The organism is Actinokineospora globicatena (assembly GCF_024171945.1).
Classification (GTDB): Bacteria; Actinomycetota; Actinomycetes; order Mycobacteriales; family Pseudonocardiaceae; genus Actinokineospora; species Actinokineospora globicatena.
This window is the reverse complement of sequence record NZ_JAMTCR010000003.1, coordinates 230,687-288,357: the sequence shown is the minus strand read 5'-3', so window position 1 is coordinate 288,357 and position 57,671 is coordinate 230,687. Positions and strand designations below refer to the sequence as shown.

Below are 57,671 nucleotides of genomic sequence, written 5' to 3'. Positions count from 1 at the left end.
CTCGGCCGGGCGCACCCCGGCGGCGTGCAGGCGGGCGGCGATGTCGTCGACGTGGTCGGCGAACTCGGCGGTGGTGAACCGCCTGCCGACCTCCGGCAGGACGTCGAGGTCGTGGTCGAGCGTGGTCGGCGTGCCGCCGTGCTTGACCGCGGCCCGCTCGGAGATGAGTCCGATGTAGAGCGGCGTCTTGTTCTTCCGGATCAGCAGCATGGTTATCCTTCACGGGTCAGACGGTGAAGACTTGGCCTCTACCAGTAGCTTCGCACCGTGTCGGACTGTCTTCCACGTGCTGCCTGCGACTCTGTCACGTCGTGTCGGGATCTCGCGCGAGCGCGCCGGAACCCCATCACTCCACTATGGACGAATGATCGACCGCCGCCGCGCGCCGGGGAACGCGCCGCAGTGGCGACCCCGGCGGGCGGCGGCTCCGCTCACTCGGTCGAGTCTGCCGCCAACCCCACCCGCAGCGCCGAGGCGATCTGCAGGACGCGCCGGGTCTGGAACCCGATCGCGGCGACGTTGTCCTCGGTGACGTTGCCCGCGAGCCCACCGGGGACGGCCTGCAGCCCGGAGGTCGCGCTGACGCCGTAGGGGTTGCCGTTGCTCGGGGCGAGCATGATGTCCTCGATGACGCCGGGCGCCACGATGACCGCGCCCCAGTGGTAGAACACGGTGTTGAGCGACAGGATCGTGCTCTCCTGGCCGCCGTGCGCGCTGCCGGTCGAGGTGAACGAGGACATCACCTTGTTCACCAGGCCGCGGCGCGCGTGCAGCTCGAAGGTCTGGTCGATGAAGTGCTTGAGCGGACCGGCGATCAGGCCGTAGCGGCCCGGGCTGCCCCACAGCACGGCGTCGGCCCAGTCCAGGTCGTCGATGGTCGCCTCGGCCACGTCGCGGGACGCGCCGACGTGCTCGACGTTGGCCTCGGCCCACGCCGCGAAGTTGGGCGCGAGCGGCTTGTCGGTGATCTCGGCGGCCCGGCGCAACCGCACCTCGGCGCCCGCGGCCTCGCCCGCGGCGGCCGCGGCGACGGCGAGCTTGTGGATGTTGCCGGTCGCCGAGTAGTAGACGACGGCGAGTTTGGTCATGGTGGTTCGCTCCCCTGGTCTGGCTGCTCGCACGCGGGTCTGGCACGTCCGCCCGCGTCGCGTAGCTCCTCGTGATCCATCCTGACCCCGGCCCCGGCGCTGGGCAAACCGCGCCCGGGAGTCTGTCAACTCGCGACCGTTCTGACGGACTGCCCAGCAGGTCCTGTCCTGGGCGGCACCGGGTCACCGACGCTGGGTGAGTCCCCCACCACCCCGGCGCGCCAACGGTCGCGGCCAGGGCCAAGCACCGACCAAGGGAGCGCTCGAGCCATGGTCAACCTCGCCGTCGTCTACTACTCGTCCACCGGCGCGACGTACGCGCTCGCCGCCGCGTCCGCCGCGGCGGCGGAGAAGCTCGGCGCCGAAGTGCGGCTGCGCCGCGTCGCCGAGCTCGACCCGGGCGCCGCGGCGGCCAGCCGGTCGGGCTCCTCGCAGCACCGCACGGCCACCGAGCACGTCCCCGTCGCCGAGGCGGCGGACCTGGACTGGGCCGACGCGATCCTGATCGGCAGCCCGGTCCACTTCGGACTCGCCGCGCCCGCGGTGATGCAGTTCATCAACACCACCTCCGCGCTGTCGGTGGCGGGCAAGCTGTCCACCAAGGTCGTGTCGGCGTTCGCGACCGCGTCCGCGCCGCACGGCGGCCAGGTCAGCACGATCCTCGCGCTGCACAACGCGATCTGCCACTGGGGCTCGATCATCATCGCCACCGGGTCGACCGCGGGGGTGCTGTTCAAGCCGCACAACGGGAACCCGTACGGGGCCAGCTCGACCGGGGCCGTCCACGAGGAGAACCTCGAGGCCATCGAGTTCCAGACCGAGCGGACCATCGCCGTCGCCGCCGCCGTGCTGCGCGGTGGGCTGGAACCCGTCGTCGCAGCTGCTGCCACCACCGCTGACGAGACCACTGTCGACACCACTGCTGGGACACCGGCTGAGACCGCGTAGGAGCGATCATGACAGTGCACGAACCCCACCTCCGGCCTGAGCACACCGCACCCGAGGGGGTCGAGGACCCCGCCGAGCTGCCCGAGGCCTTCGCCCGCGCGTTCAACGCGGGCGACCTCACCGCCGTGGACCGCCTCTTCGAGCCGGGCGCGGTGCGCGTGCTGCGCCCCGGCGAGGTCGTCGTCGGCGACGACAGGCGCGCGGCCACCGCGAGCTTCCTCGCCCTGGGCATCCCGATCCGGCTCAGCCCCCGGCACACCTACGTCCACGACGACTTGGCGCTGATCATCGGCGACTACCGCATCGTCGGCACCACCCCTGACGGCAAGGCCGTGCACCACGAGGGCAGCGCGACCGACGTGGCCCGCCGCGGCCCCGACGGGCGGTGGCGCTACGCCATCGACAACCCGCCCGGCGTCGACCGCGCCTGACCCGACTCCCCTCCCCGTCCCGGTCCCCGCCCAGGAGACACCGCCATGCGCGCTGCCTACATCGACTCCCTCGGCCCCGCAGCGGTCATCCGCTGCGGCGACCTGCCCGCCCCGACGCCCGGACCGGGCGAGGTGCTGGTCGCGGTCACCCACTCCGCCGTCAACCACGTCGACACCTTCGTCCGCTCCGGGGCCTGGTCCACCCCGGTGCCGTTCCCGTTCGTCATCGGCCGCGACCTGGTCGGCTCGGTGGCCGCCGTCGGCCACGGCGTCGCGGGCCTGGCGCCGGGCGACCGGGTCTGGTGCAACAGCCTCGGCCACGACGGCAGGCAGGGCGCGGCCGCCGAGTTCGCCTCGGTCGCCGCGGACCGGCTCTACCCGCTGCCCGACGGGGTCGACCCGGTCGACGCCGTCGCGGTCGCGCACTCCGCCGCCACCGCCCACCTGGCCCTGTTCACCCACGGCCGGACCCGCGCGGGCGACACGGTCGTCGTCGTCGGCGCGGGCGGCTGCGTCGGCTCCGCCGCGGTCGTCATGGCCGCCGAGGCGGGCGCCCGGGTGATCGCCGTCGCTGGCGCCGCCGACGCCGAGCACTGCCGCGAGCTCGGTGCCGCCGTCACGCTGGACTACCGCGCCGACGACCTGCCCACCCAAATCGCCGTGGCCAGCCCCGGTGGCGTCGACGTCCATGTCGACGCCGCCGGGCGCAACGACCTGGAGTCCGCCGTCTCGCTGCTCGCCAAGCGCGGCAGGCTCGTCGTGCTCGCCGGCATGGCCGCGCGCCCGGTGCTGCCGGTCGGCGCGCTGTACCTCAAGGACTGCTCGGTCGTCGGCTTCGCCATCTCGCAGGCGAGCACCGCCGAACTCGCCGAGGCCGCCGTCCGGGTCAACCGGCTGCTCGCGGCCGGGCTGCTGCGCCCGCGCCGGGTGCACGGGCTGGCCCTGGGCGAGGCCGCAGAGGCGCACCGCGCGGTGGAGCGCGGCGGCGCGGGCGGCACGAAGGTCGTGCTCGCCGTCACGAGCTGACCACCCCGTGCCGGCTGTTCCCACGCTCGTTCCCCACCAACGATTCCCCATCCCATCCCACCGGCGACTTCGCCGACCGCACCGGAAGGAACCCCCATGTCCTCGATCGTCGACACCTCCCCCCTGTTCGACCTGCGCTCCGACATCGTCGTGGCGGCCACCCCCGACAGCGTCTACGCCGTCGTGAGCGACCTGTCGCGCAGCGGCGAGTGGAGCCCGGAGTGCCAGGGCGGGGAGTGGATCTCCGGTGAGCCCGCCACCGTCGGCGCGGTGTTCCGCGGCGAGAACCTGCGCCAGGAGGACGTCGTCTCCTGGGCCCCGCTGGTGCGCGGCACCTGGTACACCGAGTGCCGCGTGGTGGCCGCCGAGCCCGGTCGCACCTTCCGCTGGATGATGCTCTCGCACGCCAGCGAGGACCAGGAGAGCGTCTGGGGCTTCGACGTTCGTCCCGCCGAGGGCGGCGGCACCGTGCTCACCCACCACTTCCGCATGGGCCTGGCCACCGCGGGCATCCACAAGATCGTCGCCGACCTGGACGAGCCCGCCAGGGTCCGGTTCATCGAGGAGTGGACCAGCAAGCTCGCCCAGGACCTCGCCGACACCCTCAAGCTCATCAGGGACGTCATCGAGACCGCCGCCTGAGCCGTCCCGCACGCCAAGTCACGGAAAGAGAAGGCGAGCACCATGCTGTTACAACGCATCGCGAACCGCGGTATCCGCCTCGGGACGCTGTTCGACCGCGCCGCCCGCAGGCACCCCGGCAGCCCGGTCATCACCGACCACACCCTCGACGTCGCCCCGGAGCTGGGGACGCGGTTCACCGTCACCGAGGTGGCCGAGCTCGTCGCCGACCTGGCCTCGCGGCTGTGGGCGGCGCGGGTCCGGCCGGGCGACCACGTGGTCGTCTACAAGTCCGACGGGTTCGACATCAGCCTGCTGGCGTGCGCGATCGCCCGCACCGGCGCCATCCCGGTGCTGCTCTCGCCCAAGCTCGACGGCGCGACGGTGGGGGTGCTGCTGCGCCGGGTCGACCGCCCGTACCTGGTCACCGACCAGGCCAAGCTGGACACCGAGCTCGGCGACGTCGCCTTCGCGGACACCACCGCGGTCCTGCTCGCCTCCGGTGAGCACCCCTCGGCGACCACCCTGGCCTCCCTCGCCGGGTCGCCGAGGGTGGCCGCAGTGTCCATGCCGCCCTCGCACCCGACGCTGATCACGCACACCTCGGGCACCACCGGCGTGCCCAAGTTGGCAGTCCACACGGGACACACGATGCAGTCGCGTTACCGGCCGCAGGCGAGCGTGGTGTCGCTGGTGGGCAAGCGGGAGCCGATCGCGGTGCACGTGTCGTTCGTGCACTCGCGCATGTTTACCGCCATGCCGATCTCGGTGCTGCAGGGCCACCCGCTCGTCGTGCTGCGCGACGACGACCCGGCCGTGGTCGCCGAGCTGTTCCTGCGGGTCCCGCCCGGCCTGATCGAGGCGCACCCCAACACGTTCCTGCGCTGGGAGGTGCTCGCCGAGGACCCGCGCGGACCGCTCGCGGGCGTCAAGTACTTCAGCAGCACCTTCGACGCGATCCACCCGCGCACCGTGCACCGGCTGCTGGGCGCCTCCCGGCGCAAGGGCGCGCTGTTCGCCCAGGCCTACGGGCAGAGCGAGGTCGGCCCGATCGCCGCGCGCACCTACGGCCGCAAGCGCGGCACCGAGGCCGACGGCCGCTGCGTCGGCAGGCCGTTCCCCGGCATGACCGGGGTCCGGGTGGTCAGCCGCGACGGCAAGCCGCCGACCAAGGACTCCCCCGGGTTCATCGAGGTGCGCAGCGACGGCCGCGTCGTCACCTACCTCGGCGAGCACCAGCGCTGGGCCAAGCAGGTCTCCGACGGCTGGTGGCGGATGGGCGACCTGGGCTACCGCACGAAGTGGGGCTGCCTGCACCTGCTCGACCGCGAGGTCGACGCCATCGCGGGCATCGGCAGCACGCTGGAGATCGAGGACAAGCTCTTCGCCCGGCTGCCCGACCTGGTCGAGGTGATCATCGTGCCGGACGCCGACGGCAAGGCCGTCCCGGTCGTGTGCACCCGCGACAACAAGGTGCTCGACCAAGAGCAGTGGCGCGCCGCGGTCGCCACCCTGCCCCCGCTGCGGCCGCCGGTGCAGTGGCGGCTGGAGGACCTGCCGCAGACCGCCACCACCAAGATCAAGCGGCTCGAGCTCGGCAGGCTGCTGACCAGCCCGCGGGACCTGTGACACCCGAGAGGGGGAAAGGGAAATCCGATGAGCGATGACACCTTCGAGGTCTGCGTCGTCGGGGCTGGTCCCCGCGGCCTGTCCGTCCTCGAGCGCATCTGCGCCCGCGAGCGCTCGGCGCCGACGCACGCCACCGTGACCGTCCACGTCGTCGACCCGTCCGCGCCGGGCTCGGGCACGGTGTGGCGCACCGACCAGTCGCGGCACCTGCTGATGAACACCGTCGCCGCGCAGATCACCGTGTACACCGACGACAGCGCGCGGATCGCCGGTCCGGTCGAGAACGGCCCCACCCTCTACGAGTGGGCGCGCACGCTGGCCGACGCACCGCCGGACAAGTACCCGCGAGCGACCTTCGACGAGGCGGCCGCGCTGGGTGAGAACACCTACCCGACGCGCGCGTTCTACGGCCAGTACCTGCTCGACTGCTTCGAGCGGATCGTCGCCTCCGCGCCCGCGCACGTCTCGGTGCGGGTGCACCGCTCGCGGGCGGTCGCGCTCGCCGACACCCACGGCGTGCCCGGCGGCCCGCAGGGTGTGCGGCTGGCCGACGGCACCCGGCTCAACCGGCTCGACGCCGTCGTGCTCGCCCAGGGCCACGTGCCCGCCCGGCTGACCCCCCGGGAGGCCCGCACCGCGAGCCTCGCCCGCATCCACCACCTCACCTACGTCACCCCGGCCAACCCGGCCGACCTGGACCTGAGCATCATCGGCGCGGGCGCCCCCGTCCTGCTGCGCGGGTTGGGGCTGAACTTCTTCGACCACATGGCGCTGTTCTCGTCAGGCCGGGGCGGGCGGTTCGAGCGGGTCGACGGGAAGCTCCGGTACCGCCCCTCCGGCGCCGAGCCCCAGCTCTACGCCTTCTCCCGCCGCGGCGTGCCGTACCACTCCCGCGGTGAGAACGAGAAGGGCGCGCACGGCAGGTACTTCGCGAGGCTGCTGACCGCCGAGCACATCGCCGCGCTGCGCGAGCGCACCCGGCACGAGGGCGGGATCAGCTTCGGCAAGGACCTGTGGCCGCTGATCCGCCGCGAGGTGGAGAGCGTCTACTACGGCGCGCTGCTGCGGCGCACCGGGCACGGCGCGGTGAGCGAGGAGTTCGTCGACCGCTACCTGCACCGCCCCGAGTCCGATGAGGACGGTCTGGACCTGTTGGCGGAGTACGGGATCCCCGATTCCGACCACTGGTCGTGGCAGCGGCTGTCGAACCCGACGGCGGGCCGGGAGTTCGCCTGCCGCGACGAGTTCCGCTCGTGGCTGGTCGACTACCTCAACGCCGACGTCGCACACGCCAAGCAGGGCAACGTGAGCGGCCCGGTGAAGGCCGCCCTGGACGTGCTGCGCGACCTGCGCAACGAACTGCGCCTGGCGGTCGACCACGGCGGCCTCGACGGCGACTCGCACCGCGACGACCTGGAGGGCTGGTACACCCCGCTCAACGCGTTCCTGTCCATCGGCCCGCCCGCCTCCCGGCTGGAGGAGATGGTGGCGCTGATAGAGGCCGGGGTGCTCGAGATCCTCGGCCCCGGCACCCAGGTCCGCATCGACATCGCCGACCCGGCGTTCGTCGCGCACTCCACCCAGGTGCCCGGCGAGCCCATCCGGGCGGGCGCGCTGATCGAGGCCCGGCTCGCCGAGCCGGACCTGCGGCGCACCGAGGACCCGCTGCTGCGGCACCTGCTCGACACCGACCAGTGCCTGCCCTACCGCGTCTCCGGCGCAGGCGGCTCGGAGTACCAGACCGGCGGCCTGGCCGTCACCGAGCGCCCCTACCGCCTGCTCGACGCCCGCGGCGCCGCCCACCCCCGGCGGTTCGCCTACGGGGTGCCCACCGAGTCGGTCCACTGGGTCACCGCGGCGGGCATCCGCCCCGGCGTCGACTCGGTGACCCTCGGCGACTCCGACGCCATCGCGGGCGCGCTGCTGGACCTGCCCCCGGTGGCCCACGTGCCCGCCGAGGTGCGGACGCCGGTCGAACCCGAGGAACTGATCGGCGTGATCGTGTGAGCTGACCCGCCCGCCGCGGTCCGATGAGGAGGAACCCGACATGACCCTGCTGGAGGAGATGACCCGAGTGGTGCTGGCGACGCCGTCCCCCACGGCCACCCCAGCCCAGATCGCCGCCTGGTACACGAGCAAGGCCGACCTGCTCGACCGCATCGCCCGAGAGGAGGGAACGCGCTCACCCGAGGCGCACGACATGGCCACCACCGCCAGAGCCCACGCCAGACAACTCCAGGCCGCACTGCGGTGACCCACCCCCGCCCCCCCACAAAGGGCCGCCGACACCCGTCGGCGGCCCTTGTCGTGTAGCCCCTCTGGCGCTCTCAGACCGGATACCAGCCCGAGGACGGATGACGCGGCCCTAGTCGATCCAGGGGGTTGGTCGGTGCTCCACATCAGTCGGGCAGACCAGGATGTTCAGCGCACCGTCCCGGCCGAACTGCCAGCCCACGCCGGTCTCGTCGGTCTCGCATGTGCAGCCGTCGCTGCTTTCTCGGGTGTGGAGGGACAGCAGCAGGACCGAGTCCACTCCGCAGTCCAGGCAGGGGAACGTCGTGGGGCCGGTCTGCCACCAGGGGATCCAGCCACCGATCTTCGAGCCGTCGGCCAGGTCCGGCCAGTCGTCACCGGGCTGGAACCCCAGCTCCTTCGCGTCATAGGAGTGGGGGTACTCCGTGACCTGGCACGGCCGCAGTGCACACGCGTGATCGGGTACGGCTTCCTCGTCGAGCAGCACGGGTTTGGGCTGATCGAGGTCAGGACCGCTCAGGGCCGTCGAATCCCGCCACACCAGGCGGATCGCCATGGGCTCGTAGTTGTGGTTGTGGTGACCGTCGTCGACGACCGGGCACCAGAACACCTGTAGCAGGTCGCGGCCCGCTGGGAATGGCAGCATCGGGAAATCCCGGCGGTGGAACTGCGCGGCCCCGAGCAGCGCCTGTCCGAGCGAGCCGTCTTCCAGCGTATCCACGCAGTACGGCCAAGGCTCATCGACGGGCCAGCGCATCGGGCCGCCGATGTGGCTGTCCGCCGAGGTGGGCGCACCGGCCCGCGGGTGCAACCGGGTGGCGGTGCGGGCGTGGGACTCGATCCCGGGAACAAGCGGTGTGGACACAGCGGCATCGTAGTGCCCACAGGTGCCCGCTCACACCGAGGTCGCGCTGAAGCTGCCGCGCCAGGCCAGGAATCGCGTGCCCGGCACCACTGCCGCAGCAGCCCACCCGGGGGGAACTCCTGGTGCACGCGCGAAACGGCTCCGGTGCGACCGCTGTGGCGATCGCACCGGAGCCGTGGGTGTGGCCGGGAGGGGAGGCCGGTCACACCGCGGCGGCCACCTCCAGTTCCTCGCGCGCCACCGGGGCGGAGGGCTTGGGGCGGGCGAAGTTCAGCGCGACGAACACCGTGACCACGATGCCCGCGGCGGCGACCAGCATGGCCGTGGTGAGACCGGACACCGTGGCGGCGGCCGGGGACTCGCCGGTGGCACCGTCGGTGACGGAGTTGGCGATGGCGACCAGGATGGCGAGGCCGAGTGCGCCGCCGACCTGCTGGCTGGTGGAGGCCATGCCGGAGCCGACGCCCTGCTCGGCCGGGTCGATGCCCGAGGTGGCGGCGCCGAACATCAGGGTGTAGCCGGTGCCCTGGCCGAGACCCAGGATCAGCATGCCGGGCACGAGGGCCAGGTACGTGCCGTCCGGGGAGATCGACAGGGCGGTGATGAGGGTGCCGACCGCGCCGACGACGAGGCTGCCGACCATGACGGCCCGCATCCCGAAGCGGGTGGCGAGGTTGCCGCCGACCATGGCGCCGGTGAAGATGGCGACCATCGGGACGAGGTAGGCCAGGCCGGTCTCCAGCGCGTTGTAGCCCCGCACGCCCTGGAAGTAGACGGTCAGGAAGTACAGCAGGGTGCCCATGGTCGCCATGTAGAGGAACGTGACGGCCATGCCGGTGCCCAGGTTGCGGTTGCGGAACAGCCGCAGCGGCATCAGCGGGTCGCTGCTGTTCTTCTCGATGAGCAGGAAGCTGATCAGGAGCACGATCCCGACCACGGCGCTGATGACGACCACCGGGGACAGCCAACCGGACTCCGGGCCCTGCACCAGGGCGACGACGACCGCGGTGGTGCCGATGGTCGAGGTGAGCGCGCCGAGCAGGTCGAACTTGCGCTTGGCCGCGGCGACGACGTCCGGGGCGATGAGCACGAACGCCAGGCCCAGCGCCAGGGCGGCGAGCGGGACGTTGACGAAGAAGACCGCTTCCCAGCCGAAGGACTGGGTGAGCACGCCGCCGAGCAGCGAGCCAAGGATCATGCCGCTGCCGCCCGCGGCGCCCCACACGGAGAAGGCGCGGTTGCGCTCGGGGCCCTCGGCGAAGCTGGTGCTGACCAGCGTCAGCGTCGCCGGGAACAGGAACGCGCCGCCGACGCCCTGCAGTGCGCGGGCCGCGATGAGCAGCTGCGGGTTCGGGGCGAGACCGCCCAGCAGCGAGGAGGCGCCGTAGAGGGCCAGGCCGAGGACGAACATCCGGCGCGGGCCGAACAGGTCGCAGGCCCGACCGCCCAGCAGCAGGAACCCGCCGAAGGCCACCGCGTAGGCGCTGATGACCCACTGCAGGGTCTGCTGGGAGAAGCCCAGCTCGGTGCCGATCTGCGGCAGCGCGACGTAGACGATGTTGTAGTCGATGGAGATGATGAGCTGGGCGAAGGCCAACAGGGCCAAGGTGAGGCCCACGCGGCGCTTCGGGGCGCGCTCGGGGGCGCCCACAGCCGAGGACGTCATGGTGGAAACCTTTCTGGTTCGCGGTGGGTGGACGGGTACCGGCTCCAGCCCTGCGGGCGCCGATGGTGTTCTGGTGTCCCGTGCGGACTGTCCTGTCTGGACCTACCAGGACCGTCCTGCGTGGACTGAGGGTTCGGGGGCCGGGGTCACTCGACCCGCACGCCGGTGGTCACGCCCCCCTCCGGCTCGGCGGGGAGCTTGTCGAGCCCGAAGCCGAAGTGCTCCTTGTAGGCCTGCAGCACCGCCTCGTCGTCGGCCAGGCGCACCTGCTCGCGCACCCCGTCGACCACGGTGGAGAGCAGGTCGCCCTTCAGCGTGACCATGCCGGTCTCGGTGCGGATCGAGCAGAACAGCGCCTGCAGGAACGAGGACTCCGGCGCGGTGCGGTACCACCACAGGGTGGGGGCGAAGTCGGCGATCTCCACCGGGTTCGGCACGACCTGGTAGAGGGGCTTGCCGTTGTAGAACAGGTCGATGGCGCCGTTGTCGCTGTCGGCGATCCGGTAGCGGCCGTGCGGGTCGTCGTGCTCGTCGCGGGAGGCCAGCGCGAGCGGGAACCGGCTGTTGCGGCCGAACCCGGTGTCCACCAACCAGTCCTCGCCGTCGGCGCGCACCCGCAGCGCCAGGTGGCCCTGCAGCGGGCCGAGGCCGTCGGGGCGGTGCACCCGGCCGGGCAGGATGTCCACGTGGTAGCCGAGGCTGCGCAGTAAGAACGCGAGCGCCGGGTTGACCTCGAAGCAGCCACCGCCGCGGTGCGCGCGGACGATCTTGTCCAGGACGCGCTCGTCCATGTAGATCTCTTCGCCGAGGTGGTAGTCGAGGTTCTCGAACGGCACCGACAGCACCTGCCGCTCTTGGAGGTGGCGCAGGCCTGCCAGGTCGGGGGCGCCGGGCCTGGTGGCGCCGATGCGGTCCAGGTAGGCGGTCACCAGCTGGTCGTCGAGCATCTCGATGTCCTCTCCGATGGGGTGCGCGGTGCCGGGTGAACGGTGTGTGTGGCGTGAAACGGTGTGGGTGGCCAACGGTGTGCGGGTCGGTCACCAGCGGAGCAGGCCGAGCCCCAGTGCCATGCCGCCGCCGAAACCGGCGAGCAGCACCGCGTCGCCCTCGGCGACCAGGCCTGAGCGGGCCGCGTGGTCGAGGGTGATCGGCACCGAGGCGGAGCCGGTGTTGCCGAAGTCGGTGTAGGTGGTGCGGGTGCGCTCCCACGGCAGGCCCGTGGCGGCGGCCAGCTCGCGCAGCATCCGGCCGTTGGCCTGGTGCGGCACGAAGTGGTCGACGTCGGCCACGGTGAGCTCGGCGGCGCGCAGGAAGTCCCGCAGCGCGCCGGGGACCTGCTCGGTGACGAACTCGCGCACGCCCCGGCCGTTCATGGTGAAGTACTGCAGGCCGTCGGCCAGGGTGCGCTCGGACGCGGGGAACCGGCTGCCGCCGCCGGGGACCTCGATCAGGTCCCGGTCGGCGGAGAAGCCCGCCAGCCTGCCCGCGAGCAGGCCGCGCCCGGCCGGGACCGGCCCGAGGACGACCGCGCCCGCCCCGTCGCCGAAGAGCACCGCGGTGCGCCGGTCGGCGGGGTTGAGGATGCGGGAGTAGATGTCGGCGCCGATGACCAGGGCGTGGCCCGCGCCCCCGGTGCCGCGCAGCAGTCCCTCGGCGGTGACGAGGGCGAACAGGAAGCCGCTGCACACGGCGTTGACGTCGAAGGCGGGGGTGCCGGGGCGCAGGTTGAGGCCGTCGGCGACGACGGCCGCGGTCGCGGGCTGGGGCGAGTCGGGGGTGGAGGTCGCGAGCACGAGCAGCGACACGTCGGCGGACCCGAGACCCGCGTCCGCCAGCGCGGCGCGGGCGGCGACCACCGCCAGGTCCGAGGTGGCCTCGTCGGGCTTGGCGCGGCGGCGGGTGCGGATGTCGGTCTTGGCCCGCACCCAGTCGCCGGTGACGCCCGCGGGCTCGCCGACCTCGTCGTTGGTGACCACGTGCGCGGGCAGACAAGATCCGGTGCCGAGCACGCCGACACCACCCACCAGCCTCCCGCTCCCGCTGGTCCCAATGGTGATCATCTCATTCCTCCCATCCCGGTGGCGATCGGTCTGCCGGTCTCGTGAAAGAACCCGCTCACGCTGTTGAGAAGATCGTGACGCAGTCGACGAAAGGGACCAAGGCGGTCGGAATACCTTGTCAAGTGCGGGGCAGTTCGTCAGGTCCAGGCGCCCGGTTCCGCACACGCCGGTGGCCGGACCACCGTTCGCGGACGAGTCCGCGGTGGTCCGGCCACCGGCGCCGAACAGCAGGTCAGGAAACGAGTTCGGCCGCGGCACCCACGCGGTCGAGCACGCCGAGCACCAGTTCCGAGGTGATCCGGACGCCGTCGCGGGTCAGCACGGATTCGGCGTGGAATTGCGTCGAGGCGAAACTCGGTCCGACCATCGCGTACACCTCGCCGGTGAGCGGGTCGCGGCTCACCGAGACCGGCCCGATTCCGGGCACGAGGAACTCGTCGCTTTCACTGCGCGCGGCGAAGGTGTTGTAGAAACCGACCTGTTCGGTTCTGCCGAATAGGTCCACCTCCCGCCGCACGCCCTGGTTGGGCACGGTCCGCCTGCGCAGCGGCAGGCCGAGCGCGGTGGCCAGCACCTGGTGGCTCAGGCACACCGCCAGGAACGGGCGGCCGTGCTCGAGCAGCCACCGGACCGAGGACCGCAGCCGGGTGATCTTGGGGTGGCCGTGCTCGCGCGGGTCACCCGGGCCGGGGCCAAGCACCACCAGGTCGTGGCCGTCGAGGTCGAACGGCTCGTCGTGCCTGCGCACCAGCACGTCCATGCCCGTCGAGCGCAACTGGTGGGCGATCATCGAGGTGAACGTGTCCTCGGCGTCGACCACGAGAACCCGCCGCCCGGCCAGCCCGTCGCGCGGCCGGTCGGCGTCCTCGTCGCGGGCCAGCCAGTAGCCCGCGATCCCGGTGTTGCGGCCCGCCAGCGCCGCCCGAACCCTCGGGTGCTGGGCGAACAGCGACGGTGGGGCGTGGTCGAGCGCGGCGAGCAGGCCCGCCGCCTTGCCCCGGGTCTCGGCGGCCTCGGCCACCGGGTCGGAGTCGCGCACCAGCGTGGCGCCGACGCCGATGCGCACCAGCCCGGTCGGCCCGATCTCGGCCGTGCGGATCATGATCGCCGAGTCCATGCTGGTGCGACCGTCGGCGTCGGTGCCGATCAGCGCGACCACACCGCTGTAGTAGCCCCGTCCCTCCGGTTCGTACCTGCGGATCACCTTGCACGCGCTCTCCACCGGGCTGCCGGTGACGGTCGGCGCGAACAGGGTCATGGCCAGCACCTCGCGCGGGTCGCGGTCGCTGGAGCCCTCGATCAGGTACTCGGTGTGCGCGAGCCGGGCCATCTCCTTGAGGTGCGGCCCGACCACCCGCACGCGGTCGTGGCACACCCGCGACATCATCTTCAGTTCCTCGTCGACGGTCATGTACAGCTCGTCGATCTCCTTGGTGTCGGCCAGGAAGTCGAGCACGCCGCCCAGCGTCGGCCCGGCGGCCGGGTACCGGTAGGTGCCGCTGATCGGGTTCATGACCGCGGTGCCGCCGTGCAGGCTCACGTGCCGCTCCGGGCTGGCACCCACGAACACCCGGTCGCCGGTGTGCACCAGGAACGTCCAGTACGCCCCCTTCTCCCGCTCGACGAGCCTGCGGAAGAACGACAGCGCGGACCCCAGCCGGTAGCCCGCGATCTCGGCGACGTAGGTGCGCTTGATGACGAAGTTGGCGCCCTCGCCCTGCCCGATCTCGTCGGCCACGATCCGGCCGACGACCTCGGCGTAGGCGTCGTCGTCGAGGTCGAAGTGGCCGCCGACCAGAGCGACCGGGACCAGCGGGATCTCCGGGAGCACCTCGCTCAGCGACAGCGCGGCCTGCTCGCGCACCGTGAGCGCGATCAGCGGCGCCCCGTCGTCGGCGCAGTCGTAGCCGCGCTCCGCCACCTGGCGGAAGGGGACCACGGTGAGCACGTCGTGCCAGGGCCCGACGTGCCCGTCCGGCCGTTCCCGCCGGGGTAACCGGCTCAGCGTGTCCGGAGTGGACACTTCTCCGGTGAGCACCTCGAGCACGTCGGCGCCCGCGTGCTCCGGGCGGTGCAGCAGGGCGAACGGGGGCGCGTCGCCGGTGGCCGAGAGACGCAGGAGTCGGTGGAGTGGGTGGCCGGTCACGGGAGGACCTCCTTCGTGGTCAGCACGACGGCGCAGCTGCTCGCGGCGTGCGCGAGGGCGCCGCGGTGGTGTTCGGCGGAGAAGTCGGCGACGGCGTCGGCGACCAGGAAGGCCTCGATGTCGTTGCTGTAGGCGTCGATCGCCGTCACCAGCACGCCCAGGTGCGCGTAGACCCCGCACAGGACGAGCTGGTCGCGCCCGTTGTCGCGCAACCGCTCGAGCAGGTCGGAGCGGAAGAAGGCGCTGTAGCGCCACTTCGTGGACAGCCAGTCGTCCGGCCGCGGCGCCAGCGGGTCGACGACCAGGCGGTCCTCGGGGTCCACCCGCATCCCCGGGCCCCAGATGTCGCGCTGGAGTCCGCGATCGGCCGGGGTCATGCCGCCGGGTTGGACGGTGTAGGCGACCGGCATCCCGAGGGCGTCGGCGCGGTCGCGCAGGGCGACCGCGTTGGCCACCAGTTCGGCGCGCGGCTGTTCGGGCAGGGGGGCCAGGAAGTAGCGCTGCATGTCGTGGACCAGCAGGACCGCGCGGTCCGGGTCCACCACCCAGGGGGCGGTGCTGGCGGGTACCTCTCCGGCTGTGGGCAGCGCGTAGCTCGGTATCGGGGGCAAACCCAGCTTCGGGGTCGGTGGCTTCACGGGGGTCGGGGTCAGGGGCGTGGGCAGGGTCGGTGGCACGGTCGATCTCCCTCGTGGGTCCGGTCGGTGGTCAGGCGCCCAACGTCGCGCCGCCGTCGACGGTCAGCTCGTGCAGGGTGATGTGCGACGCTTCCTCGGACAGCAGGAACAGCACGGCGGAGGCCACGTCGCGGGGGGTCGCCGTCTTGCCGAGCGGGATGCCCAGCCGGAAGGCTTCCGGGCTGCCCTTGAGCGTGTTCTCGCGGCCGGAGGCGTCGTGCCACATCGAGGTGAGCATCGGCGTCTCGGTGGACCCGGGGGCGACCAGGTTGCAGCGGATGCCGAACCGGGCGACCTCCAGGCCGAGGCTCTTGGTGAACATGCTCGCCGCGGCCTTGGACGCGGCGTAGGCGGCCATCGCCACCCTCGGGGTGTTGGCGGCGTTGGACGCCACCGTGACGATCGCCCCGGCGCGGCGTTGGCGCATCCGGGCCACGACCGCGCGGGACATCTTGAACACGCCGGTGGCGTTGACGGCGAAGGTGTCGGTCCAGTCCTGGTCGCCGAACGACCAGACCTCGCCCAGCCGCAGCACCCCCGCGCTGTTGACCAGGAAGTCCAGGTCACCCAGCTCGCGCTCGACCGCGTCGACCACCTGCTCGACCTCGATGCTCTCGGTCACGTCGGCGGCGTAGGGCCGCACCACCGCGCCGCGCGGTGTGCGCAGCACCAGGTCGTCCAATGTGGACTTGTCCCGGTCGACCGCGGCCACCAGCACGCCCCGCTCGGCCAGCTCGGCGACGATGGCCGCGCCGATCCCCCCTGCTGCCCCGGTCACCAGGGCGACTTTTCCCCTCATGGCACTACCTCCTCGGGTCGTGTGTGCGCGGGCGGCGGTCGCCACCCGGGCGTGCTCGACCGGTCAGCCCCGCCACGCCGAGGCCACGGTGGTGGCCTGGTCGGGGTTGAGCCTCGGGTCGCAGTGGCTCAGGTACTTGTCCGGCACGTGCGCGATCTGCGAGGCGTTCCGCACGCACTCGGTCACCTGGTCGGGAGTGGTCTCCAGGTGCAGGCCGCCCGCGATCCCCCCGCAGGCGCGCACCGCCGACTGGAACCGCTCGACCTCGGTGACGACGTCGTCGACGAAGCGGGTCTTGAGGCCGTCTGGCCCCGGGACCGTGTTGCCGTGCATCGGGTCGGTCAACCAGATCACCGGGTGCCCGGCCGAACGCGTCGCGCGCACCAGGCTGGGCAGCCGCTCGTCGACCAAGTCGGCGCCCATGCGGGCGATCAGGGTGAGCCTGCCCGGTTCGCGGTTCGGGTCGAGCTTCGCGCACAGCGCCAGCAGGTGCTCGACCTCCATGGTGGGCCCCACCTTGCAGGCGACCGGGTTGCTCACCTGGGCCAGCAGGGCGACGTGCGCGCCCTCCGGGTCCCTGGTGCGCTCGCCGATCCACGGCCAGTGCGTGGAGGCCAGCAGGTACCCGCCCGTGGAGTCCTCGCGCAGCAACGGGACCTCGTAGGCGAGCAGGAGCGCCTCGTGGCTGGTCCACACCGGGGCGCAGACCGCGGAGCGGGGCGAGTCGCCGGACCAGCCCAGGTGCCCCATGGCCTCGGCCGCCGCGTGGTAGGCCATCAGCAGCCGGTCCGGGTCGGGCCTGCGCGCGGTGAGGTCCGGGTCCGGCGAGTTGACGATGTGGCCCCGGAACACCGGCAGGTCCACCCCCCGGAACAGCTCGGTGGGCTTGGACCGCGGCTTGGCGAACTGCCCGGCGATGCGGCCGACCCGCAGCACCGGCCGGTGCGTGGACATCCGCACCCGCCCGGCCATCAGGTCGAGCACACCGACCTTGCGGGCGATGTCCCCGGCGTTGCACTCGGCCGGGTCCTCGGCGCAGTCGCCCGCCTGGACGACGTGCGCCTCCCCCTCGGCCACCCTGGCCAGCTCGCGGCGCAGGTCGCGCACATCGGACTCGGCGACCAGACCGGGCAGGGCGGCCAGTTCCCTGCCGACCTCGGCGAGCCGGTCGAGCGGCGCCCACTGCGGCTGCTGGGCAGCGGGCAGGCGCTCCACTGCGTGGATCCCGTTCATCGGTTCCTCCTGTCTGTGAGCGGTGGTGGTGCGCCGGCCGGGACACGCTCGGCCGGGGTCATGGCGGCGCGCGGTCGCGCGTGGTGCGGGGTGGGCCAGGGGGCCAGGCCGGGGCGGTCCCAGAAGCGCAGCCGCTCGGAGCGCTCGACCCGGCCGACGACGGCCAGGTCGGGACCGCCCAGGACGAGCGAGCCGTGGCCGTGCTCGTCGAGCGCGGGCCAGGCGGGGCCGTCCGCGCAGCTCGGGTGCCCGGTGGTGGCGAAGGAGGCGACCAACTGCCGCAGGGTCGTCCCGACGCGGCGTTCCAGCGGGCCGTCACCGAACATGTCGATGTTGGCGGGCGTGGCGTGCGTCCCGAACAGGAACTTGGAGGTGGCCTCGTGCGGGGCGCCGACCCCCGGGACCCGGGTCGGGTGCGTGAACTCCATGGCGTACAGCGGAGAACGGCCGATCCGCACGTGCCGCTCGGCGAGGCGCACGACGCGGTGGCGCAGCAGCGCGTCTCCGTACACTTCGGACCAGACGGTCGCCGGGTCGTGGGCGAACGCGCCCAGCGCGGCGGCGTCGCGGTAGACCTGCAGGCAGTCCTGCACGTCGTACTCCGACACGTCGTCGGCGAGCGCCCGCAGGATGTCGCGGACGACACCGCGCAACCGCAGGAAGGTGGCGGGCGGGGGCGTCGGGGTCAGCACGGACATCCCGGGGACGGTGAAGAACGTGCCCTCGTTGCGGGTGTGCACCGACATGACGGGCATGTCCGGCGGCGGCGAGTCGTGGTCGTAGCCGGGCATCGTGGTCCCGTCGAGCACGGGTCCGCGGAACTCGCGACCGCTGTGCGCGGGCCGGTTCTGCCCAAGTTCGTTCCACGCCGCCAACAGCACCGAGGCGGGCGCTTGGCGCAGACCGGGCACCGTTGTCCCCAACCGGTCCGCGAGGCGTTCGGCGGACGCACGGGCGTGCGGGGCGGTCATCGACAACTGCGGTGCCCGCACGTGCGCCGCGCTGATCTCCACCACCCGGCGCACCAACACCTTCGTCTGCGGGAGCAGGGCCAACTGGTGCGCACTCGCGCCGCCCGCGGAGGTGCCGACGAGCGTGACGTTCCCCGGGTCGCCGCCGAACGCGGGCGCGTTGTCGCGGACCCAGTGCAGCAGCGCCATCTGGTCCTGCAGGCCCCAGTTCGCGTGCAGCCCGGTGTCGACGTCGGCCAGCTCCTCGTGGAAGCCGAAACCGAAGGGGCCCAGGCGGTAGTTGAACGTCACCACCACGAGCCCGCCCTCGGCGGCCAGCAGCGCGCCGTCGTAGTTGGCCAGGCTGCCCGCGCCGACCTGCCACGCGCCGCCGTGCACGTACACCAGGACCGGCAGCGAGCCACCCTCGTCGGGCGTCCAGACGTTGGCGGACAACGCGTCCTCGGCGCTGCCCGGCACCCCGGGTTGGCAGAACTGGGCGCCGCGGGTGGTGGCGTCGCGCACGGCTGTCCAGGGTTGGGGCGGCCGGGGCGAGGCGAAGCGCAGCGGGCCGACCGGGGGTTGGGCGTAGGGGACACCGAGGAACTCGGTGACCCCGCCGAGACGGGTCCCCCGCACGGCACCCGCCGAGGTGCGGACGACGACGGGAGCGGCGGATGACGGCCCGGTGGTCGAGGCAGGTTTGGGCGAGAAGGCTGTGGCGGAAACAGCGGTGGGCGACGCGGAAGTGGGCACGACCGAATTCCTCCTGGGAGCGGGGAACCGAGTGGCGGTGTCCTTCACCCGGAAGGGGTGACAGTGGACTGGGTGCGTGCCTTGATCCTCGTCCCCGGGGCCCGACAAGATCGTCCACGTCAGACCCAGTACGTCACAAGAATGCCGTTGCCTACCCTCGATCGAGGGAACATTTTCCCAGTGCAATCACGGTGAGTGGCTTGCACGCCGATATGGACACCGGTGGTCGCGAATAGCGCCGGGCCCCGATCGGGCCCCACCCGGACTTGACTGACTTCCCGCCGCGTGGTCGTGCTGCCCGGTCGCGGTGCGGTACGAAGCAATCATGCTGAACACGACCAGAGCGCCGTCGAGGCCCGCGCCGCCGTTCGCCGCGATGGCCGCCGTCCTGTGCTTGGTCGGCATCGTGGTCGTCGGGCAGATGTACGCGACGATCCCGCTGATCCCCTACCTGGCAGGCGCGTGGTCGGTCGACCCGGCCGCCGCGGCCTGGGCCACGTCCGCCTTCGCCATCGCCTACGCCTGCGGGTCCCTGATCAGCGGCCCGCTGTCCAACCGCTGGGGCAGGCGGGCGGTGATGGTCGGCGGGATCGCCGCGATGGCCGTGGTGACGGCGGTCCTCCCGCTCGCGGACAGCCTGGTGACGGGCTCGGTCCTGCGCGGCCTGCAGGGGCTGTTCGCGGGCGCGTTCGTGCCCATGGCCTACGCCCACTTCAGCGCGACCGTGCCCGCGCGGCGGCTGCCGACCGCGCTGACGATGATCTCGGCGTCGATGGGCGGCACCGTGGTGATCGGCCAGGTCGAGTCGCAGCTGGTGGCGCAGTACCTGGGCTGGCGCGCGGTCTTCTGGGTCACCGCCGCGCTGCTGGTGCCCGCCGTGGTGATCGTCTACCGCGTCATGCACGACCCGGACGGTCAGGTGCCGGTCGCCGGTCGGGTGCACGGCACGGTGCCGACGTTGGTCCGCCGCGCGCCGCTCTACCTGATCGCGCTGCTGGTGGCGGGCAGCATCACCGCCGTCTACACGGGAGTCCAGCTCGCGGGCCCCGCCGAACTGGTCAGCGACCACGACGCGATGCTCGCACTGCGCACCAGCGCGTTGCCCGCCCTGCTGCTGGCCGTCTTCTTGGCACCGGTCCTGGGCAGATTCCCTTCCACGATCAGGGTTTGCGCCGCCTTCGCCCTCGCCGCCGCAGGTATGGCGGGCACGGCGATCGTCTCGGACAGTCCGCTGGGGATCGGGATCGCGCTGTTCCTGTTCATGCTCGGCATGTCCACCGCCGGACCCGCGCTCATCCAGTCGATCGGCACCAACGCGGGCGCCGCCCAGACCACCGCGATCGCCTTCTACGGCTTCGCCCTCAACGCGGGCGGCGCTGTCGGTGCCCGGCTCCCCACGTCGTTCCCGGACCTGGCCGAACTGGCCTGGGTCCTGACCGCCGTCCTCCTCGCCGCCACCGCCTACCTGTTCCGCTCCGCCCTGCGCGCCCGCACCACCACGTTCCGCCCGGTCGAGCCGCGCGTCCCGGCGACCGGACCCCGGCGAGGCGCTCGGTCGGGGTCGTGACCCGGATATTCGGCGTACGGACCGGGTACGGCGCGCTACAGTGGCCGCACACCTGGTGATCAAGGAGCCGACCGGCCGCGCGGGCTCGGAACACAGGAGGACGCCTGATGCAACCGCTCGACCAAGAGCGCATCCGCGACTCGCTCACGAACTGCTCGAAGGGCGAGGCGAAGAAGATGACCATGCCGAACCTGGACACCGTGGCGTGGGACGACCTGGACTTCTTCGGCTGGGTCGACCCGCGCGCGGTGAACAACGCCTACCTGGTGCTGCCGTACCAGGGTGAGGTCGTGGGGATCTCGCTGCGGATGGCCACGCCGCCGCGCAGCAAGCTGCGGTCGTCGATGTGCGCGTTCTGCCACACCATCCACCCCGCCTCGGACATCGTCCTGTTCTCGGCGCGCAAGTCCGGCAAGTCCGGCAAGAAGGGCGACACCGTCGGCACCTACATCTGCCGCGACCTCGCCTGCAGCCTGTACGTGCGCGGCAAGCGCAAGTCCGACGTGCCGCAGGCGACCGAGACCATCGACCTGAGCGAGAAGATCGACCGCATGGTGCTCAACGTGGAGCTGTTCGTGAGCCGGGTCCTGGTCGGCGAGTGACCGCGCCGCGGCCGGGCCCGGGTGGCCCGACCGCGGCGGTGCGCCTGCCCCGCTCAGTCCTCGCGCGAGCTCAGTCGTCGAGAACCAGTCGTCCTCGAGAGCTAGTCGTCCTCGAGTACAGCGAGCACGTCGAACTCCACCAACATCCCCGGCGGCAGGCCCACGTAGCAGGTCATCCGCGCCGGGGCGGGCTCGCCCGCGTAGGTGCGGTAGATCTCGTCCATCGCGCGGAAGTGCGCGTAGTCGGTCAGCCAGACGCGGGTCATGACCACGTCGGCGAAGGTGGCCCCGGCCTCGGCGAGGACGGCGACCACGTTGTCCAGCGAGCGGCGCACCTGCGCCTCGATCCCCTCGACCAGCTCACCGGTCGCCGGGTCCGCGGGCATCTGGCCGGAGACCTGCACGACCCGGCCGATGCGCGCGCCCTGCGAGTAGTGCGCGATCGGGTCCGGGGCGCCGCCGGTCTTCAGAGCGAGCTTCTCCACGTGCGCTTCCTCTCCTTCTGCTGTGCGGTTTCCGCGGGTGGTGCGCGCCCGAGTCAGGCGCGGGTGAGCGGCCGGGTGTCGCGGTCCACCAGGAACTCGGGGCGGGTGGCGTGTCGGGGCGCGTTGCCGACGGAGTTGTAGGTGATGAACACGACCGTGCGCCGGTCGTCGGAGGTGTTGTCCGAGGAGGAGTGCACGATGCTCGGGTGGAACGCCGAGATCGCGCCCGCCTGCCCGAGCAGCCGGTGCGCGGCGAACCGCTCGGCGAGCGCCTCGGCCCGCTCGTCGGGGATGCTGTGCGCGAGCTTGGCCGACACGTGGTCGGTCCAGGTCCCCCGGCTGCCCAGCGCCTCGGACCCGTCCGAGCCGATGATGCCCAGCCGGTGCGACCCGGAGAGCACCGTCAGCGGGCCGTTGCCCGCGTGCACCTCGTCCAGGCTGATCGCGACGGTGACCGCGGCCGGGGCGGGCATGCCGTCCTCCAGCGCCCAGAACGCGAAGTCCTGGTGCCACGGCCAGCGCCCGCCCTGCCGGGGGCTCTTGATGTTGACCTTGAACTGGTAGACGTACACCTGGTCGCCGACCAACTCCTCGGCGAGGTCGAGCAGTGCCGGGGTGCGCACCAGCGCGGCGCACACCTCGTCGTAGCGGTGGCAGCCGTGCAGCGCGCGCAGCACCACACCACCCTCCTCGTACACCGACTCGGGGCGGTCGGCCGCGCAGATGCCCTCGATCGCGGTCCGCAGCCGCGCGAGCGAGTCGGGCGGGAGCGGGTCAGCGGGCACGCACCAGCCCTGCCTGCGGTAGTCGGCACCCGCTCGGGCGAGCTGGGTCGCGGTATCGGTCATGCCGTGGTTCCTCCGGTCGCTCGTCTGGGTTCGGGCTGTTCAGCCGGGTCAGGGGCGGCGGCACTCAGGCGTCGAAGAGCACCGCGGACAGGATCAGCCGGTCGATCTTGCCGTTGGGGTTCAGCGGCAGCTCGTCGAACCAGGTGAGGCTGCGCGGCACCATGTGCTCCGGCAACAGCTCACCCAGCTCGGCCAGCACCGGGGCGGTGTCCAGGCGCACACCGGTGAAGGCGGCGCGCAGCTCGACGTCCCCGTCGCCGACCGCGCCGCCGAGCACCACCGCGTCGCGCACGCCGTAGCGGGTGCGCAGGGCCTGCTCGACCTCGCCGACCTCCACCCGGTGGCCGCGGACCTTGACCTGGTGGTCGACCCGGCCCAGGTGCACGGCCAGGTCCCCGTTGTGGGTCACGAGGTCGCCGGTGCGGTACCAGTGGTCGACGCGCACCGGTCCCGTCCCGTCGTACACGCGCGCGACGCCGTCGTCGATCGCCACGAACCGGCCGGTGTTCTGAGCCGGGTCGAGGTAGCCGGGGAAGCGTTGGACACCGCGCATCACCAGCTCGCCGACAGCGGCTGGGCGGCCGTCGTCGCCGATCACCGCGATCTCCATGTCCGGGTAGGGACGGCCGATGGGCACGGTGCCGTTCCCGGTGGCCTCGTCGGGGCTGCCCGCGACCCGGTGCTCGTAGCACCCGGTCAGCTCGGTGGGCCCGTAGATGTTGTCCAGCGCGCTGTTGGGCGCGGCCCGCCGCCACTGCTCGACCTGCTGCCACTTGAGCGGTTCGCCGGAGAACAGGCTCCAGCGCAACCCGGGCATGGCCCCGGGAGCCAGGTCGCCGAGGCGCTCGGCCGCGGAGATGATGGACGGCACGGAGAACCAGTGCGTCAGGCCGCGGCGGTTGACGAAGTCCACCGGGGACAGGATCTCCCGCTTGGTCGGCACCACCAGCGCGGCGCCGGTGCTCCACGCGACGAACATGTCGTGCACCGACGGGTCGAAGGTCAGCTCGGCGACCTGGGAGTGCCTGCACCCCGGGCCCGCCGGGTAGTGCTCGCGCACGTGCGCGACGAACGGGGAGATGTTGCGGTGGGTGAGCGGGACGCCCTTCGGGGAACCGGTCGACCCGGAGGTGAACAGGATGTAGGCGAGGTCGTCGAGTCCGGCCCTGGACGCGGGCAACGCGGACGCCGGGGTGGCGGGCAGGGCGTCGAGCGCCGCGTCGGGCAGGTCCAGCGCGGGGACGCCGGGGTCGACCTCGGCGCCGCCCGCGTCGCGGATGACGAGGTCCAGTCGGGCGCTGTCCGCGATGGACCGCAACCGCGCGGCGGGGAAGCCCGCGTTGAGCGGGACCGGGGTCGCGCCCAGTCGCAGGGTGGCCAGGTACGCCGCGTAGGCGGTGCGGCTCCGGCTGACCGCGAGGCCGACCCGGGCCGGTGGGCCGCCGGTGGCCCCGCAGATACGGGCGGCGACCGCGCGGACCAGCTCGTCGAGTTCCCGGTAGGTCAGGGTGTGGCCGTCGACCTCGAGCGCCACGAGCCCGGCGTGCGGTTCGACGGAGTCCCCGAACCAGTCGTACAGCAGTCGGTCGTTCATCGCTCCTCTTTCGCTGGGTGGGGGTGCGGACTCCGTGTGCGGGAGGGGGCAGTGCGAGAGGGATGCGCGGGGTTCAGCCCCCAGTGCGGGCCCGGCCGCGGCGGGGGAGCTTGCGCACGCGCGGCTCGTCCGGCTCGGGGCCGGTCCACGCCACGGCCGCGCAGAACCGGCGCACGGTCGGGTTCTCGAACAACGCGGAGACGCGGGCGGAGACCCCGGCTTCGTCGTGCAGGCGGGCGACGAACTCCGTGGCCAGCAGGGAATGCCCGCCGAGGGCGAAGAAGTTGTCGGTGGCGCCCACGCTCTCGCGGCCGAGCAGCCGCGCCCACATCGCGCTCACCCGGACCTCGCGCTCACCGTCGGGCGCGACGAAGTCCTGCGTGGGCAGCTCAGCTCCGTCCACCTCGGGCAGGCCGCGGCGGTCGAGCTTGCCGCTCGCGGTGAGCGGCAAGCGGTCCAGCACCGTGAACCGCACGGGGACCATGTAGTCCGGCAGGTGCCGCGCCAGGTCCCGGGTCATCTCCGCCTGCTTCGGCGGCGCGGCGCCCTCGGCGAGGACGAGGTAGGCGACCAACCCCTTCGCCACCCCGGTGCCCGCGACCGCGACCGCGGCGGCGGACACCGCGGGCAGGCGTTGCAGCGCCGCCTCGACCTCGCCCAGCTCGACGCGGTGACCCCGCAGCTTGACCTGGGTGTCGACGCGGCCGAGGAACTCCAGCCTGCCCGCCGCGTCGTACCGGGCGAGGTCACCGGTCCGGTACAGCCGCGCCCCGGGGACCGCGCCCACGACGTCGGGGACGAACCGGTCGGCGGTCAGGTCCGGGCGGTTGACGTACCCGCGGGCCAGGTTCTCCCCGCTGATCCACACCTCCCCGGGGAACCCGGGTGGCACCGGCTCGCCGGTGGGGTCGAGCACGTGCACGGCCGTGTTGTCCGCGGGCCTCCCGATCGGCGGCAGCACCGGCCACCGCCCCGGGCTGGTGGGCAGCCAGTGGCTGGTGGCCCGGCTGACCTCGCTCGGCCCGTACTGGTTGACCAGCCCACAGCCGGGCAGCGCCGCGAACCAGTCGGCGAGGTCGTCGGTCACCTGCAGCTGCTCACCACCGCACATGACCGCCCGCAGCCTCAGCAGCGGAGCCCGGTCCAGGGCACGGGTCCAGCTCACCACGTTGACCAGTCCGGCGTAGGGGACGTCCCAGCGCTCGACTCCACCGGTCTCCAGGTGCTCGAGCACGACCGCCGGATCGCGTCGGGCGGCGTCGTCGGGCAGCACCACGAGGCGGGCGCCGACCTGCCAGGCGGCGAACATCTCCACGAAGGACGCGTCGAACCCCAGCGAGTTGAACTGCAGCACCGCGCCGGTGGGGCGCACCGGGATCTCGTCGCGGTCCCAGCGCGCCAGGTTGGCCAGCGCGCGGTGCGACATCGCCACCCCCTTGGGCCGCCCGGTCGACCCGGACGTGTAGAGCACGTAGGCGAGGTGGTCCGGCCGGACGTCCACCCGCGGCGGTCGCACCGGGCCGGTCGCGATGGGGCCGGGTGGGATCTCCAGGACGTCCTCCCCCACCTCCCCCACCTCCGCTGCCACCGCCCGGGCGTCGGCGTCGGTCAGGACCAGGCGGACACCGGCCTCCGCGCACATGAACCGCAGGCGGTCGCCCGGGTAGGACATGTCCAGCGGCACGTAGGCGCCACCTGCCTTGAGCACGGCCAACAACGCGGTGAACAGGCGTGGGCCGCGGTCCATGAGGAGCCCGACGCGGATGTCCGGTCCGACGCCGCGCTCCACGAGCCGGTGAGCGAGGGCGTTCGCGTCGGCGTCGAGCCGCGCGTAGGTGAGCTGGACCCCGCGGTGGGTCAGCCCGACGGCGTCCGGGGTCCGCTCGGCCTGTCGTCGGAACAGCTCGTGCGCCGTGACCGGCTCGACCTCCCGGTGGCGCCCCGACGCGGTGGCGAGCACGGCCGCGCGCTCCTCACCGGTCATGATCGGCAGCCGGGCGGCGGGGGCGTCGGGGGTGCGGGCGATGCTCGCCAGCAAGGTGTGGAAGTGGCCGAGGAGCCGCTGGGCGGTCGCCCCGGTGAACAGGTCGGTGCCGAACTCCAACTCCAGGTGCAGGCCCTCGGCGGTGATGCGGGCGGCCAGGACCAGGTCGAAGTCGACCGCGGCGGCGCGCAGCCGGACCGGCCGCACCCGCAGACCGGTCAGCTCCGCGCCGCGCTCGGACTCGGCGTGCATGTCGAACAGGACCTGCGCCAGTGGGGAGTGGCCGGTGGAGCGCTCGGGCGCCACCCGCCGCACGACCTCGGCGAAGGGCACCTCCCGGTGCGGGTGGCCGTCGAGCACCTCCCGCCGGACCGCGGCGAGCACGTCCTGGAAGCCGGTGTCGGCGGTCAGCCGCGAGCGCACGGCGGTGGTGTTGACGAAGTACCCGATCTGGCCTTCCAGTTCGACCTGGCCCCGGCTGGTCACCGTGGTGCCGACCAGCACGTCCGGGTGGCCGCTGAACCGGTGGACCAGCACCGCGAACGCCGAGAGCAGCGTCATGTACGGGGTGCAGCCCTGCGCGGCGCCCACCTCGGCGACCTGGTCGAGCAGGTCCTTGGGCACGAGCGCGCGGACCATCTCGGCGGCCGAGGTGCGCACCGGCGGGCGCGGGTGGTCGGTGGGCAGGTCGAGCTGGGTGGGGGCGTCGGCGAGGTGGCGGACCCAGTGCTCGAGGTGCGCGGCCCCGGCGGCACCGCGGTGGCGATCCCGCTGCCAGACCGCGTAGTCCGGGTACTGGACGGCGAGAGCGGGCAGCTGGGCGGGGGTGCCGGTCAGCTCGGCCCGGTAGAACTCGGCCACCTCGCGCTGGAAGACCGCGCCGGACCGGCCGTCGAACACCAGGTGGTGGATGATCAGCACGAACAGGTGCCGGTCGGGGGCGAGCCGGTAGACGCGGGTGCGCAGCAGCGGGCCGCGCTCGAGGTCGAACGGCACGCGCGCGTGGTCCTCGGCGACGGACTCGGCGCGGTCCGGGCCCCCGGTCAGGTCGACCACGGCGTGGTCCAGCTCCGCCCGCTCGACCACGACCTGGACCGGGGTGCCGTCGACCCGGCGGAACCGGGTGCGCAGCGACTCGTGCCGGTCGACCACGGCGGCGATCGCGGCGCGCAGGGCGGGCTCGTCCAGCTCGCCCTCCAGCTCCAGGCTCTGGGTCAGGTTGTACTGACCGTCCTCGTCGGAGAGCTGGTCCAGGAACAGCAGGTGCTCCTGGTTGGGCGCCAGCGGGATCGGGCCGTCCGGTCGGCGCGGGATCACCGCCGCGCCCCGCCCGCGGGCGCCGCCCGCGACCAGCCGGTCGACGAGCGCGGACAACGACCCCAGTTCCGGCTCCTCGAACACGCCGCGCAACGGGACCTCCAGGCCCCACTCGCGGCGGATCCGGGCGATCAGCAGCGTGGCCAGCATGGAGTGCCCGCCCGCGGTGAAGAAGTCGTCGTCGCGGCGCAGGCCGGTGCGGCCGAGGACCTCCGACCACAGGTCCGCCATCCGGCGCTCGGTCGGCGTCCACCCGGCACCGGTGTCAGCGGCGTCGGCGGCGTCCCGCTCGGCGGCCGTGGACAGCGACTCCAGGTCGACCGCGCCACGCGGGGTGCGGGGCAGCGCGGCCAGCCGGATCAGCCGAGCGGGCACCTGGTGGCGCAACAGGGTTCGGGAGAGCGCGGCCAGCAGCGGGGCCGGGTCGGTGCCGTCCGGGGCGGCGAAGAAGCCGATCAACCCCGGGCGGCCGCCCCCGGCGGGCACGACGGCCGCGTCGGACACCTCGGGCAAGGCGCGCAGGGCGGCTTCGGTCAGCTCCGGCCGGGCCGGGATGCCGTCGCCCACGACCACGCGGTCGGCGCGGCCGAGGACCACGGTGGTGCCGTCCACGCGTCGCCTGCCGTGGACACCGGTCGGGCGTGGTGTCGTCCCCTCGCCGCGTCGGTGGAACTCGCCGACCGCGCCCGGGGCGACGGGGTGCAGGTACTGGTCGAGCAGCGGCTCGCCGTCGTGGGTGTCCGCCGTCAGCCGCAGTCGGGACACGGGTTGGTCCGGACTGTCGGCGAACGCGCGCAGGACCGTGCGGAAGTGCTCGACCAGGGTGTCGACCTCGGCGGCGTCGAACAGGTCCGTGCGGTACTCGACAGCACAGCCCACGAAGCGACCCGAGCCGTCCTCGCGCGCGTGCAGGGTCAGGTCGAACTTGGACGTCGCGCTGGGAACCTCCAGCGGGGTGGCGGTGAGACCGGGCAGGGGCAGCGCGTGCGGCGCCTCGTCGGCGTTGCACATGACCTGGAACACGGGGGTGAACGCGGCGTCCCGCCCCGGTGCGACCCGGGTGGCGACCTTGTCGAACGGCACGTTCTCGTGCTGCTGCGCGCTCAGCAGCCGGTCGCGCACCGCCCGGACCACCTCCGGCGCGGACTGCTCGCCCCGCACGCCGATCCGCACGACCACCGTGTTGACGAACAGGCCGCACGTGCGGTCCCACTCGGGTCGACCCCGGTTCGCGACCGGCACCCCCAGCACGAGGTCGCCCACTCCGGTGATCCTGTGCAGCAGCACCGCGAACGCGCTCATCACCACGGCGAACGCGGTCGTGCCGCAAGCGGTCTTGAGCGCGTCGACCGCCTCGGTGATCTCGGCGTCGACCGAGAAGGACACCGTGCGCCCCTCGCCGGAGGCGCGACGCGGGTAGGGCTTGTCGTGCGGGAGTTCGAGCAGCGGCGGCGCACCCGCCAACTGCTCGGCCCAGAAGTCCAGGTCGCGGTCGAACCCACCGCTCGCGGCGACCCCGTACTCCCACGCGGTGTAGTCGCGGTACTGGTAGGGCACCTCGGGCAGCTCGGCCGCGCGCCCCTGGACACGGGCGGCGTACAGCTCGGCGAACTCCGCGAAGGCGAACCGCTCGGACCAGCCGTCGGAGACGATGTGGTGGATATTCACCAGCACCAGGTGCTCGGCAGGCGCGGTGCGCACGACCTCGACCCGGACCAGCGGGTCGGTGGCCAGGACGAACGGGCGCGCGCCGAACTCCGCGACCCGCTGCGCCGCCGTCTGCCCGGTGTCCGCGAGGTCGACCAGGTCCACCGGCAGGTCCTCGGCCGGGCGCGGCCGCTGCACCAACTCGCCGCCGGTGGTGCGGACGAACCGGGTGCGCAGCGCCTCGTGCCTGGTGAAGACCTCCCGCCAGGCGTGCTCGACGGCCTCGAACGACAGGTCGCCGACCACGCGGAAGCCGAACGGCACGTTGTAGGTGGCCGCCCCGCCCGCCAGCTCGTCGAGGAACCACAGCCGCCGCTGGGCGAAGGAGGCCGCGACGTCCTCGTCCGCCCCGACCCTGCGGACCGCGGCGGCGCCCCCGCCCGCCCGCTTGGCCAGCAAACGGCTGAGCAGCTCCTGCTTGAGCCGGGCGGCTTCGTCGTCGGCCGCGCTCATGCCACGCCCTTCCCCGAGGCCAGGACCTTGGCCACGATGTCCACCGCGTCGTCGATGTCCCGCGCGCCGACGCCGCGGTGGGTCACCGCCCTGGCCCTGCCGTGCCCCAGCTCGGCCAGCGCCAGCCCGTGCTCCCGGGCGGCGGCGAAGAACGCGGGCAGCGTCCAACCGGGCGCGGTGATCCGGAACATGCAGATGTTGGTCTCCACGACCTCCGGGTCGATCTCGACGCCGGGGATGTCGGCGAGCCCGATGGCCAGCCTGCGGGCGTTGGCGTGGTCCTCGACCAGCCGGTCCGCGGTCTTGATCGCGACGATGCCCGCGGCCGCGATGAAGCCCGCCTGCCGCATGCCGCCACCGAGCATCTTGCGGATCCGGCGGGCCTTGGCCACCAGCTCCCGGTCGCCGACCACCATCGAACCGATCGGCGCGCTCAACCCCTTGGACAGGCAGAACTGCACCGAGTCGGCGGGAGCGGCGATCTCCGCGGGGGTGCGGCCGGAGCCCGCGGCGGCGTTGAACAGGCGGGCTCCGTCGAGGTGCAGGCGCAGGCCGCGGTCATCGGCGAAGGCGCGGACGTCGGCCAGGTGCTCGGCGGAGAGGATCCTGCCGCCACAACGGTTCTGCGTGTTCTCCACGCACACCACCGCGGGTAGGGCGAACTGCGGGTCCTCCGGGTCCTTGGGGCAGCCCTCGACGAGGTCCGCGATGCGGAGCGTGCCGTCGGGCTGGTTGTCGATCGGCTCGTACACCAGCCCACCGCACACCGAGGCGCCGCCCGCCTCGTAGATGTAGATGTCGCTCTCGCGCCCGACGAGGACCTTGGTGCCGCGCGGCGCGTGCGCCATCAGGCAGGCCAGGTTGGCCATCGTCCCGCTGGGCATCAGGCACCCGGCGTCCTTGCCCAGGGTGTGCGCGGCCAACTCCTCCAGCTCGCGCACGGTCGGGTCCTCGCCGTAGACGTCATCGCCCTGGGTGGCCGACGCCATCGCGGCCAGCATGTCCGCCGTCGGCCTGGTGAACGTGTCACTGCGCAGCTCGATCACCGGGTACCCCCGTCCTCGTCGGCCGTCACGACCAGCTCGATCTGCCTGACCGCCTCGTCGAGCGCCTCCCGCACGCGGTCCGGGTCGTCGCCGACCGCGATCACGTGCCCGAGGCGCTCGTAGGCGTTGCGCGGCGGTCGCACGTGGGCACCCACCCCGACGGTCACCTTGGCGGCGACCACCCCGTCGACCTTCAGCGCGCGCTCCACCCCCTCGACCTGCCGCAGCACCCCGGTCCGGGGGACGGTCAGGAACCGGATCGCGGCCGTGCGGGTGGGTGCGCCCGGCAACGACACCGGCCGGGCCGCGGCGGCGAGCAGCTGCTGGCCCAGGACGTCGACGCCGGTCGCCAGGCGCACCAGCTCGGGGATCATGCCGCCCGCGAGCCGGGGGTTGATCTCCACGATCGCCGGACCGGCCGGGGTCAGCTTCACCTCGGTGTGCGAGGCGCCGGTGCGCCAGCCCACGGCGTCGAGCCCGGCCGTGACCTCGGCCCGGATCAGCTCGGCGGTCTCCGGTGGGAGGTCGGCGGGGAACACGTGGCCCTGCTCGACGAAGTTCGGCAACCAGCCCACCGACTTGGCGGTGATACCGACGCAGTGGTGCGCGCCGTCGAGGCTGAAGACCTCCACGCTGACCTCGGGGCCGTCGAGGTACTGCTCCACGAGCGCGGCCCCGGCCATCGGCAGCCCGCGCACGTTGGCGGTCACCGACACCACCGCGGCGACCTGCGCGCGGACCTGCTCCTCGGTCTCGCACAGCAGCACGGCGTTCGACCCGGAGTCGTCCACCGGCTTGACCACGCACGGCAACCCCGCCGCTCGCACCGCTTCCGTGATCGCCCGGTCGCCGTCGGCTCCGGTGAGGGCGCTGAAGCGGGGCTGGCGCACACCGGCCCCGGCCAGCACCGCGCGCAGCTCGGACTTGTCCCGGCACGCCCGGATCGCCGCGGGCGGGTTGCCCGGCAGGCCCAGCCAGCCCGCCAGCTCGGCGACGGCGGGGATGTAGAACTCGCTGGTGCTGGTGACGCCGACCAGTTCCTCGCGCCGCCACCGGTCCTGGATGGTCTGGCGCAGGCTCGCCGTGGAGTTCGTGTCGCAAAGGACGACCTCGGCGCCGGTGTCCGCGAGCCCGGCGTAGCGCTCGGGGCCGCTGGTGAGCAGGACCGGGCGGAACCCGAGGGCGCCGCTCTGGCGCAGCGCGGCCATGCCGGTCCCGGTGGTGTTGGACTCGACGAACAGCAGGTGCCGCGGCGTGTTGTCAGCGGCCCGGTTGACCGACCGGGACCACCGGCTGACCTCGGTGCCGTACTCGACGACCTCGGGTGTGCGCGAGACCTCGACCGCACCGAGGCCGTGCTCGGCCCAGTGCTCGTCGTCGTAGACGGTGTCGACGTAGCGGTCGCCGCGGTCGGGGAAGATCCCGACGACCCGGGTGCCCGGCTCCGCCCGCGACGCCACCTCGCACATCACCCGGTACACCGAGCCGGAGGTGTTCCCGGCGAAGATCTGCTGCTCGGCGGCGAGGTCGCGGGTGGCCTGGAACGCCTCGTGGTCGTTGAGCCAGTGCACCTCGTCGATGAGCCCGCGGTCGAGGTTGTGCGGCAGCAGGCTGTTGCCCAGCCCGCTCTGCAACCGGCGCGGGCGGTCCGGCTGGTCGAACAGCGCGCTGCCCACGCAGTCCACGCCGACGACCCGCAGGTCCGGCTGGGTCTCGCGGAGCCTGCGCGCCGTCCCGCACAGCGAGCCGCCGCTGCCGACCGACCCGACCAGCACGTCCACCCCGGGTAACTCGCGCAGCACCTCGTCGGCCAGCGCCCGGTAGGCGGCCGGGTTGTTCGGGTTGCTGTACTGCCGCGGCCAGAACGCCCGCGGCAGCCCGGTCAGCAGTGCCTGCAGCGCCTCGAGCCGGGCGCTCTGCCAGCCGTTGGCGGTCATCTTCTCCACGACGAGGACCTCGCAGCCCAGGGCGCGCAGCTTGCCCAGGGTGATCCGGTCGATGCGCGGGTCGGTGACGATGTGCACCGGGTGGCCCAGGGCGGTGCCGACCAGCGCCACCCCCAGCGCCATGGTGCCCGAGGAGCTCTCCACGATGGGGTCCCCCGGGCGCAGCTGCCCGGTGCGGCGGGCGTCGAGGATGATGTTCCTGGCGACCCGGTCCTTCATCCCGTACAGGTTTTGCAGCTCCAGCTTCGCGAAGAGCTCGACCCCCGCGCTGAGCGGGGCGCGCAGCCGGACCAGCGGCGTGTGGCCGATGCTGTCGATGATGCTCTCGAAGAGCACGTGTCACCGTCCCTTGTGGTCTCGCCCACCGCGGGTGTCGGTGGCGGTCGTGTCGGTGGCGGTCGTGTCGGGGCGGGCGGGGTCAGGCGTCGGCGCCCTCGGCGAGCAGGGCATCGACGCGGTCGTCGACAGCGGTGGCGCGCTCGCGGCGTTCGTCCAGCTCGCGGGTGCGGCGGTCGTGCTCGGTGCGCTGGGCGGCCAGCAGGTCGCGCACGCGGTCGGGGTGGGTGGACCCGGCGCTGGTCTTGACGACGAGCGCGCGGTCGACGTCGAACGCCGCGCGCACGGCGTCCTCGGTCCCGGTGATCGGGTAGCCGTGGTCGGCGGCGATGGACTCCAGCAGCGCGGGGTCCGCGGCGCCCGGTGCCGTGCGCCGACGCAGGCTGGCGGTGATGAACGCGCCGACGACGACCTGGGAATCCCGCCACGGCACGGCGAAGCGGGTGGTCAGCGCGTTGGCGAGGGTGAACCCGCCGAAGTACTCGCGCTCGCAGGCCTCCCGCATCCGGTCGGTGCGCAACGACAGCCCGCCGAGCACGACGGTGAGCAGCCGGAGCATCGACCTGGCCTCGCGCAGCGCGAGGTGCGCGTGCGCACCGGCCTCTTTGGACACTTCGACCAGGTTGGTGAACGGGGTGTTGCGCTGTCCGAGCAGGGCGTCGGTGTGGAACGCGGCCAGGTGCCCCGACTTGCCGCGGACGCGTTCGAGCACCGGGAAGTTCTTCTTCTGCGGCATGGCCGAGGAGATCCCGGACAGCTCGTCGGGCAGGTCGAGGAACTGGCAGTCGCTGCCGCCCCACATCAGCAGGTCGGTGCCGAACCGGCTGATCGCGGCGCCGAGCAGCGACAGCTCAGCGGTCACCTCCAGCACGTGCCCGCGCGAGGCCACGGCGGCGAGCGCGTGCGGGGTGGGGCGGGCGAAGCCGAGCAGGTCGGCCATCCGCTCGCGGTCCCAGTCCAGCTCCTGGCCCGCCATCGCGCCCGCCCCCAACGGGCAGGAGTCGATCAGGTCGTAGGTGCTCAGCAGCCGTCCGGCGCCGCGCAGGACCTGGTCGGTGAACGCCGTGAGCCAGAAGGCGGGGGTGATCACCTGCGCCGCCTGGAAGTGGGTGTGGCCGGGCATGGGCGCGCTCAGGTGTGCCGTCGCCAGCTCGTCGGCGAGCGGCCACAGGCCCAGCAGCAGGTCCAGCACCTCCAGCAGGCCCGCGCGCAGGTGCATGACCTGCGCGCACGCCTGGAAGTCGTTGCGGCTGCGGTCGACGTGCCAGGCCGCGAGCGGCGCCGAGAGCCCCCAGCGCACGTGCTGCTCCAGCGCGAAGGCGATGTCGGACATGTTCACCGACGGGTCGGCCGCCGCCAGCTCCCGCCGCGCCCCGCTCAGCAGCCCGCCGACCTCGCGGGCCTGGGCGTCGGTGAGCAGGCCCATCCGCCGGTACTCCAGGGCGAGCACCTTCTCCACCGAGACGTAGTGCGGCAGCAGGGCGGCGACCTCGTAGCGGAACTGCGGCGCCAGCACCTCCTCGTCGATCACGGCGCTGGGCCGCTCGGCGATCCGGCCGGTGAGCCGGGTACCCGAGGTGGCGGTCACCGGTCGTCCCGCGCGGGCCGTGGGACGAGCCTGCCGGTCCCGGTGCGCGTGGCGAGGTCGATGTCGACGACGCAGCGCACCGGGGTGTAGTCGAGCACCAGGGTCCCCTCCAGGTGCACCCATCCGGTGCCCGCGGCGAAGTCGGCGCCCGTCAGGTCGGTGGCCACCGGGTCGACGCTCACCCCGAGGGTCGTGCCCCCGGCGGTCGCGGTGAACCGCACGGCGACGTGGCCCAGCTCGGTGATCCGCCGCGAGATGTCGGCCAGCGGCTCCGCGGCGTCCTCGAAGCTGACCGGTCCGTCCTTCTCGGACAGCCGGTCGACCAGGTTCTGCATGTCCCTAACCCCCCTGTCGTAGTGGTGCTGGTCTCAGCCCGTGCCGCGCATGGCCTCGCGCAGGCTCCGCGGGCGCATGTCGGTCCACACCTCGGCGATGTGGTCGAGGCACTCCTGCTTGCTGCCCCGGGCGCCGGGGGCGGTCCAGCCCGCGGGTGGCCGCCGGTCGGCGGGCCAGATGGAGTACTGCTCCTCGTCGTTCACCACGACCACGTAGGCGCGGGTGTCCTCGTCGGTCTCGGCCATCGGTCTCCCTCTCCAGCGGTTCGGTCACCGCGCGGTCGGCGCGGGTGGTGGGTCCTTCGTGGTCGATCCGCTCAGCCGAGGTCGGCGAGCAGGGCGCGGAGCTGGTCGGGGGACAGGTCGTCGATCTTGGCCGCGAGCAGCGCCTCGACCTCGGCGGCGACCCCGCGCACGGTCGGGCGGTCGAACAGCACGCGCAGCGGCAACTCGATGTCGAACCGGTGCCGCAGCCGGGCCGCGAGCCTGCTGAGCACCAGTGAGTGCGCGCCCAGCTGGAAGAAGTTGTCCGTCGCGCCGATCTCGGGCAGCGCCAGCAGCTCGCACAGGTCCTCCGCGACGGCCTCCTCGGCGGGGCCCCGGCAGGGCTCGAACGCGGCCGAGGTGTGGTCGCGGATGTCGTCCGGCACGACCAGCGCGCCCCGGTCGACCTTGCCGTTGGCGTTGTGCGGCAACCGTTCCTCCACGAGCACCAGCGACGGCACCATGTACGCGGGCAGCCAGTCGGCCGCGGCGGCGCGCACCTCGTCGGGGGTCGGCCGTTCGGTGGCCGACCGCGCGGTGACGAACGCGACCAGCCGCCGGACGCCGGACCCCCCGCCGCCGCCGTGGATGATCGCGACGGCGTCGCGCACCAGCCGGTGGCGGCGCAGCGCGGCCTCCACCTCGCCCAGCTCGACCCGCATCCCGCGGATCTTGACCTGGTTGTCCCGGCGCCCCGCGTAGCGGATCGCCCCGTCCGGGCGGAAACTGCCGCGGTCACCGGTGGCGTACATCCGCCTGCCGGGCACGAACGGGTCGGGCAGGAAGGCCTCCGCCGTCCTGCTCGGGTCCCCGGCGTACCCACGGGCGAGGCCGAGGCCGCCGATGTACAGCTCGCCCATCGTCCCGATGCCCACCGGCTGGAACGCGGTGTCCAGCACGTAGATGGTGTTGTTGTCGAACGGCTTGCCCACGCTCACCACCCCGGAGCCCTCGGCGTCCTCGGGCCCGCACTCGTGGTGTGTGGAGTCGATCGAGACCTCCGTGGCACCCCAGGTGTTGTGCAACGCGGACCACGGCACGTCCGCCCGGAACCGGCGCACCAGCTCAGCCGGGAGCGCCTCGCCGCTGGACGTGGTGTCGCGCAGGGTCGACACCCACCACCGGCCCTCGCCGCGCGCCACGTCGAGCAGCATCGCGAGCATGCTGGGCACCACCTGCAAGTAGCGCGACCGGTACCGGCCGACACCGTCGAGCACGGCCGCCGGGTCCTGGTGCAGGCCGGCGGGCAGCATGACGACCCGAGCGCCGACCGACAGCGGCCAGAACAGCTCCAGCCCGGCGTCGTCGAAGGTCAGGACTGTCTTGTGCAGCACGGACTCCCCCGCCGCGAGCCCGAACCGCGACCGCATCCGCGCCATGCGGTTGACCCAGCCGTCGTGGCTGCTGGCGACCCCCTTCGGCACCCCGGTCGAGCCCGAGGTGAAGTACACCGACACCAGGTTCTTCCCGGCCACGGACCGCCCGGTCGGCACGGCGGGCGCGCAGGCGATCAGCTCGCGGTCGCGGTCGAGGACCACGGTGCGGGTGAGGTCCGCGAACAGCTCCGCGGCGTCGGCGTCCACGACGCAGACGCGGGTGGCGGCTTGCCCGAGGACCTGGCCCAGGCGGAGCTTGGGCAGTTCCGGATCCAGCGGCAAGTAGGCCGCGCCCGCCTTGAGCACACCGAGCAGGACCGCGAGGAGGTCGACCGAGCGCGGCACGCAGACCCCGACCACCTCGTCCACGGCGACGCCCAGCCCGACGAGGTGGTGGGCGATCCGGTTCGCCTGCTCGTCCAGGCACCGGTAGGACAGCTGGACGTCCCCGCACACCACGGCGACCGCGTCGGGGAAGTCCACGACCGAGCGCTCGAACAGCTCGTGCAGGCCGACATCGGGGAACGCCACCGCCGTCGCGTTCCACCCGGCGACCAGGTCGAGGTCGCTGGGCCGCACGACCTCGTGCTCGGCCACCGGGCGCCGCGGCGAGTCGAGGGCGCTGGTGAGCGCGGTCGTGAAGCCGCCCGCCAGGCGCTCGGCGGTCTCGCGCTCGAACATGTCGGTGGCGAACTCCAGCACGCAGTCGAGCGTGCCCGCCGCGGTCTCGGTGACCAGCAGCGTCAGGTCGTAGCGGGCCATCCCGGTGTCCAGCGGCGCGCTGCGGCAGGTGACACCGGGCAGGCGGAGGGCGAGGTCGAAGTCGTGCTGGTAGGCGAACGCGACCTGGACCGCGGAGCCCTCGGTCGACGCGGCCCGCAGGACGTCCTCCAACGGGACGTCGTGGTTCTCCCCGGCCGCCAGCACGGTGGCGCGGACGCGGTCGAGGTGCTCGACGAAGGTCGCGGACGCGTCGTAGCGGCCGCGGATCGGCACGACGTTGGTGAAGTACCCGATCAGCTCGTCGAGCGCGGGTGCCGCGCGGTTGGCCATCGGGGTCCCGACGACGACGTCGTCCTGCCCGGTCGTGCGGTGCAGGACCAGCAGGAACGTCGACAGCAGCACCAGGTAGGCCGAGGAACCGGTGGTCGCGGCGAGGTCGCGCAGGCGGGTGCTGGTGGTCGCGTCCAGCTCGAACCCGAGCCGGGCGCCGCGGCGGCTGTGCCGGGTGTCGGCCGGGCGCGGGCGGTCGCTGGGCAGGGCCAGCGCGGTGGGTGCGCCGTCGAGCTGGGTGCGCCAGTAGGCGAGTTGGTCGTCGAGCGCGCCGCCCGCGAGCAGCGAGCGCTGCCACTCGGCGAAGTCGCCGAACCGCACGGCGGGCGGCCTGGTCTCGGGCTCCGCACCCGCTGAGGCGGCGCGGTAGCAGCGGGCGAGCTCCCTGGCGAACACGGAGTTGGACCAGCCGTCGCTGACGATGTGGTGGATGTTGAGGAACAGCACGTGCTCCTCGTCGCCGATCCGGTAGAGCCGTGCCGCCAGCTGGCAGGGCCGCTTGAGGTCGAACGGGGTGCGTGCCAGCTCGAGCAGCTCCGCGAGCAGGGCGGGATCGTCCGGGCCCGCGCAGGCGCGGTCGAGCACGGGCACGTCGAGGACGACGTCGTCGTGGACGACCTGGACCGGGCGGTCGCCGTCGAGCACGAACGCGGTGCGCAGGGTGTCGTGACCGGCCACGACCGCGCGCAGTGCCGCGATCAGGGCGGGCACGTCGAGTGGGCCGGTCAGCACGTGGGCGGCGGGCTCGTTGTAGAGCGGTTGGTCAGGGGCGAGTTCGTGCAAGAACCACAGCTGCTCCTGGCCGACCGTCAGCGGCGCGGGACCGGTGGACCCACGACCCGGTACCGACAGCGCCGCGGGTGCCGCGCCGGTGCTCGCTCGTCCCTCGATCGCGGCGGCCAGGGCCCGAGCGGTGCGGTTCTCGTACAGCAGCGCCAGCGGCAGGTCACCGGCCACCTCCCGCAACCGGGAGATCACCCGCACGGCGAGCAACGAGTAGCCGACAGCGAAGAAGTCGTCCTCGACGCCGAGCTCGGCGATGCCCAGCACGTCGCGGAACACCTCGACGACCAGCCGCTCGGCCTCGGTGGCGGGCTCGGCGTACCCGGCGCGCACCGCGTCGGAGGCGTACTCGGGGGCAGGCAGGGCGTTGCGGTCGACCTTGAGGTTGGCGTTGAGCGGGAGCGCGGTGAGCACCACGACGAACCGCGGGACCATGTGCTCCGGCAGGTCGTTGGCCACGTGAGCGCGCAGCTCGGCCACCGGGGCCCGCGCGTCGAGCACCACGTAGGCGACCAGGTCGGGGCGACCGGGCACGTCCTCGCGGATCAGCGCGGCGGCCGCGGTGACCGCCGGGTGGCGCCGCAGCGCGGTTTCCACCTCGCCCAGCTCGACCCGCATCCCGCGGATCTTGACCTGGTCGTCCCGGCGGCCCGCGTAGCGGATACCACCGTCCTGGCGGAAGGACCCGCGGTCGCCGGTGGCGTACATCCGCTGGCCGGGCAGGAACGGGTTCGGCAGGAACGCGGCCGCCGTGCGGACGGGGTCGGCCAGGTACCCCCGAGCCAGGCCGGTGCCGCCGATGTAGAGGTCGCCCTCCTCGCCGATCGCGACGGGCTCGAGGTCGTGGTCGAGCACGTAGACCTGGTTGTTGTCGAACGGCGTGCCCACGCACACGGCGGTGCCGCCCCGCGCGTCCTGCTCGGTGCACAGGTGGTGGGTCGAGTCGATGGAGACCTCGGTGGCGCCCCAGGTGTTGTTGAGGTTGCCGGGGACGAGCTCGCGGTACCGGTGGACCAGTTCGGGCGAGAGCGCCTCACCGGTCGAGGTGGTGTCGCGCAGCGACGAGAGCCACCACGGGCCGCGCCGCCGCGCCACGTCCAGGACCATCGTCAGCATGCTGGGCACGACCTGCAGGTACACCGAGCGGTACCGGGCGACGTCGTCGACGACCGCGGCCGGGTCGCGGTGCTGACCGGGGGCGAGCATCACGACCCGGCCACCGGCGGTCAGCGGCCAGAACAGCTCGAGCCCGGCGTCACCGAAGGTGAGGATCGTCTTGTGCAGGACCGATTCCCCCGGCGCGAGCCGGAACTGCCGCCGCATCCAGGACATCCGGTTCACCCAGCCGCCGTGGGTGTTGCACACCCCCTTGGGGACGCCGGTCGACCCGGAGGTGAAGTAGACCGACACCAGGTTCGCCGGGCCCACCCCGGTCTCCGGGCGGTCGGTGGCCTCGGCGGCGATCGCGGTCCGGTCCCGGTCCACGGCCACCACGGGGCACACGCCGTCGAGCCGGGCGGCCGAGTCCGCGGTCAGCAGGCAGACCGGCGGGTCGGCCAGCGCCACGACCTGGCGCAGCCGGGCGTCGGGCAGGTCCAGGTCCAGCGGCAGGTACGCGGCACCGGCCTTGAGCACCCCGAGCAGGCAGACCAGCAGGTCCACCGACCTGGGCACGCCGACGCCCACCGCCGCGTCCACACCGACCCCGAGCCGCCGCAGGTGGTGGGCCACCTGGTTGGCCCGCTCGTCGAGGCACCGGTAGGAGAGCTGGGTGTCCCCGGCGATCACCGCGACCGCGTCCGGGGTGGTCGCGGCGGTGCGCTCGAACCACTCGTGCAGGCAGCCGTCCGGGAAGGGCGCGGCGGTGGCGTTCCACCGGTTGACCAGCTCGACGTCGGCTTCCGGTGGCATCTGCGGACCCTTCCCTGGTTCGGCGGCTGGTGCTGCTCGGCTGGTTCAGGCGGTGCGGTCGGACGCGGGGGTCCCCCCGCCGGGTCAGGCGGTGATCCGCCTGCCCGCGTGCTCGTGCCTCATGCGGAGGAACCCGGCCTCGGCGGCGCGCTGCCGCTCGGCGGTGAAGTCACCGCGCTTGAACTCGTTCCACTCCGGCCTGCCCTCCTGCGGCACCGGGTTCGCCGCGGCGGTCCCGGTCGCGCGCACCCGGTGGGCGGACTCGACGAGCAGGTCGAACGCGGTGGCGAAGCAGCGGCACTTGACCTCCCAGATGGACGCGCACGCCCACGGGTCGACCAGCGGCCGGGCCTCGATGACCGCGCCGGTGTCCACGCCATCGTCGACGAAGTGCGCCGTCGCCCCGGTCGAGAGGGCGAACCGCTCGATGTCGTTCGCGGCGGCCACCTGCTCCACGGCGAAGGTGCCCCTGGCGACGGGCAGGATCGCCGAGTGCGCGTTGAGGATGCGGCCGTCCACCGACCGGATCCACCACGGTGCCAGGATCCGGTCCAGGAACACGTGCACGTACGCGCCGGTCAGGCCCGTCAGCCACCGCCGCGCCCGCTCGCCGTTGATCGCCCGCCCGAGGTGGGTGAGGTCGGGTCCGGCGTGCGCCGGGCGCTCGGGGACGCCGAACAGCGAGATCATCGTCCGGTCGGCCTCGCCGGAGCCCGGGTAGAGCCGGTCGAACTCCGCCGTCGCGCTCGCGGGCAGCTCGGTGCGACCGGCGAACTCGGTGTGGAACCGGGCGCGCGCGGCGGCCAGGTCCGGGTCCGGCGCGGGCGCGCGCAACGCCACGGAGGTGCCGATCTCGGCGCGCCAGCGGTGCACGAGGTAGGTCGCGTGGAACGTGTCCTCCGTGACCAGGACCGGGGTGGACGTCATTCGGCGTTCCCTTCGCTGGTGGCCGCCGTGCGACCGGGCACCGCGGTCGGCGGTGCCGCGTCGTCCCCGGCCGGTGCGATCGTCGGGATCGCCCTGACCTTGCGGATCGGGGAGAAGAACACGATCGCCGCGGAGAGCAGGATCCCGGCGGAGATCACGACGAGCGAGCTGGTGATGCTCAGCCAGCCGCCGAGCAGGCCGCCGAACACCCCGCCCAGCGGCGCGATGCCCATCACGACCATCCGGATCGAGGCGTTCATCCGGCCCTGCAACGCGTCCGGGGTGATCGCCGCGCGGTAGCTGCGCAGGTTGATGTTGCAGGTGATGATCATCGCCGCGTCCACCAGGTGCATCAGCACCAGCAGGGTGATCGCCGCGGGCTCGGGCAGCAGGGTGGCGACCGGGGTGAGGATCGAGGCCAGCCCGGCGACGGTGGTGGACAGCACGATCACCGCGCCGAGACCGAGCCTGCGGTTGAGCCAGGACGCGCACACCGCGCCGATCAGCGCGCCGACCCCGGACGCGGCGAAGATCAGTCCGATGTAGAACGGGTCGAGCCGCAGCGTCCTGGTGACGAACACCAGGAACAGCGGTTCCAGGGCCAGCGCGCAGAAGTTGGAGATCAGCGTGGCGATGACCATCACCCGGATCGCGGGCTGCCCCACGACGAACCGCGCGCCCTCGGCGATGTCGGTCCACATCGAACCGCCGCCGGACCGCTCGTCCGCCGTCTCGCCCCTGGTGCCGATGCGGGCGGTGAACACCGCGGACACCAGGTAGGTCGCGGCGTTGAACAGCATGGCCACCGGGGCGCTGAGCACCTGCAGCACGGCGCCGCCGACCGCGTTGCCGCCGACGTTGGTCACCGAGCTGGACAGCTCCAGCTTGCTGTTGCCCTCCACCAGGTCCTCGCGCCCCACCACCGCGGGCAGGTACGACGCGCCGCCGATGTCGGAGACCACGCTGCAGAACCCGACGACCAGCGTGATCACCAGCAGCACCGGGACGGTCAGCGCCCCGGCCCAGAGGCCGACCGGGACCACCGCCAGGGCGAGGCCGCGCAGCAGGTCGGCGGCGACGATGATCGGCCGCTTCGCCCGCCGGTCCAGCCACACCCCGGCGAACAGGCTGATCACCAGGTACGGCAGGTAGCCCGCCGCGGTGAGCAGGCCGAGCTCGAACACCGACGCCGACAGCGTGATCGCCGCGATCAGCGGCAGCAGCACCGCCGTGACGTGCGAGCCGAGCATGGACGCGGTCTGGCCGATCCACAGGTTGCGGAAGTCGCCATTGCCCCACAAGGTCCTCGGTTGTGCGCCCACCGAACTGCCTTTCCCTGATACCGCTTGGCAAACCCCGTACTCACGGCAAGTTACAACACCGTCACGGTGCGGGGCGGTGCGGGTGGACGGGCCCGGCCGGGAAGGTGACCCCGGGTCCTTGCGACGCGCGGAAGTCGCGCACCCAGGCGTCGAACACCGGGTCGACCCCGGCCACGTACTCGGCGAGCGCGTTGAGGTCCTCGGCGACGCGGAGTCGTTCGTCCGCGCGGATCTCCGGCATCTGGGTGAGCAGGTACATCGCCCGTTCCGTGAACCCGGCGTCGAGCCAGCGCTGCCAGATGGCGTCGCGGTCGGCCTCCTGCCCGGCGAAGTACCCCGCCCGACGCGGTCGCGGGCCGTCGGGCGGCGCGGTGGGCGGCACCGGTTCTCGGCGCAGCGCGATCCGCTTGCCTTGCGCGTAGAGCACCGGGACCCCCTTGCGCACGCAGAAGGTCAGCGCCTCGGCGACGGTGCCCACGATCGGCTCGCCGCGGTCGTTGAGCGAGGTGTTGCACAGGATCGGGACCCCGGTCTCGGCGTGGAACGCGCTCAGTGCCCGGTAGAGCAACGGATTCACCCGTTCGGTCACCGTCTGGTGCCGCGCCGTGCCGTCGAGGTGCAGGATCGCCGGGACCCGCGCGCGCCGGTCCGCGCGCACCAGCGAGGTCTCCAGCATGTACGGCGACGGCCTGCTCTGCTCGAACCACTCCCCCGCCAGCTCCGCCATCACCACCGGCGCGACCGGCCGCCACCACTGGCGCTGCTTGTGCTCGTTGAGCCGGTCCTTGGTCCGCTGCGCGCGCGGGTCCCCGAGCAGGCTGCGGTGGCACAGGGCGCGCGGCCCGATCTCCGCCGCCCCGTCGACCCAGGCCAGCGGCTCGGCGGTGACGTCGGCGACGAACCGGCCCGGGTCGAACTCGTCGACCTCGGCCACCCAGGGCGCGAACTCGGCCAGCGCGCTGTCCAGGTCGGGCAGCTCGGCACCGTGGTAGGCGTGCTCGAGCACGTGGTCGGCGTCGTCGAACGCGCCCGCGGCGTGCAGGCCGAGCAGCCCGAGTCCGTAGGACTGGCCGGAGTCGTTGGCGCACGGCGGGGTCAGCAGGCCCTTGAAGCCGAACTCGTTCACCAGCAAGGAGTTCGCCGGGCAGTTGAGCGCGAACCCGCCGCTCGTGGACAGGTAGCTGTCCTGCGGCCGGACCCCCGCCAGCTCGCACAGCTCCACCACGTTGCGCCGCACGACCTCCTCGCAGCAGCGCTGCACGGTCTCCATCACCGCGCTCGCCACGTGCTCCTCCTCGGTGAAACCCGCCGCCAGGTCACGGCCGTGGAGCTGGCGGCGGGCCTCGGCCAGGATGCCCTCGACGAACGGCACGGCCACGGAGACCGGGTGCTCGCGCCCACCGAGCAGGTTGAGGTCGAGCACCGGGGCCACGTCGAACTCGATGGTCGTGCCGGTGGCGGTGGCCAGCGCCATCAGCGTGCCCGGCTCCTTGCCGAACAGCATCTCGCCCGCGGTGTAGAGCGGGGCCGGGGACCGCACCGGCGCGAACGTCAGCCGCCCGCGCTGGGACACGCAGCCCGCGTACCAGGCGAGCGACGCACCCTTCTCCTGGACGAAGTCGGGGGCGGCGTCGATCGCCATCGCCACGATCGTCTCCTGCTTGAAGATCCGGGTGTCCATGAGCAACCCGCTGAACAGGTGCCCGAGGGTGTGCAGCGGCAGCCCCTGGGCCCCGGCGGGCACGGTCAGCTCCACGGCTCCTGGCAGACCGGGCGTCCCCCACACGGCGGTCATGTCGGCGAGGGTCAGGCCCTCCTCGGCGAGCAGTTCGGCCAGCAGCTTCTCGGCGCGGTCGGCGGTGTAGAGCGGCCAGTAGTGGTGCTTCTGCCCGCTGAACCGCTCGACCTCCCACATCCGCACCAGGTCGACGCTCGACCCGCCGCGGCGCCAGAGGCAGATGTTCTGGTCGTGCCGGGTCTGCAGCACCGAGGCCGGGCCGGGCTCGGTCAGGTAGCAGGAGAGCAGGTACTCGCTCATCGGGTCCCCCCGGTCGGTCGGGGCGCGGGCGCCAGGCCCCGGCGCACCGCGGTCATCAGCTCGTCGGGCGCGTCGAGGAAGGTGTGGTGCCCGCCGGGCAGGACCTCGGCGGTGAACCGGTCCGGGGTGGCGTACGCGCGCCAGCCGCCCATCTGGTCGGGTCGGATCTCGGCGTCGTCGGTCCAGCCGATCGCGTGCAGCGCCCCGGGCAGCACGACCGGGGCGTCGAGGCGGTAGTGCTGGTTGGCGGTGATGTCGGCGCGCAGCACGCCGAGGCCCAGGTCGATCACGTCCGGGTCCGGGCGCCCGCCGAGGGCCTTGGTCAGCTCGGTCAGCTCGAGGCGCAGCTCGTCGTCGGACATCGACAGGAACCGGCCGAAGGGCCCGTCGTGCGGCGCGACCTGCGAGGACATGAACAGGCAGTCGGGAACCGGGCCGCCGTCCGCGTGCAGTCGCACAGCGGTGGCGAACGCCGCGAGCGCGCCGCCGCAGTGGCCGAAGAAGCCGAACGGGCGGTCCAGGTAGGGGCGCAGGGCGGCCGCGGCCTGCTCGGCGAGGTCGGCGTACTCGCCGAAGTGCGGCTCGCGGATCCGGTTCTCCCGGCCGGGCGGCTGCACGGCGCAGATCTCCACCGCCCCGGTCGAGTCCGGCCAGCGGCTGTACATCGAGGCGCCCAGCCCCGAGTAGGGGAAGCAGAACAACCGGGCCGCGGCGTCGTCCTTGGGCCTGCGCAGCAGCCACTTGCCCGGTCGGGCGCGGGTGGGGGACGTGCTCACGGTCGCTCCTCTCGGTCGGGCGCGGTGCTCACCTGGCGGGCAGCTCGGGCAGCGGGCCCGCCCCCGCGGTGGCGGTGGCCAGCAGGTCGGCGGCGCCGGGGCGCAGCTCGGCGGTCACCGGCATGGACCGCACCCCGGCGACGAAGTTGGACTTGAGGTGCTCGGGCGGCCCGGCCGGGTGGAAGCGCTCGACCAGGTCGACGACCTCGCCGAACAGCGACCGCAGTGCCACGCGGGCCAGCGGGGCGCCGACGCAGTAGTGCACGCCGGTGCCGAAGGCCACGTGCCGGTTGGGCCTGCGGGCGACGTCGAACCGGTACGGGTCGTCGAACACCCGCTCGTCCCGGTTGGCCGACCCCAGCCACGCCACCACGGCCTCGCCCGCGCGCACCGGCTCCCCGGACAGCTCGGTGTCGGCCACGGCGTAGCGCATGAAGTGGTTGGCGGGCGAGGCCCAGCGCAGCCCCTCCTCGATCGCGAGGGTCGTGCGGTCGGGGTCGCCGTCGAGCCGGGGGTACTCGTCGGGGAAGTCGATGAACCCCTGCACGGTGCCCGCGATGGCGTGCGGGGTGGTGACGTTGGCGCCCAGCAGCAGGCTGTAGCAGTTGTAGACGATCTCGTCGAGGCGCAGCGGCCGCCCGCCCGCGTCCATCCGCTTGAGGAAGCCGACGAGGTCGTCGCGCTCCCCGCGGGCCTGCACCTGCCCGGCGAAGTACTCGAACAGCTCGTGGTGGGCGGCGACCAGGGAGCCGTCGTCGGCCTCGGCGCCGAACATCGGGTCCTGCGGGGCGACGGCCATCGTGGTGAGCCGGGTCAGCTCCGGCCAGTCCGCCTCGGGCAGGCCCATCAGCGCCCCGGTGAACGCCATCGGGAAGCCCGCCCCCGCCACGGCCAGGTCCCAGGGTTCACCGGCGGCCAACGGGGCGAGCAGCCTGCGCACCACGTCGCGGATGCCGGGCTCGCGGGAGCGCAGCGCGGCGAACGACAGCACGCTGTTGAGCGGCAAGCGCATCCGGGTGTGCACGGGCGGGTCGCTGGCGGCCATCATCTTGTCCCCGGCCGGGTCGTCCGAGCCGAGGATGGACAGCAGCGTGCCCCGGCGCGAGGTGAACCGGGTGTGGTCGCGCAGCACCGCCCGCACGTCGGCGTGCCGGGTCACCGAGGCGAACCCGCGCCCGTCGGGCAGGGTCTGGCGCAGCACCGGGGCGCGCTCGCGCATGGCCAGCCACAGCGGGTGCGGGTCGCCGGTGGCGTAGAGCTCCGGGTCGAACAGGTCGACCGCGGTGAGGTCGGTGTCGGGGAGTCCACTCGGGACGGTCAGCCGCACGGGACCTCCCGCGCGCCACCGGTCACCGCGGCCAGGTGCTCGGCCAGCTCGCCGATGGTCGGGTGCTCGTAGAAGGTCCGCGCGCGCAGTGCGATGCCGAACTCCGCGCTGACCTCGGTGGTGATCTGGGTGGCCAGCAGCGAGTGCCCGCCCAGCTCGAAGAAGTCGTCGTCCACGCCGACCGGTTCCAGCCCGAGCACGTCCGCCCACAGCTGGACCAGCCACTCCTGCAGCGGGCCCTCCGGCGGCAGCGGGTCGGTTCCCAGGTCGGGACGCCGCCGAGTGGTCCGCGCGGCCAGGACGGCGCGGTCGACCTTGCCGTTGGCGGTCAGCGGCAGCTCGTCGAGCTTGGCGAACGAGCTCGGCACCAGCGCCCGGGGCAGCTCGGTGACCAGCGCGCGGCGCAGTTCGGCCACCGGGACGGCGAAGTCGCTGGTGTAGAACGCGGCCAACCTGCGACCGCCGTGCGGGTCGTCCTGGGCGACGACGACGGCCTCGGTCACATCGGGGTGGCGCAGCAACGCCCGCTCGACCTCCTCCGGTTCGACCCGGAAGCCGCGGACCTTGACCTGCCGGTCCAGCCTGCCCGCGAACGCGAGCGCGCCACCGGGCAACACCCGCGCGAGGTCACCGGTCCGGTACATGCGCGAGCCGGGGGCGCCGTGCGGGTCGGGCAGGAACACCGCCGCGGTGGCGGCGGGCTGCCCCAGGTACCCGCGGGCCAGGCCCGCCCCGGTGGCGTGCAGGGCACCGACCTCGCCGTCGGGGACGGGGGTGAGGTCCTCGCCGAGCAGCCGGACCCCGGTGCCGTTGATCGGCCCCCCGATGGGCACGGTCGGTGTGGTGAGCGCGGCCGTGACCGGGTGGCAGCAGGTGAAGGTGGTGTTCTCGGTGGGCCCGTACCCGTTGACCACGGTGACACCGGGCAGTCCGTCGACCGCCTTGTCCACATGCGACGGTGAGAGGACGTCGCCGCCCGCGATGAGGTAGCGCAGACCGGAGAGGGCGTCGAGCGCGGTGTCGACCACCTGGTGGAACAGGCCCGCGGTCAGCCACAGCGTGGTGACCGACTCGGCGCGGACCGCCTCGGCCAGCTCCACCGGGGACAGCTCCCCCGCCGGTGCGACGGCGAGGGTGGCGCCGTTGAGCAGCGGGGTCCACAGCTCCAGGGTGGAGGCGTCGAACGCGACCGGCGCGTACTGGAAGAACACGTCGTCGGGCCGGACGTCGAGGAACCCGTTGTCCACGGCCAGTCTGGCCACGGCCCGGTGGGTCACGCAGACGCCCTTCGGCTTCCCGGAGGTACCTGAGGTGTAGGCGATGTAGGCCAGGGAGTCGGGGTGCACGACCGCGTCCGGACCGCGCTCGGGTAGGACGAGGTCGGGGTCGTCGAGCACGACCGTGGCAGCGGGGTCGACCGCGTCGGCGAGCGAGCGCTGGGTCAGGACCACCTCGGCCCCCGCGTCGGCGAGCAGCGCGGTGCGCCGGGCGGCGGGCCAGGCGGGGTCGAGCGCCAGGTAGCAGCCACCGGCGCGCAGCACGGCCAGCAGGGCGACAGGGAGCGCCACCGAGCGTTCCACCAGGACCCCGACCGGGCGCTCAGCGCCGACGCCGCGCTCGCGCAGCAGCGCGGCCAGCCGGGCGGACCGCTCGTCCAGGACGGCATAGCTGAGCCGCCGCGCGCCCTGGCGCACGGCGATCCGCCGCGGCGCGGCGGCCACCTGGCGGGCGAAGAGCACCGGCAGCGGGAGCGCCGCGGCGTCGGCAGCGGGCAGGGGGTCCGGCGCGGGCGTGGGGTTCGGCACTGTCATCCCTTCCTCGAGCACTCGGTCGCGGTCCACACCGAGGCGGCGGTGGCGACCAGCGCGCCGTCGGCGTCGTAGCAGGCGGTCGCCGTCGTGGCGGTCCGACCGCCGCCGGGCGCGCACCAGCCGACCAGCACGTGCGGGGTGCCCGGGCGCGGGGCGCGCAGCAGCCGGGCGGTCATCCGGGTGAGCACCCGGGTCGCGGTCCGCGGGTCCGCCGCCCACCCGCCGGGGCAGTCCAGCGCGGTCCACAGCAGCGCCGCGCCGCTGTCGGCCGGGGTCCAGACGCAGGCGACGGTGTCGGCGCGGCCGGGGACGGGGCCGGGCGCCAGCCGCAGCCCGCTGCCGTCGGCCCGCTCGTGGCCGCAGGCGTAGCAGGTGGGGAACGGGTGGGCGTCGACCCCGGTGAACCCCTCGGAAGCGACTCGGGCCAGGTCCACCGAGACGGGTTCGGGGACCCGCGTCGCCGTCGCGGCGGCCGGGGTGGCGGTGGCGATGAGTTCCTCGTCCCACCACAGCGCGGACCGCCGCCGCCCGGCCGCGAGCCGCATCGGCTCGTCCAGCGGCGGCGGGGCGAGCAGGGTCACCGACGCGTCGGTGCCCGGCAGCGCGGCGCCCGCGAGCAGACCGCAGGTGTAGCCGCCGTGCCCGGAGTCCGGGGGGCCGTTGAACCGGGCGGGCACGGTCAGCACGGCGCACCCCCCGCGGCGGGGAGGCATTCCTCGTGCCTGCACAGAGAGGTGAACGTGGACACCGAGCCCGCGAGCCGCTCCCCCGCCGCGACGACCGCGCGGACCTTGGCGTCGTGCTCGGGGTCGTGCGCGGCGATGAGCACCCCGAGCACTGTGCCGCTGTGCGCGGCGGCCAGCCCGAGGCCGCCCGCCTCGGCGGTGATCCGCAGCAGCGCGTCGAGGTGGCGGCGCGGGCGGACCTTGGTGCTCAGCTGCGCGCTGCGGGTCGCGACGGCGCCGACCTCGGCGAGGTCGTGCGTGCGGACCGCGCCCGCGAGCCGGTCGAGCAGCTCGGCGTACTCGTGCTTGTCGCGGCCGCTGCGCGGGTGCGGGACGCGGTTGTGCCGCACGGTGTCGACCTGGCCGCCCTCGTCGACCCCGACGATGGTCAGGCGGGGCAGGCAGCCCAGGCGTTCCCGCAGCCGGGACTCGCGGTGGTAGAAGGACACGATCCCGTCGTGCATCACCCCGTCGGAGGGTTCGATGCCGCGCAGCAGCGCCTCGATCGCGGTGCTGTCCAGGCGCGCCCCGAGCGCGTCGGCCACCGCCCGGGCGGTGGCCACCAAGTCCGCCGACGAGCTGGCCAGGCCCTTGCCCTCCGGGAGCCTCCCGGTCAGCTCCAGCACCGCGCCGCCCTCGTAACCGCACGCGGTGAGCATCGACCGCACGAGCCGGTGCGACTTGCGCTTGGTCTCGGGTACGACCAGCACCGGTCCCGGTCCCCCGGTGAGCGTGAGCCGCGCGCCCGCTCCCTCGGTGATCGGCAGCGTGACCAGGAAGTCCCGGTCGCCGTCGGGTAGTACGCCCTGCAGGAGTTCACCGAAGGTGCCGCAGGCCCGGCCGTGGCCGACCACCGGCCCCTGGTTCACCTCGACCCGGCAGCCACGGGACCCGCGGGCGGCGCCGTACTCATCGAGCCCCGTCGTGTTCGTCATCGCCCCGCACCACCGTCGAGCGCGCGGTTGACCAGGTCAGCCAGGACGTCCACGCCGGGTGGCGCGACCAGGTCCTTGTGGTCGATGCCGGTCTCGTGGACGGTGAGACGGCCGCCGATCACCGGGCGCCACAGGTCGGCGCTGCCGTGGTCGCCGTGGTGGTCGCCCTGCACGAACACCGCGTCGCCCGGGTAGGTGCCGGGCCGGTGGGCGGCCTGGGCGGCCAGGTTCCGGCGCAACACCGCCACCAGCGCGGACCAGTCGTGCGGCTCGGGCCCCGTGAGGTCCGCGCGGAGCAGTTCGGCGGGGTCCTCGCCCGAGTGGTCGTACTGGCCGGGGAACGCGGAGTCGACCAGGCAGAGCAGGCCGACCCGCTCACCCGCGGCGGTCAGCTGCCGGGCCAGTTCGTGCGCCACCACCCCGCCGAAGGACCAGCCGACCAGCAACCGGGTGCCGGTGGCGCGGTCCGCGCGGAGCAGGGCGAGGTAGTCGGCGGCCATCGCGGGCACGTCCTCGGGCCCGGCGCCGGTGTGCAGGCCCGCGGCGGCGATGCCCAGCACCGGGTGGCGCGGGTCGACGCGGGCGGCGAGGGCCTCGTAGCAGAACACGCCGCCGTCGCTCGGGTGGATGAGGACCACCGGGTCGAGGTCGCCGCCCGCGCGCAGCACCAGCAGCTCGGCCGCGTCGTCGCGGCCCACGCCGCCACCGCCCACGCCGCCACCGCCCACGCCGCTGTCGCCGAGCTTGGCGGCCAGCGCGGCGACGGTGCGGCCGCCGAGCAGGTCGGCGGGCGAGAGCGAGCGGTCGAACCGCCCGCGCACCGCGGCGATGACCCGCAGCGCGGCCAGCGAGTGGCCGCCGAGGTCGGCGAAGGTGTCCTCGACGCTGATCGGGCCGACCCCGAGGACCTCCTCCCACATCGCGGCCAGTTCGCGCTCCACCTCGGTGCGCGGTGCGACGCGGGTGTCGACCGGCGCGGGGACCCGCTCTCGCGCCACCAGCTCGGCGAGGGCGCGGCGATCGGTCTTCCCGTTGGCGGACAACGGGATCGCGGTCACCGGGATCCACAGGCCGGGGATCAGGTGCTCGGGAAGGCGCTCGGCGAGGCAGGCGCGCAGCGCGGCCGAGTCGAGTGCCGGGTCCGCCACGACGCAGGCGACGAGGGTGTCGCCGCGGACGAGAACAGCGCAGTCGCGGACGGTGCCGTGCTCGCGCAGCGCCGCTTCGACCTCGCCCGGCTCGACCCGCAGGCCGCGGATCTTCACCTGGTCGTCGAGCCTGCCGAGGAACTCCAGCGCGCCGTCGGGTCGGCGGCGGGCCAGGTCGCCGGTGCGGTAGACCCTGCCGTGGCGGGTCGTGGGGAAGCGGTGGGCGGTCAGGTCCGGGTCGCTCGGGTAGCCGATCGCCAGGCCGGTGCCGCCGACGCACAGCTCGCCCGCGACGCCGACCGGGACGGGGTTGAGGTCGTGGTCGAGCACGTGCAGGGCGGTGTTGGCGATGGGGTGGCCGATGGGGACCACCCGCTCGACGCCGTCGCGGCACCGCCAGTGGCTGACGTCGACGGCTGCCTCGGTGGGGCCGTAGAGGTTGACCAGGTCGGCGGTGTGGTGGGCGAGGAAGTCCTGCTGCAGGTCGAACGGCAGGGCCTCACCGCTGCAGAACACCCGGTGCAGGCTCGCGCACCCGGTCAGCCCGTCGTCGGCCAGGAAGGCGCGCAGCATCGACGGCACGAAGTGGATCACTGTGACGCCGTGCCGCTGGATCAGGTCGGTGAGGTGGGCGGGGTCGCGGTGGCCGCCGGGTCGGGCGACCACCAGCCGGGCGCCGGTGATCATCGGCCAGAAGAACTCCCAGAGCGACACGTCGAAGGAGAACGGCGTCTTCTGCACCAGCACGTCGTCGCGGCCGATCGGGTAGGCGTCCTGCATCCAGAGGAGCCGGTTGCAGATCGCCCGGTGGGAGACCGCGACCCCCTTGGGCTTGCCGGTCGAGCCGGAGGTGTGGATCAGGTACGCCGGAGCCTCGGGTGCCACCACCACCTCGGGCGCGGTGGTGGGGAGGTGTCCAACGGCGTCGAGGTCGAGCGGTTCGGTGCTGACGCCGTCGACATGGAGGCCGGGGCCCACCAGGACCAGCTCGACACCGGCGTCCTGAGCCAGCGCGGCGAGCCGGGCCCGCGGGTGGTCGGGATCGAGCGGGACGTAGGCGCACCCGGCCTTGAGGACCGCGAGCAGGCCGACGACCAGCTCGACCGACCGGTGCGCGGTGACGCCGATGAACCGCCCCGGACGGGCGCCCAGCTCGATGAGGCGGTGGGCCACCTGGTTCGCGCTCTCGTGCAGCTGCGCGTGCGTGAGGGTGGTCCGCTCGTGGATCACGGCGGGCAGGTCGGGAACGGCGGCGGCGCGCTCGCGGGCCAGTTCGTGCAGGACGTGGGTGGCGGAGTACGCGCGCTCGGTCGCGTTCCACCCGGCGAGCGCGCGCAGCTCGTCCGCCGACAGCAGGACCGCCTCGGCGTGCGGTTCGTCGGGGGTCTCGACCAGGGCCGTGAGGGCGGCCACGTAGTAGCCGTGGATCCGGGCGACCTCGTCGTCGGTGCGGAGGTTGGCGTCGTAGCGCAGCGCGAGTCCGATCGACTCGGCGCCCAGCTCCTGGAAGAACTCCGCGCCGAACGGGAAGTTCGTGGGGACCACGCCGTCCTCGGCCACCACCTCCAGGTCGTCCTCGGCGGTCGGCTGCGTGCGCGAGACGTGGAAGTGCGTGTAGTTGAAGAAGGTCTCGAACAGCGGGCCGCCACCGTGCTCGCGCTGGACCTGCGCGAGCGGGTAGCGGCGGTGCGGCTGGATGGCGAGGTCGACCGCGGCGACCCGCGCCACCAGCTCCCGCCAGGTCCCACCCGTCAGCGAGCAGCGGAAGGGCACGGTGTTGAGGAACAGCCCGACCACGCGGTCGCTGTCGACCTCCTCGCCGCGGACGTTGTAGACCGCGCCGGTCACCACATCGGGCCCGCCGCCGAGCAGGCCCATCACCCGCAGGTGCGCGGCCAGCAGGACGATCCGGACCGGGACGCGCGCCGCCTTGGCCAGCTCGGCCACCCCGTCGGACACCCGAGCGGGCAGGGCGAACTCGGCCATCCGCATGTCGGCGGGTGCCGTGCCGGTGCGCGGCGGGCCGGTGGTGGTCAGGTCGCGCACCTGCTCGGCCCAGAACTCGCGCTGCGCGGTGTCGGCCACGGCGGCCCGCTCGGCCTCGACAGCCGCGCGGAACCGGGCGGTGGGTGCGGGCGGGATGTCCTTGGGCCTGCCCAGCTCGTCGAGGTAGGTGTTGAGGAGTTCGGCGAACAGCGACCGCCCGCTCCAGCCGTCCATGATCGCGTGGTGCTCGACCACCCAGAGCTGGGCGGTGTCCTCGGTGCACCGCTGCACGTGGAAGCGGATCAGCGGCGCGCGGCCCAGGTCGAACGGATGTGTTCGCTCCCACCGGAAACGCGCGTCCACCGCGGCCCGGGTGGCGTCTTCGGGCAGGTCGCGCAGGTCCTCCACGGTGATCGGCGGCGGGACCTCGCGGTGGACGAGCTGCAGCGGGGTGCTGAAACCGCCGAGGGAGAACGAGGTCCGCAGGACCTCGTGGCGGCGGGTCAGCCGCCGCACGGCGCGCTCCCACGCCCCGGTGGAGTGCTCGGTGCGCAGCAGGTAGGTGGCGACGTTGTGGTAGAGCTGGTTCTCGCCGGTGGCCTCGCTGTGGAAGACCATCCCGGCCTGCACGCCCAGCAACGGGTAGGCGTCTTGCACGCCCGCCCCGACCAGGTCGCGGTCCGCGGCGCTGATCAGGGTGAACGGTTCGGCACCCGCGGTGGGCTCCGGGTCGACGGCGACGGCCAGCGGGGCGATCTCGCGGATGGTCTGGTGCAGGATCAGGTCGGTGAGCCGCACCCGCAGACCCGCGGCCCGGGTGTGTGCGAGGACCCGCACGCTGCGGATGGAGTCGCCGCCCAGCTCGAAGTAGTTGTCGTCGATGCCGACCCGGTCCCGGCCGAGCACCTCGGCGAAGATCTCCGCGAGCACCGCCTCGGTGCGCGAGGTCGGTGGCGCGTAGGGGACCGGCTCGTCCCAGTCGTCCTCGGCGGGGGCCGCACGCGGTGCGCGGACGGGCGCTGGCGCACCGATCAGGCGGGATACCGGCACGTCCGGGTCCGCCGACGCACCCGCGAGGATCGCCAGGTAGCGCTCGGCGAACAGCTCGACCCGTTCGGTGCTGAAGAGACCGGTGCGGTAGTCCAACTCGGCGTTGACCGCGGCGCCCTCGTCGGTGATCGCCAGGGAGAACGGGTACTTGGCGGTCTCCGTTCTCAGCTCGGCGGGCTCGAACCGGGCGCCCGCCGCCTCGACCGGCGCCGCGGTGGCCTCGTTCAGCGTGCAGAGCACCTGCAGCACCGGGTCGTGCTCGGGGCCCCGGTCCGGGTTCAGCGCCGTGACCACGAGGTCGAACGGCACCTCCTGGTTGTCGTAGGCGGCCAGCGCGGTGCGCCGCACCTGCTCGACCAGCTCGCGGAAGGTCGGGTCGCCACCGAGGTCGGCGCGCAGCGCCACGGTGTTGACGAAGAAGCCGACTGTGCGGTGGAACTCGCGGCGACCGCGGTTGGCGGCGGCGGTCCCCACGACGATGTCGTCGAAGCCGGTCTGCTCGCGCAGCAGCACGGTGAACGCCGCGAGCAGGACGAGGAACAGGGTGCCGTCCGCGTCCCTGGCCACCTGGCGCAGGACCCCGATCTGGTCGTCGGGCAGCGGGAAGGCGATCGAGGAACCGGCCGACGACGGCGGTTCGGCCGTGTCGGAAGGCAAGCGGAGAACCGGGAGATCACCCGCGAGGGCGGTTCGCCAGTAATCGAGTTGACGAGCCGCCGCGGCGCCGCGCAACCACTCATCCTGCCAGCCCGAATAATCGGCGTACTGGAATTCAGGCACGGGAAGGTCGGGTTCGGCGCCGGTCGCGATCGCCCGGTACGCGACGATCAGCTCGTCGAGCAGGATCCCCGCCGACCACCCGTCCACGACGATGTGGTGCATGGCCAGGGAAAGGACCGATCGGTCCGCCGCGAGGTTCTGCAACCGCGCCCGGAAAAGGGGACCCCGTTCGAGGTCGAACGGCTCCCGGTCGCGGTCGTCGAGCCACGCAGGCGCCGGGTCGTCGGTCTCCAGGTAGTCGAGCGCGGCGTCCTCGCGGACCACCTGGAACAGCTGGCCGTCAGCGAGGGTGAAGTGCGTCCGCAGCGCTTCGTGCCTGGTCAGGAGCAGCTGCAGGGCCGCTCGCAGCGCGCGGCGGTCCAGCGGGCCGCGCACCAGGTGGCGCAGGGCGACGTGGTAGGTGGGCGCGGTGCCCAGCAGGTTCTGCACGAAGAACAACTGGTATTGGGCCCGCGAGGCCGGAAACAGGAATTCCTCGGAAACCGGACCCCCGTCGGGCCGCCGATCGACGCTCACCCCGAACACCTTCCGCCATCGGCGTCGGGCTTGTCCGAATTCCGGTCATCTGCGCGGCACGGCACAACGCTGAACAACCCCAGCCCCCTAATGATCGGGCACGCTGAAACCGCCCGGATAAGACCAATACCGGACGGCAGCACCGACCCTGTTCACGAGAGTTTCCCCGACGTTTGTCGACCCCCTTATATCAACCACCGTAACGACTGGAAGCCCGGCTCCTGCACCGTCAAACGGGTGAACGCGTCCCCACCTCACCACCACCGCCCGTGATACCGGGTCCGACCCGGTGCCCGGCCGGTCCAGGCTCCCCGTCGTGGGCGCCGATCGGCTGGTGGAAGCCGGCCACCTCCAGCCCTTCCGGCACCGAAGCACCGCGGTGGACCCCGACGCGATCCCTCCACTGTGGACCTTTGGGTCGACCTGGTCGTGCCGGTCGTCATCCCTGTCCCGGTGTCGACAACAACGGCTCCGACCTCCGTGCGAGACTGCTGCGCGGTGCACGCCACCGAGGAGCGGCACACCCAGGAGAGACAGGACGATGGTTCCCGACGATCTCGCCGTGTGGCGCCGCCACCACAACGCCGGTGGGGTGAACCCGTGGTCGGGCAGTGTGCGACTGCTTGCCGACGGTGAGCGGCCCGAGGCGCTGGGCACCGACTACTTGAGCGCCGAGGATCTCGCGAATCCCGATATCGCCGCCAATGTTCGGGCGATCGAGGAGACGGCCGCGCTGATCACGTGGGTCGCCGAGGACGCGGACGAGGGGCAGGCGTTCGGCTACTGGCGTGGTCCCGGCGAACTCCCGCTGTCCGTGGCGCCTGTGGTCAGTTTCGACAACGAGGGCCAGTTCCACGTCTTGCGGGGTACCACCCTCAGCGAGGCCCTGTGCGACGAGTACGGCCAGTGGACCGAGGACGGCTATCCCGACCTGGTCGCGCGGTGCCGATCGCACGGCGTGACGATCAGCGCCGACGATCCCGACGAGCTCCCGGAGCCGACGGTGTCACCGACCCCGGCGGAGTACCACGTCGCCCGCTACCGCGAGGTGCTGGCGGGCCCGAGTGCCTGACGAGGTCGTCGACGCCAGCCCTGCGCGGGTGGTGGCCGTGATCGAGCAGATGGCCGACCTGCCCTGGCCGGACGGCGACGAGTGGCTCGAATGGGAGATCGACGGGCTCGCCGGGCAAACCAGCTACCTCATGCACGTCCTCCCCCTCGGCGCCACTTCGGACGCGGCTGCCCTGGCGGCCTTGACCTCGCCCCTCCGCACGCTGGCCGACCAGCGCTGGGGCGCCCGCCACCGCTTCGACGCGACACGCTTCACCGACGACGCGGGCTCGACGAAGTACGACCGGCGCAGCGCACCCGCGAGCCTGGTGCGAGCGCTCGACTCGGACAGCGCGACTTGGTGGCGGTCCGGGAGCGACGCCGTGGTCCTCATCGATAACTCGGCTGCCGCGCCGAAGGCCAGCAAGGCCGCCGTACTCGTGCTGCCCGCGCGGTGGCTAGCCGGACCGGGCGACGAGGAAAAGGCGCTCCACTCCCCCGTGGTCGCCGACCTCCTCTCCGGCGACAAGGACCGGGTGCTGTCCGGGGTGTGGGCCGTCATCAAGACCCGCGACCCCGAGATCCTGACACCACTGGCACGCGCTCTACCCGCCATCCGCAAGGCAACCGCGAACGCAGACCTCGGCGGCGCGCTCGCCTCCAACGGGTCCCACCTGGACCACGCACTCCACCGGATCGAACTCTTCACCAACGGCACCTGCCTCTGCGCCGCCTACCTCTCGCACCAGTTCTACGACCCCGCGAAGGAGGAGGTTCAGGACCACATCCGCATCGTGGCCACAGTCCCCAACGACGGACAATGGATACCCGACCGCATCTGCGAGTGCCACGACTGCGGCCACCAATTCCAGGTCGAACAAGGCGAATACCACTACACCTGGTGGAAGTGGACCGAGCACCCTCCCGGTGGGCCTCC

41 protein-coding genes (2 of these 41 running past the window's edge) are annotated in these 57,671 nt (G+C 73.2%); 11 read left to right on the top strand and 30 right to left on the bottom strand.

The genetic code is table 11. The annotated features are described in order from the left end of the window. Together LV79_RS14570 and LV79_RS14565 are read right to left on the bottom strand one after the other, a co-directional pair. Positions 1–210, bottom strand: the beginning of a protein-coding gene (locus LV79_RS14570) for a class I adenylate-forming enzyme family protein (RefSeq protein WP_253836637.1). The gene continues 1,365 nt to the left of window position 1, outside the view; 210 of the gene's 1,575 nt are visible here — the first part of the coding sequence; it begins with the start codon at positions 208–210; its stop codon lies off the left edge, out of view. A 221-nt stretch (positions 211–431) separates the two neighbouring features. Continuing rightward, positions 432–1,088 (bottom strand): NAD(P)H-dependent oxidoreductase, encoded by a 657-nt coding sequence (locus LV79_RS14565; protein WP_253836635.1) that lies wholly within the window; start codon positions 1,086–1,088, stop codon positions 432–434. A 270-nt stretch (positions 1,089–1,358) separates the two neighbouring features. Between LV79_RS14565 and LV79_RS14560 the strand changes: the two genes are divergently transcribed. The 7 genes from LV79_RS14560 to LV79_RS14530 all read left to right on the top strand — a co-directional run bounded on the left by LV79_RS14560 (position 1,359) and on the right by LV79_RS14530 (position 7,997). Continuing rightward, positions 1,359–2,036: a flavodoxin family protein gene (locus LV79_RS14560; RefSeq protein ID WP_253836633.1), complete on the top strand. Its 678-nt coding sequence runs from the start codon at positions 1,359–1,361 to the stop codon at positions 2,034–2,036. 8 nt (positions 2,037–2,044) lie between these two features. After that, complete coding sequence (locus tag LV79_RS14555; protein ID WP_253836631.1) at positions 2,045–2,467, top strand: YybH family protein; 423 nt, start codon at positions 2,045–2,047, stop codon at positions 2,465–2,467. Positions 2,468–2,512: 45 nt separating this feature from the next. Continuing rightward, a complete protein-coding gene (locus tag LV79_RS14550; RefSeq protein ID WP_253836629.1) occupies positions 2,513–3,493 on the top strand; it encodes an NADPH:quinone reductase in 981 nt (326 codons plus the stop codon). A 96-nt stretch (positions 3,494–3,589) separates the two neighbouring features. Continuing rightward, positions 3,590–4,135, top strand: coding sequence for an SRPBCC family protein (locus LV79_RS14545; RefSeq protein ID WP_253836627.1), 546 nt, complete (start codon positions 3,590–3,592; stop codon positions 4,133–4,135). Positions 4,136–4,177: 42 nt separating this feature from the next. Continuing rightward, positions 4,178–5,743 (top strand): class I adenylate-forming enzyme family protein, encoded by a 1,566-nt coding sequence (locus tag LV79_RS14540; RefSeq protein WP_253836625.1) that lies wholly within the window; start codon positions 4,178–4,180, stop codon positions 5,741–5,743. Between the two features lie 27 nt (positions 5,744–5,770). Next, positions 5,771–7,750, top strand: coding sequence for an FAD/NAD(P)-binding protein (locus tag LV79_RS14535; protein WP_253836623.1), 1,980 nt, complete (start codon positions 5,771–5,773; stop codon positions 7,748–7,750). 40 nt (positions 7,751–7,790) lie between these two features. Beyond that, a complete protein-coding gene (locus LV79_RS14530; RefSeq protein ID WP_253836621.1) occupies positions 7,791–7,997 on the top strand; it encodes a hypothetical protein in 207 nt (68 codons plus the stop codon). Positions 7,998–8,108: 111 nt separating this feature from the next. On the opposite strand, the gene LV79_RS14525 is transcribed toward LV79_RS14530, so the two are convergent. The 9 genes from LV79_RS14525 to LV79_RS14485 all read right to left on the bottom strand — a co-directional run bounded on the left by LV79_RS14525 (position 8,109) and on the right by LV79_RS14485 (position 19,148). Next, the gene (locus LV79_RS14525) at positions 8,109–8,861 is read right to left on the bottom strand and encodes a YwqG family protein (RefSeq protein ID WP_253836619.1); all 753 of its coding nucleotides are present in this window, start codon (positions 8,859–8,861) and stop codon (positions 8,109–8,111) included. A 202-nt stretch (positions 8,862–9,063) separates the two neighbouring features. Beyond that, complete coding sequence (locus LV79_RS14520; RefSeq protein ID WP_253836616.1) at positions 9,064–10,527, bottom strand: MFS transporter; 1,464 nt, start codon at positions 10,525–10,527, stop codon at positions 9,064–9,066. 146 nt (positions 10,528–10,673) lie between these two features. Further along, positions 10,674–11,474 carry an arylamine N-acetyltransferase family protein gene (locus tag LV79_RS14515; protein ID WP_253836607.1) on the bottom strand — a complete coding sequence of 267 codons (801 nt, stop codon included), beginning with the start codon at positions 11,472–11,474 and terminating at the stop codon, positions 10,674–10,676. A gap of 90 nt (positions 11,475–11,564) precedes the next feature. Then, positions 11,565–12,587 carry a 3-oxoacyl-ACP synthase III family protein gene (locus LV79_RS14510; protein ID WP_253836605.1) on the bottom strand — a complete coding sequence of 341 codons (1,023 nt, stop codon included), beginning with the start codon at positions 12,585–12,587 and terminating at the stop codon, positions 11,565–11,567. Between the two features lie 232 nt (positions 12,588–12,819). Next, entirely contained in the window at positions 12,820–14,733 is a 1,914-nt protein-coding gene (locus tag LV79_RS14505) for a chorismate-binding protein (protein WP_253836603.1), read from the bottom strand. Beyond that, positions 14,730–15,371: an isochorismatase family protein gene (locus LV79_RS14500; protein WP_253836601.1), complete on the bottom strand. Its 642-nt coding sequence runs from the start codon at positions 15,369–15,371 to the stop codon at positions 14,730–14,732. The genes LV79_RS14505 and LV79_RS14500 overlap by 4 nt, the downstream gene beginning before the upstream one ends. Before the next feature lie 70 nt (positions 15,372–15,441). Continuing rightward, entirely contained in the window at positions 15,442–16,209 is a 768-nt protein-coding gene (locus tag LV79_RS14495; protein WP_253836598.1) for a 2,3-dihydro-2,3-dihydroxybenzoate dehydrogenase, read from the bottom strand. Positions 16,210–16,272: 63 nt separating this feature from the next. Next, on the bottom strand, positions 16,273–17,442 hold the full coding sequence (locus LV79_RS14490) for a 3-deoxy-7-phosphoheptulonate synthase (RefSeq protein WP_253836596.1): 1,170 nt from the start codon (positions 17,440–17,442) through the stop codon (positions 16,273–16,275). After that, a complete protein-coding gene (locus LV79_RS14485) occupies positions 17,439–19,148 on the bottom strand; it encodes a carboxylesterase/lipase family protein (RefSeq protein WP_253836594.1) in 1,710 nt (569 codons plus the stop codon). Before LV79_RS14485 ends, LV79_RS14490 begins: the two co-directional genes overlap by 4 nt. A gap of 325 nt (positions 19,149–19,473) precedes the next feature. Between LV79_RS14485 and LV79_RS14480 the strand changes: the two genes are divergently transcribed. Both LV79_RS14480 and LV79_RS14475 read left to right on the top strand, forming a co-directional pair. Next, a complete protein-coding gene (locus LV79_RS14480) occupies positions 19,474–20,715 on the top strand; it encodes an MFS transporter (RefSeq protein ID WP_253836591.1) in 1,242 nt (413 codons plus the stop codon). A gap of 107 nt (positions 20,716–20,822) precedes the next feature. Further along, positions 20,823–21,317 (top strand): FBP domain-containing protein, encoded by a 495-nt coding sequence (locus LV79_RS14475; RefSeq protein WP_253836584.1) that lies wholly within the window; start codon positions 20,823–20,825, stop codon positions 21,315–21,317. A gap of 101 nt (positions 21,318–21,418) precedes the next feature. On the opposite strand, the gene LV79_RS14470 is transcribed toward LV79_RS14475, so the two are convergent. The 19 genes from LV79_RS14470 to LV79_RS14380 form a co-directional block, all read right to left on the bottom strand. After that, a complete protein-coding gene (locus LV79_RS14470; protein WP_253836582.1) occupies positions 21,419–21,802 on the bottom strand; it encodes a RidA family protein in 384 nt (127 codons plus the stop codon). A 53-nt stretch (positions 21,803–21,855) separates the two neighbouring features. Beyond that, positions 21,856–22,650, bottom strand: a complete 795-nt coding sequence (locus LV79_RS14465) for a phytanoyl-CoA dioxygenase family protein (protein ID WP_253836566.1) — start codon at positions 22,648–22,650, stop codon at positions 21,856–21,858. 64 nt (positions 22,651–22,714) lie between these two features. Next, the gene (locus tag LV79_RS14460; protein ID WP_253836564.1) at positions 22,715–24,244 is read right to left on the bottom strand and encodes an AMP-binding protein; all 1,530 of its coding nucleotides are present in this window, start codon (positions 24,242–24,244) and stop codon (positions 22,715–22,717) included. Between the two features lie 73 nt (positions 24,245–24,317). Next, positions 24,318–29,705, bottom strand: coding sequence for a non-ribosomal peptide synthetase (locus LV79_RS14455; RefSeq protein ID WP_253836562.1), 5,388 nt, complete (start codon positions 29,703–29,705; stop codon positions 24,318–24,320). Continuing rightward, positions 29,702–30,751, bottom strand: coding sequence for a GntG family PLP-dependent aldolase (locus LV79_RS14450; protein WP_253836560.1), 1,050 nt, complete (start codon positions 30,749–30,751; stop codon positions 29,702–29,704). Before LV79_RS14450 ends, LV79_RS14455 begins: the two co-directional genes overlap by 4 nt. Continuing rightward, complete coding sequence (locus tag LV79_RS34460; RefSeq protein WP_253836558.1) at positions 30,748–33,033, bottom strand: pyridoxal-phosphate dependent enzyme; 2,286 nt, start codon at positions 33,031–33,033, stop codon at positions 30,748–30,750. The genes LV79_RS14450 and LV79_RS34460 overlap by 4 nt, the downstream gene beginning before the upstream one ends. 82 nt (positions 33,034–33,115) lie before the next feature. Beyond that, the gene (locus LV79_RS14440) at positions 33,116–34,621 is read right to left on the bottom strand and encodes an argininosuccinate lyase (RefSeq protein WP_253836556.1); all 1,506 of its coding nucleotides are present in this window, start codon (positions 34,619–34,621) and stop codon (positions 33,116–33,118) included. After that, positions 34,618–34,956 carry a hypothetical protein gene (locus LV79_RS14435; protein WP_253836554.1) on the bottom strand — a complete coding sequence of 113 codons (339 nt, stop codon included), beginning with the start codon at positions 34,954–34,956 and terminating at the stop codon, positions 34,618–34,620. The genes LV79_RS14440 and LV79_RS14435 overlap by 4 nt, the downstream gene beginning before the upstream one ends. Positions 34,957–34,989: 33 nt before the next feature. Continuing rightward, positions 34,990–35,202 (bottom strand): MbtH family protein, encoded by a 213-nt coding sequence (locus LV79_RS14430; protein WP_253836552.1) that lies wholly within the window; start codon positions 35,200–35,202, stop codon positions 34,990–34,992. A gap of 71 nt (positions 35,203–35,273) precedes the next feature. Then, positions 35,274–40,343 (bottom strand): non-ribosomal peptide synthetase, encoded by a 5,070-nt coding sequence (locus tag LV79_RS14425; RefSeq protein WP_253836543.1) that lies wholly within the window; start codon positions 40,341–40,343, stop codon positions 35,274–35,276. A gap of 84 nt (positions 40,344–40,427) precedes the next feature. Further along, the gene (locus LV79_RS14420) at positions 40,428–41,270 is read right to left on the bottom strand and encodes a formyltransferase family protein (RefSeq protein WP_253836534.1); all 843 of its coding nucleotides are present in this window, start codon (positions 41,268–41,270) and stop codon (positions 40,428–40,430) included. After that, positions 41,267–42,592 (bottom strand): MFS transporter, encoded by a 1,326-nt coding sequence (locus LV79_RS14415; RefSeq protein ID WP_253836532.1) that lies wholly within the window; start codon positions 42,590–42,592, stop codon positions 41,267–41,269. Before LV79_RS14415 ends, LV79_RS14420 begins: the two co-directional genes overlap by 4 nt. Before the next feature lie 61 nt (positions 42,593–42,653). After that, a complete protein-coding gene (locus tag LV79_RS14410) occupies positions 42,654–44,630 on the bottom strand; it encodes a carbamoyltransferase C-terminal domain-containing protein (protein ID WP_253836530.1) in 1,977 nt (658 codons plus the stop codon). Beyond that, complete coding sequence (locus LV79_RS14405) at positions 44,627–45,406, bottom strand: thioesterase II family protein (protein ID WP_253836528.1); 780 nt, start codon at positions 45,404–45,406, stop codon at positions 44,627–44,629. The genes LV79_RS14410 and LV79_RS14405 overlap by 4 nt, the downstream gene beginning before the upstream one ends. Before the next feature lie 28 nt (positions 45,407–45,434). Further along, positions 45,435–46,733 (bottom strand): cytochrome P450, encoded by a 1,299-nt coding sequence (locus tag LV79_RS14400; protein WP_253836526.1) that lies wholly within the window; start codon positions 46,731–46,733, stop codon positions 45,435–45,437. After that, positions 46,724–48,544, bottom strand: coding sequence for a non-ribosomal peptide synthetase (locus LV79_RS14395; protein WP_253836516.1), 1,821 nt, complete (start codon positions 48,542–48,544; stop codon positions 46,724–46,726). The genes LV79_RS14400 and LV79_RS14395 overlap by 10 nt, the downstream gene beginning before the upstream one ends. Then, positions 48,541–49,230, bottom strand: coding sequence for a hotdog fold domain-containing protein (locus tag LV79_RS14390; protein ID WP_253836514.1), 690 nt, complete (start codon positions 49,228–49,230; stop codon positions 48,541–48,543). Before LV79_RS14390 ends, LV79_RS14395 begins: the two co-directional genes overlap by 4 nt. Next, positions 49,224–50,204, bottom strand: coding sequence for a GHMP family kinase ATP-binding protein (locus tag LV79_RS14385; protein WP_253836512.1), 981 nt, complete (start codon positions 50,202–50,204; stop codon positions 49,224–49,226). The genes LV79_RS14390 and LV79_RS14385 overlap by 7 nt, the downstream gene beginning before the upstream one ends. Beyond that, the gene (locus tag LV79_RS14380; RefSeq protein ID WP_253836509.1) at positions 50,201–55,684 is read right to left on the bottom strand and encodes a non-ribosomal peptide synthetase; all 5,484 of its coding nucleotides are present in this window, start codon (positions 55,682–55,684) and stop codon (positions 50,201–50,203) included. Before LV79_RS14380 ends, LV79_RS14385 begins: the two co-directional genes overlap by 4 nt. A gap of 541 nt (positions 55,685–56,225) precedes the next feature. On the opposite strand from LV79_RS14380, the gene LV79_RS14375 reads away from it, so the two are divergent. Next, positions 56,226–56,756 (top strand): hypothetical protein, encoded by a 531-nt coding sequence (locus LV79_RS14375; RefSeq protein ID WP_253836507.1) that lies wholly within the window; start codon positions 56,226–56,228, stop codon positions 56,754–56,756. Further along, a protein-coding gene (locus LV79_RS14370) for a hypothetical protein (RefSeq protein WP_253836504.1) crosses the window boundary here: on the top strand, positions 56,749–57,671 show its 5' portion. 37 nt of this gene lie beyond the right edge of the window; only the first 923 of its 960 coding nucleotides appear in the window; the start codon lies at positions 56,749–56,751; its stop codon lies beyond the right edge, outside the window. Before LV79_RS14375 ends, LV79_RS14370 begins: the two co-directional genes overlap by 8 nt.

What these genes read in the sequence shown, in the direction of transcription:
- LV79_RS14565 (WP_253836635.1), bottom strand. Translation starts at nt 1,088, where the DNA reads ATGACCAAACTCGCCGTCGTCTACTACTCGGCGACCGGCAACATCCAC.
- LV79_RS14560 (WP_253836633.1), top strand. Translation starts at nt 1,359, where the DNA reads ATGGTCAACCTCGCCGTCGTCTACTACTCGTCCACCGGCGCGACGTAC.
- LV79_RS14555 (WP_253836631.1), top strand. Translation starts at nt 2,045, where the DNA reads ATGACAGTGCACGAACCCCACCTCCGGCCTGAGCACACCGCACCCGAG.
- LV79_RS14550 (WP_253836629.1), top strand. Translation starts at nt 2,513, where the DNA reads ATGCGCGCTGCCTACATCGACTCCCTCGGCCCCGCAGCGGTCATCCGC.
- LV79_RS14545 (WP_253836627.1), top strand. Translation starts at nt 3,590, where the DNA reads ATGTCCTCGATCGTCGACACCTCCCCCCTGTTCGACCTGCGCTCCGAC.
- LV79_RS14540 (WP_253836625.1), top strand. Translation starts at nt 4,178, where the DNA reads ATGCTGTTACAACGCATCGCGAACCGCGGTATCCGCCTCGGGACGCTG.
- LV79_RS14535 (WP_253836623.1), top strand. Translation starts at nt 5,771, where the DNA reads ATGAGCGATGACACCTTCGAGGTCTGCGTCGTCGGGGCTGGTCCCCGC.
- LV79_RS14530 (WP_253836621.1), top strand. Translation starts at nt 7,791, where the DNA reads ATGACCCTGCTGGAGGAGATGACCCGAGTGGTGCTGGCGACGCCGTCC.
- LV79_RS14520 (WP_253836616.1), bottom strand. Translation starts at nt 10,527, where the DNA reads ATGACGTCCTCGGCTGTGGGCGCCCCCGAGCGCGCCCCGAAGCGCCGC.
- LV79_RS14515 (WP_253836607.1), bottom strand. Translation starts at nt 11,474, where the DNA reads ATGCTCGACGACCAGCTGGTGACCGCCTACCTGGACCGCATCGGCGCC.
- LV79_RS14510 (WP_253836605.1), bottom strand. Translation starts at nt 12,587, where the DNA reads ATGATCACCATTGGGACCAGCGGGAGCGGGAGGCTGGTGGGTGGTGTC.
- LV79_RS14495 (WP_253836598.1), bottom strand. Translation starts at nt 16,209, where the DNA reads ATGAGGGGAAAAGTCGCCCTGGTGACCGGGGCAGCAGGGGGGATCGGC.
- LV79_RS14490 (WP_253836596.1), bottom strand. Translation starts at nt 17,442, where the DNA reads ATGAACGGGATCCACGCAGTGGAGCGCCTGCCCGCTGCCCAGCAGCCG.
- LV79_RS14480 (WP_253836591.1), top strand. Translation starts at nt 19,474, where the DNA reads ATGCTGAACACGACCAGAGCGCCGTCGAGGCCCGCGCCGCCGTTCGCC.
- LV79_RS14475 (WP_253836584.1), top strand. Translation starts at nt 20,823, where the DNA reads ATGCAACCGCTCGACCAAGAGCGCATCCGCGACTCGCTCACGAACTGC.
- LV79_RS14465 (WP_253836566.1), bottom strand. Translation starts at nt 22,650, where the DNA reads ATGACCGATACCGCGACCCAGCTCGCCCGAGCGGGTGCCGACTACCGC.
- LV79_RS14460 (WP_253836564.1), bottom strand. Translation starts at nt 24,244, where the DNA reads ATGAACGACCGACTGCTGTACGACTGGTTCGGGGACTCCGTCGAACCG.
- LV79_RS14455 (WP_253836562.1), bottom strand. Translation starts at nt 29,705, where the DNA reads ATGAGCGCGGCCGACGACGAAGCCGCCCGGCTCAAGCAGGAGCTGCTC.
- LV79_RS14435 (WP_253836554.1), bottom strand. Translation starts at nt 34,956, where the DNA reads ATGCAGAACCTGGTCGACCGGCTGTCCGAGAAGGACGGACCGGTCAGC.
- LV79_RS14430 (WP_253836552.1), bottom strand. Translation starts at nt 35,202, where the DNA reads ATGGCCGAGACCGACGAGGACACCCGCGCCTACGTGGTCGTGGTGAAC.
- LV79_RS14425 (WP_253836543.1), bottom strand. Translation starts at nt 40,343, where the DNA reads ATGCCACCGGAAGCCGACGTCGAGCTGGTCAACCGGTGGAACGCCACC.
- LV79_RS14420 (WP_253836534.1), bottom strand. Translation starts at nt 41,270, where the DNA reads ATGACGTCCACCCCGGTCCTGGTCACGGAGGACACGTTCCACGCGACC.
- LV79_RS14410 (WP_253836530.1), bottom strand. Translation starts at nt 44,630, where the DNA reads ATGAGCGAGTACCTGCTCTCCTGCTACCTGACCGAGCCCGGCCCGGCC.
- LV79_RS14395 (WP_253836516.1), bottom strand. Translation starts at nt 48,544, where the DNA reads ATGACAGTGCCGAACCCCACGCCCGCGCCGGACCCCCTGCCCGCTGCC.
- LV79_RS14385 (WP_253836512.1), bottom strand. Translation starts at nt 50,204, where the DNA reads ATGACGAACACGACGGGGCTCGATGAGTACGGCGCCGCCCGCGGGTCC.
- LV79_RS14375 (WP_253836507.1), top strand. Translation starts at nt 56,226, where the DNA reads ATGGTTCCCGACGATCTCGCCGTGTGGCGCCGCCACCACAACGCCGGT.